Annotated in this window: 50 protein-coding genes (2 of these 50 running past the window's edge); 32 read left to right on the forward strand and 18 right to left on the reverse strand. The window is 66.9% G+C overall.

Annotation, left to right across the window (positions count from 1 at the left end; genetic code table 11):
- Together WDC82_RS08300 and WDC82_RS08305 are read left to right on the forward strand one after the other, a co-directional pair.
- Nucleotides 1-450 carry the 3' end of an MFS transporter gene (locus WDC82_RS08300; protein ID WP_340116789.1) on the forward strand. It extends 735 nt beyond the left edge of the window, so the window shows 450 of its 1,185 coding nt (coding positions 736-1,185); its start codon lies beyond the left edge, outside the window; its stop codon occupies nt 448-450.
- Nucleotides 451-605: 155 nt separating this feature from the next.
- Nucleotides 606-1,010: a thioesterase family protein gene (locus WDC82_RS08305; protein WP_340116790.1), complete on the forward strand. Its 405-nt coding sequence runs from the start codon at nt 606-608 to the stop codon at nt 1,008-1,010.
- A 35-nt stretch (nt 1,011-1,045) separates the two neighbouring features.
- Here the strand turns inward: WDC82_RS08305 and WDC82_RS08310 are convergent, their stop codons facing one another.
- From WDC82_RS08310 to WDC82_RS08335, 6 genes are all read right to left on the reverse strand, one after another.
- Nucleotides 1,046-2,413 carry a hypothetical protein gene (locus WDC82_RS08310; protein ID WP_340116791.1) on the reverse strand — a complete coding sequence of 456 codons (1,368 nt, stop codon included), beginning with the start codon at nt 2,411-2,413 and terminating at the stop codon, nt 1,046-1,048.
- A gap of 169 nt (nt 2,414-2,582) precedes the next feature.
- The gene (locus WDC82_RS08315; RefSeq protein ID WP_340116792.1) at nt 2,583-3,662 is read right to left on the reverse strand and encodes an extracellular solute-binding protein; all 1,080 of its coding nucleotides are present in this window, start codon (nt 3,660-3,662) and stop codon (nt 2,583-2,585) included.
- Nucleotides 3,663-3,883: 221 nt separating this feature from the next.
- Nucleotides 3,884-5,314, reverse strand: a complete 1,431-nt coding sequence (locus WDC82_RS08320) for an aminotransferase (protein WP_340116793.1) — start codon at nt 5,312-5,314, stop codon at nt 3,884-3,886.
- Nucleotides 5,315-5,326: 12 nt separating this feature from the next.
- On the reverse strand, nt 5,327-6,553 hold the full coding sequence (locus tag WDC82_RS08325; protein WP_340116794.1) for an aminomethyltransferase family protein: 1,227 nt from the start codon (nt 6,551-6,553) through the stop codon (nt 5,327-5,329).
- Entirely contained in the window at nt 6,550-8,118 is a 1,569-nt protein-coding gene (locus WDC82_RS08330) for an NAD(P)/FAD-dependent oxidoreductase (protein ID WP_340116795.1), read from the reverse strand. The genes WDC82_RS08325 and WDC82_RS08330 overlap by 4 nt, the downstream gene beginning before the upstream one ends.
- Complete coding sequence (locus WDC82_RS08335) at nt 8,115-9,749, reverse strand: NAD(P)/FAD-dependent oxidoreductase (RefSeq protein ID WP_340116796.1); 1,635 nt, start codon at nt 9,747-9,749, stop codon at nt 8,115-8,117. The genes WDC82_RS08330 and WDC82_RS08335 overlap by 4 nt, the downstream gene beginning before the upstream one ends.
- A gap of 259 nt (nt 9,750-10,008) precedes the next feature.
- On the opposite strand from WDC82_RS08335, the gene WDC82_RS08340 reads away from it, so the two are divergent.
- From WDC82_RS08340 to WDC82_RS08375, 8 genes are all read left to right on the forward strand, one after another.
- Nucleotides 10,009-10,713: a TetR family transcriptional regulator C-terminal domain-containing protein gene (locus WDC82_RS08340; RefSeq protein ID WP_340116797.1), complete on the forward strand. Its 705-nt coding sequence runs from the start codon at nt 10,009-10,011 to the stop codon at nt 10,711-10,713.
- A gap of 136 nt (nt 10,714-10,849) precedes the next feature.
- Nucleotides 10,850-12,148 (forward strand): DUF445 domain-containing protein, encoded by a 1,299-nt coding sequence (locus WDC82_RS08345; RefSeq protein ID WP_340116798.1) that lies wholly within the window; start codon nt 10,850-10,852, stop codon nt 12,146-12,148.
- A 160-nt stretch (nt 12,149-12,308) separates the two neighbouring features.
- On the forward strand, nt 12,309-12,809 hold the full coding sequence (locus WDC82_RS08350) for an RNA polymerase sigma factor (RefSeq protein ID WP_340116799.1): 501 nt from the start codon (nt 12,309-12,311) through the stop codon (nt 12,807-12,809).
- Between the two features lie 126 nt (nt 12,810-12,935).
- The gene (locus tag WDC82_RS08355) at nt 12,936-13,913 is read left to right on the forward strand and encodes a FecR domain-containing protein (RefSeq protein WP_340116800.1); all 978 of its coding nucleotides are present in this window, start codon (nt 12,936-12,938) and stop codon (nt 13,911-13,913) included.
- A 179-nt stretch (nt 13,914-14,092) separates the two neighbouring features.
- A complete protein-coding gene (locus WDC82_RS08360; protein WP_340116801.1) occupies nt 14,093-16,558 on the forward strand; it encodes a TonB-dependent siderophore receptor in 2,466 nt (821 codons plus the stop codon).
- 13 nt (nt 16,559-16,571) lie between these two features.
- A complete protein-coding gene (locus WDC82_RS08365; protein WP_340116802.1) occupies nt 16,572-17,816 on the forward strand; it encodes a PepSY-associated TM helix domain-containing protein in 1,245 nt (414 codons plus the stop codon).
- 188 nt (nt 17,817-18,004) lie between these two features.
- Complete coding sequence (locus WDC82_RS08370; RefSeq protein WP_340116803.1) at nt 18,005-18,553, forward strand: DUF1523 family protein; 549 nt, start codon at nt 18,005-18,007, stop codon at nt 18,551-18,553.
- A gap of 201 nt (nt 18,554-18,754) precedes the next feature.
- Nucleotides 18,755-19,321, forward strand: a complete 567-nt coding sequence (locus tag WDC82_RS08375; RefSeq protein ID WP_340116804.1) for a dienelactone hydrolase family protein — start codon at nt 18,755-18,757, stop codon at nt 19,319-19,321.
- Nucleotides 19,322-19,342: 21 nt separating this feature from the next.
- Here the strand turns inward: WDC82_RS08375 and WDC82_RS08380 are convergent, their stop codons facing one another.
- On the reverse strand, nt 19,343-19,990 hold the full coding sequence (locus tag WDC82_RS08380; RefSeq protein ID WP_340116805.1) for a GntR family transcriptional regulator: 648 nt from the start codon (nt 19,988-19,990) through the stop codon (nt 19,343-19,345).
- A 177-nt stretch (nt 19,991-20,167) separates the two neighbouring features.
- Between WDC82_RS08380 and tcuA the strand changes: the two genes are divergently transcribed.
- The 3 genes from tcuA to WDC82_RS08395 all read left to right on the forward strand — a co-directional run bounded on the left by tcuA (nt 20,168) and on the right by WDC82_RS08395 (nt 26,245).
- The gene (gene tcuA, locus WDC82_RS08385) at nt 20,168-21,580 is read left to right on the forward strand and encodes an FAD-dependent tricarballylate dehydrogenase TcuA (RefSeq protein WP_340116806.1); all 1,413 of its coding nucleotides are present in this window, start codon (nt 20,168-20,170) and stop codon (nt 21,578-21,580) included.
- Nucleotides 21,561-22,721, forward strand: coding sequence for a tricarballylate utilization 4Fe-4S protein TcuB (tcuB, locus tag WDC82_RS08390; protein ID WP_340116807.1), 1,161 nt, complete (start codon nt 21,561-21,563; stop codon nt 22,719-22,721). Before tcuA ends, tcuB begins: the two co-directional genes overlap by 20 nt.
- 341 nt (nt 22,722-23,062) lie before the next feature.
- On the forward strand, nt 23,063-26,245 hold the full coding sequence (locus WDC82_RS08395; RefSeq protein WP_340116808.1) for a transglycosylase domain-containing protein: 3,183 nt from the start codon (nt 23,063-23,065) through the stop codon (nt 26,243-26,245).
- A 15-nt stretch (nt 26,246-26,260) separates the two neighbouring features.
- Here WDC82_RS08395 and WDC82_RS08400 read toward each other — a convergent pair whose 3' ends face one another.
- Nucleotides 26,261-26,920 carry a DUF1028 domain-containing protein gene (locus WDC82_RS08400; protein WP_340116809.1) on the reverse strand — a complete coding sequence of 220 codons (660 nt, stop codon included), beginning with the start codon at nt 26,918-26,920 and terminating at the stop codon, nt 26,261-26,263.
- A 143-nt stretch (nt 26,921-27,063) separates the two neighbouring features.
- Between WDC82_RS08400 and WDC82_RS08405 the strand changes: the two genes are divergently transcribed.
- The 5 genes from WDC82_RS08405 (at nt 27,064) to WDC82_RS08425 (ending at nt 33,379) form a co-directional block, all read left to right on the forward strand.
- Nucleotides 27,064-28,620 (forward strand): ABC transporter substrate-binding protein, encoded by a 1,557-nt coding sequence (locus tag WDC82_RS08405; RefSeq protein WP_340116810.1) that lies wholly within the window; start codon nt 27,064-27,066, stop codon nt 28,618-28,620.
- 78 nt (nt 28,621-28,698) lie between these two features.
- A complete protein-coding gene (locus WDC82_RS08410; protein WP_340116811.1) occupies nt 28,699-29,646 on the forward strand; it encodes an ABC transporter permease in 948 nt (315 codons plus the stop codon).
- Nucleotides 29,643-31,592 carry a dipeptide/oligopeptide/nickel ABC transporter permease/ATP-binding protein gene (locus WDC82_RS08415; protein ID WP_340116812.1) on the forward strand — a complete coding sequence of 650 codons (1,950 nt, stop codon included), beginning with the start codon at nt 29,643-29,645 and terminating at the stop codon, nt 31,590-31,592. The genes WDC82_RS08410 and WDC82_RS08415 overlap by 4 nt, the downstream gene beginning before the upstream one ends.
- Nucleotides 31,589-32,587: an oligopeptide/dipeptide ABC transporter ATP-binding protein gene (locus WDC82_RS08420; protein WP_340116813.1), complete on the forward strand. Its 999-nt coding sequence runs from the start codon at nt 31,589-31,591 to the stop codon at nt 32,585-32,587. The genes WDC82_RS08415 and WDC82_RS08420 overlap by 4 nt, the downstream gene beginning before the upstream one ends.
- Nucleotides 32,588-32,593: 6 nt before the next feature.
- Nucleotides 32,594-33,379: an FCD domain-containing protein gene (locus WDC82_RS08425; RefSeq protein WP_340116814.1), complete on the forward strand. Its 786-nt coding sequence runs from the start codon at nt 32,594-32,596 to the stop codon at nt 33,377-33,379.
- A gap of 81 nt (nt 33,380-33,460) precedes the next feature.
- On the opposite strand, the gene WDC82_RS08430 is transcribed toward WDC82_RS08425, so the two are convergent.
- Complete coding sequence (locus WDC82_RS08430; protein WP_340116815.1) at nt 33,461-35,002, reverse strand: ATP-binding protein; 1,542 nt, start codon at nt 35,000-35,002, stop codon at nt 33,461-33,463.
- Between the two features lie 443 nt (nt 35,003-35,445).
- On the opposite strand from WDC82_RS08430, the gene WDC82_RS08435 reads away from it, so the two are divergent.
- Nucleotides 35,446-35,679: a hypothetical protein gene (locus tag WDC82_RS08435; protein ID WP_340116816.1), complete on the forward strand. Its 234-nt coding sequence runs from the start codon at nt 35,446-35,448 to the stop codon at nt 35,677-35,679.
- A 91-nt stretch (nt 35,680-35,770) separates the two neighbouring features.
- Entirely contained in the window at nt 35,771-36,178 is a 408-nt protein-coding gene (locus tag WDC82_RS08440; protein ID WP_340116817.1) for a hypothetical protein, read from the forward strand.
- Nucleotides 36,179-36,221: 43 nt separating this feature from the next.
- On the opposite strand, the gene WDC82_RS08445 is transcribed toward WDC82_RS08440, so the two are convergent.
- Nucleotides 36,222-36,488 carry a DUF1289 domain-containing protein gene (locus WDC82_RS08445; protein WP_340116818.1) on the reverse strand — a complete coding sequence of 89 codons (267 nt, stop codon included), beginning with the start codon at nt 36,486-36,488 and terminating at the stop codon, nt 36,222-36,224.
- Between the two features lie 181 nt (nt 36,489-36,669).
- Between WDC82_RS08445 and WDC82_RS08450 the strand changes: the two genes are divergently transcribed.
- Entirely contained in the window at nt 36,670-38,364 is a 1,695-nt protein-coding gene (locus WDC82_RS08450; protein ID WP_340116819.1) for an adenylate/guanylate cyclase domain-containing protein, read from the forward strand.
- 18 nt (nt 38,365-38,382) lie between these two features.
- Here WDC82_RS08450 and WDC82_RS08455 read toward each other — a convergent pair whose 3' ends face one another.
- Nucleotides 38,383-38,862, reverse strand: a complete 480-nt coding sequence (locus WDC82_RS08455; RefSeq protein ID WP_340116820.1) for a tetratricopeptide repeat protein — start codon at nt 38,860-38,862, stop codon at nt 38,383-38,385.
- 188 nt (nt 38,863-39,050) lie between these two features.
- Nucleotides 39,051-39,641 (reverse strand): regulatory protein RecX, encoded by a 591-nt coding sequence (locus WDC82_RS08460; protein ID WP_340116821.1) that lies wholly within the window; start codon nt 39,639-39,641, stop codon nt 39,051-39,053.
- A 143-nt stretch (nt 39,642-39,784) separates the two neighbouring features.
- Between WDC82_RS08460 and WDC82_RS08465 the strand changes: the two genes are divergently transcribed.
- From WDC82_RS08465 to murI, 11 genes are all read left to right on the forward strand, one after another.
- Entirely contained in the window at nt 39,785-40,600 is an 816-nt protein-coding gene (locus WDC82_RS08465) for an ABC transporter permease (protein ID WP_340116822.1), read from the forward strand.
- Nucleotides 40,597-41,427, forward strand: a complete 831-nt coding sequence (locus tag WDC82_RS08470; RefSeq protein ID WP_340116823.1) for an ABC transporter permease — start codon at nt 40,597-40,599, stop codon at nt 41,425-41,427. The genes WDC82_RS08465 and WDC82_RS08470 overlap by 4 nt, the downstream gene beginning before the upstream one ends.
- Nucleotides 41,428-41,480: 53 nt before the next feature.
- On the forward strand, nt 41,481-42,440 hold the full coding sequence (locus tag WDC82_RS08475; protein WP_340116824.1) for a TraB/GumN family protein: 960 nt from the start codon (nt 41,481-41,483) through the stop codon (nt 42,438-42,440).
- Between the two features lie 121 nt (nt 42,441-42,561).
- Complete coding sequence (locus WDC82_RS08480) at nt 42,562-43,491, forward strand: TraB/GumN family protein (RefSeq protein ID WP_340116825.1); 930 nt, start codon at nt 42,562-42,564, stop codon at nt 43,489-43,491.
- Nucleotides 43,492-43,596: 105 nt separating this feature from the next.
- On the forward strand, nt 43,597-44,559 hold the full coding sequence (locus tag WDC82_RS08485) for a TraB/GumN family protein (RefSeq protein ID WP_340116826.1): 963 nt from the start codon (nt 43,597-43,599) through the stop codon (nt 44,557-44,559).
- A 16-nt stretch (nt 44,560-44,575) separates the two neighbouring features.
- Nucleotides 44,576-45,526, forward strand: coding sequence for a TraB/GumN family protein (locus WDC82_RS08490; protein ID WP_340116827.1), 951 nt, complete (start codon nt 44,576-44,578; stop codon nt 45,524-45,526).
- Between the two features lie 259 nt (nt 45,527-45,785).
- Entirely contained in the window at nt 45,786-46,964 is a 1,179-nt protein-coding gene (locus WDC82_RS08495; RefSeq protein ID WP_340116828.1) for an aspartate aminotransferase family protein, read from the forward strand.
- A gap of 1 nt (nt 46,965) precedes the next feature.
- A complete protein-coding gene (argF, locus tag WDC82_RS08500; protein WP_340116829.1) occupies nt 46,966-47,895 on the forward strand; it encodes an ornithine carbamoyltransferase in 930 nt (309 codons plus the stop codon).
- Nucleotides 47,896-47,947: 52 nt separating this feature from the next.
- Nucleotides 47,948-48,871, forward strand: a complete 924-nt coding sequence (locus WDC82_RS08505; RefSeq protein ID WP_340116830.1) for an Hsp33 family molecular chaperone HslO — start codon at nt 47,948-47,950, stop codon at nt 48,869-48,871.
- 168 nt (nt 48,872-49,039) lie between these two features.
- A complete protein-coding gene (locus WDC82_RS08510; RefSeq protein WP_340116831.1) occupies nt 49,040-49,627 on the forward strand; it encodes a hypothetical protein in 588 nt (195 codons plus the stop codon).
- 47 nt (nt 49,628-49,674) lie between these two features.
- A complete protein-coding gene (gene murI, locus WDC82_RS08515; RefSeq protein WP_340116832.1) occupies nt 49,675-50,517 on the forward strand; it encodes a glutamate racemase in 843 nt (280 codons plus the stop codon).
- Here murI and argE read toward each other — a convergent pair.
- From argE to WDC82_RS08545, 6 genes are all read right to left on the reverse strand, one after another.
- Entirely contained in the window at nt 50,514-51,683 is a 1,170-nt protein-coding gene (gene argE, locus WDC82_RS08520; protein WP_340116833.1) for an acetylornithine deacetylase, read from the reverse strand. The two genes, murI and argE, sit on opposite strands and share 4 nt — an antisense overlap.
- Nucleotides 51,684-51,693: 10 nt before the next feature.
- Entirely contained in the window at nt 51,694-53,139 is a 1,446-nt protein-coding gene (locus WDC82_RS08525; RefSeq protein ID WP_340116834.1) for a TrkH family potassium uptake protein, read from the reverse strand.
- Between the two features lie 91 nt (nt 53,140-53,230).
- Entirely contained in the window at nt 53,231-53,863 is a 633-nt protein-coding gene (folE, locus tag WDC82_RS08530; protein WP_340116835.1) for a GTP cyclohydrolase I FolE, read from the reverse strand.
- Nucleotides 53,864-53,958: 95 nt separating this feature from the next.
- Complete coding sequence (gene apaG, locus WDC82_RS08535; protein ID WP_340116836.1) at nt 53,959-54,351, reverse strand: Co2+/Mg2+ efflux protein ApaG; 393 nt, start codon at nt 54,349-54,351, stop codon at nt 53,959-53,961.
- A gap of 187 nt (nt 54,352-54,538) precedes the next feature.
- Complete coding sequence (locus tag WDC82_RS08540) at nt 54,539-55,273, reverse strand: ATP-binding cassette domain-containing protein (RefSeq protein ID WP_340116837.1); 735 nt, start codon at nt 55,271-55,273, stop codon at nt 54,539-54,541.
- Nucleotides 55,274-55,298: 25 nt separating this feature from the next.
- On the reverse strand, nt 55,299-56,934 hold the 3' portion of the coding sequence (locus WDC82_RS08545) for an ABC transporter permease subunit (protein ID WP_340116838.1). It continues 62 nt past the right edge of the window; the window shows 1,636 of its 1,698 coding nt (coding positions 63-1,698); the start codon falls outside the window, past its right edge; its stop codon occupies nt 55,299-55,301.

The following is a 56,934-nucleotide window of genomic DNA, read 5'->3' on the forward strand; positions in this document are numbered from 1 at the left end:
TTCACCGTCACCCTGCTGACCGTCTTCGTCACCGGCAACATCGTGCTGCAGTATCCCCTCGGCTGGCTCGCCGATGCGCTGGGCTACCGGGTCGCCATGGCGCTCTGCGCCATGGTCTGCCTGGTAGCGCCGGCCTTGGCGACGCAGTGCCTCGGCGCGCCGCTGATGCTGGCGGCGACGCTATTCGCCTGGGGCGGTGCAGCCTGGGGCATCTATTCCATCGCGCTGGCGGCCCTCGGCTTGCGCTTCCGCGGTGCGCTGCTGGCCGCGGCCAATGCCGTCTTCGTCATCGCCTACGAGGTGGCCAACATCGCCGGCCCGCCGGCGGCGGGGGCCGCCGTCGATCTCTGGCCGCAACACGGCCTCATGGTCCTGATGGCGGCCTTCGGCGCGCTCTTCCTGCTGCTCGTTGCCAGCCGCCTCGGCCGTCCGCTGACCCTGGAGGGATAAGGGGGCGCCTCCGGTCCAGGTTTCAGTCCGGCAACCCCCTGTCCTGCAAATGAAATTGGCGCGCGGCGCGGCAATCCCTTAAGAATGGTCCACTAAGCTGAGAGTCGCATTGCTGCTTTCGCCGAGAGCATTCGGGCAGAGAGGACATAACGCCTTTGGACAGGATCAAAGCGGGTCTCACCGGCGAGGCCGAGATGATGGTGGGTACCAGCGACACGGCGCCGCGCATCGGCTCCGGCCGCATCGCCGTGCTGGCGACACCGAAGATGGTGAGCCTGATGGAGGAGGCGGCGCTGGCCGCCATCGAGCACCTGCTGCCGGAAGGCAAGCAGTCGCTCGGTACCCATCTCGACATCACCCACATCGCGGCGACGCCGGTCGGCATGACGGTGAAGGCCGAAGCCGAGCTGATCGAGGTGAACGGCCGCAAGCTGCTGTTCGCCGTGCGCGCCCGCGACGAGATGGACCTGATCGGCGAGGGCCGCCACGAACGCGTGGTGGTCACCGCCGCGACCTTCCAGTCCCGCATCAACGAAAAGGGCAAGGCGCTGAAGAAGTGATGGCGGGACGCTGACGCTTCCAGCCGCATACGCGGTTAATGAGATGGGGGCAGCAACTGCTCGATCTCATCGTCGCCCTGAAGGGACTCGAGATCCCGATCGTACGAATTGGAATTCGGGCGAAGGAGCCGCTTCAGTAGTAGTACCCACTTTTCGGAATCTGGAGCATTACGCACGGCTCTGACCGCCGCGACCGCTTTGTCTCTCCACATTGCGGCTTCATCGGGTTGCTGCCTCCTTTGAGCTGAAGAATGAGCCTGACCGTAGGCACAGGCGAGATAAGTATTCAGCTGGGCATTGCGCCTGAGGTGAGGCTCCTTCGCGAGCAGAGCTTCGCCACGCTCAATCGCCTCCTTGTAGCCGTCTTCCTGATGGAGATAGAGGTAGCCCCATACCTGATAGAGTTCGATCTCCTGTGCAAGCGCAGGGTTCTCCTTTTCCGCAGCTTTCCGGGCCAGTTCCAGTTCTTTCAGCCCTTCTTTGACGAGGCCGAGCAGAACCTGGGAGCGTCCGTAGTCGCGACGCGCTTTGATATCATCCGGTTCCAATTCCAAGGCGCGTTTGAATGCCTCGGCGGCACCCGACATGTCACTTTTCCAGAACCGTGCCTTGCCGACCGCACGCACGCCCGTCGCTGTTGTCAGCTGACTGGTGTCCACCAGCGCCAGCTTTTCGACCTTCTCGGACACGGCCGCAGAGGATTCCTGCTTCGGTGATTCCGGCAGGAGTTCGTCGAGCAGTGCATTCATTGTCTTCAGAAGGCCAAGTTCGCGATGGGCGCTGCGCCGGAAGAAGAGCGCGACGAAGGTCCGGGTATAGATGTAGGCGAAGAGGAAGCCGGTCACCGTGCCGGCCACCAATATGGCCGCGGTGAGGGCGACGGGCTCAGTATCATTTCTGCCGATGCTGAGGGCGGGCGCCAAGACCGTTGCCACCTTCATGATATTCGTGCCGATGTCGGGCAGCTGAGTGAGGCCGACCCCGACAAGGATCTTGGTTAGCCAGTCGGATATCTGCTCAAGATTGGTGTTGACGCCCAGGAAATTGTCCGTGCCGTTGTCTGTATCACCTGCTCCTTTCCTGTCCGGGGATGCTCGCGGAATGCCGAAGAGGAAACCTAGGAAGCTGCCGCCCAGGGAAGCGGCAAGGTACACAAGACCGGCGCCACCCAGGGCAGCGAGGTAAAGTGCTGGTGAGCAAGTGGTGACCCAGCGAAGCGAAACTAGAACGAGGCAAATCAGCGTGAGTCCGCCATAGATGACGAAAGTCTTGATCAGCTGTTCGCGTTCTTTGCGGTCGTCGATCGGCGAGCTCTCGCTGTTGCTGCTGGTTCGGCCCGGCGCCATGGCAGCCTCCCCCAGGAAAACCTCGATGGCCGCAGTCGGGCAGCGGCTGTCCCCCATGCCGGCTATTAAGCCAGCCCATGTCAATTATAAGTTGCAACCAAATTCAGCGTCAGCACGAATTGTTGGTAGATTTGCGCCGGCTCGATCACGGCAGGAGAAAGAAAAAGAAACCGCCCCCTTTTGGGGGGGCGGTTTCGTCAAAGAGGACCCTGACGGTCGCGGTCCGTCAGAAGCCTGCTTTGATCTTTTCGAACTCGGCGATCATCTTCTCGCGCAGCTCGGTGGGCAGCGGTCCCTGCCACAGGGTGTTGGCGCGGAACCTCTCAAAATCGTCAAATCCCATGCTGGCAAGCTCAGCCTGATCCATTCCCTGCATGGCCGTCTGGTTCGCATGCCCATAGCCCCAGGAGGTGACGAGATAGTGAGCTGCCTCGTCAGAAACGACAGAGTTCATGAAGTCGTAGGCTTTCTCCTCACTGCCTTCACTTCCGGCCAATAGGGAGTAGCCGCACACCCACGACGACAGACCTTCCTTCGTATCGCGATTTAACACGGCGTCAATCCCTTCAGCCTGTAGGTTCAACGCGGTGTCATTCCACGCCCAGGCCAGCACCACCTCGCCAGAGGACATGGTTTGCGCCAAGGTGGCACCATCCTGCCAGTAGAGGCGCACGTTCTCGTGCACCTTGCGCAGGAATTCGGAAGCCTCTTCGAACTGCGCATCGGTGAGCGTCGCCCAGTCCTTCACGCCGATGGCGAGCGACGCGAGGGCGTAGGCGTCATCGACGCTGTCGCCTATAGCCACCCTGCCCTGATACTTGGGATCAGCGAAGACCTGGAGGGACTGTGCATCCTCCTTCGGTATCAGATCGGCACGATAGATCAGCGCAGTATTACCCCAGTCGACTGGCAGGAAATAAGCCTTGCCGCCGTCGCTGAAGCCCGGCAGGTCGCGCAAGCTCGGGTTGAGATCGTCCCAGGCAGCGATTCGGCTGGTATCGAGCGGTTTCAGGAGGCCCGCCTCGCGCCACTTCACCACGCTCTGCGAGCAGGGGTGGGCGAGATCGGCCGTGAAGCCGGCGCGCAATTTCTGGAAGGCCTCCTCCTCGTCGCCGAAGAAGGCGAAGGTCGGGGAGTCGTTGTATTTCGCCGTGTAGGCCTCGTGGAAGCCCGGATCTTCGTAGCCGGCCCAGTCGAATACAGTCAGCTCCGCGTCCGCCGCTGCGGCAGGGCTTGCCGCCAGGGCGATGACGGCGGCACCGCCCACGGCACCCCCCAACAGCCTCGTCATCAGTTTCGTGGTCATGTTGCCTTTCCCTCGTTCTTCGGTTCCCCGTTCGGGGTTCCCCATTTTGCGGGTTATGCCGCCTTGGAATGACCGTGGAGGACGAAAAGCAGTCCCCATCAACGCCTCCCAGCAGCTTGCTTTTCTCCTTAAAACCGTATGCGACCTCGGGAGGGGCGGCAATGAATTATTTAAGCGCTCATTCAAATATCTAGGCAGACACTCCTAGAAGCGGGCCTCTTCTAGATGCCCAATTCTCCCGCCACCCGGCCGATCGCCGCTTCGAGAATATCGAACATCTCGTCGATCTGGGAACGGGTGATCACCAGCGGCGGCGAGAACACACACATGTTCACCAGCGGGCGTACGATGAGGCCGAGGGACTCGCAGGTGCGGTCGATGCGGTTGCCGAACTCGCGGTCCAGCGCGAGGCGATCGCCTTCGCCATTGACCCCGCCCTGCAGACGCCCCTCGACGCAGCCGACCAGGCCCACGCCGCGGGCATCGCCGACGATGGGGTTGGATTCCAGGCGCAGGATGCGTTCCAGGAAATAGGGCGAGATGTCGCGCACGTGCTCCAGGATGCCTTCCTGCTCGATGATCTCGATGTTCTTCAGCGCCGCCGCGCAGCACACAGGGTGGCCCGAATAGGTGTAGCCGTTGTTGAACATCAGATCCGGCGCGGCGCGCAGGCGCACCTCTTCCAGCAGCCGGTCGGAGATGATGCAGGCGCCCAGCGGCAGGTAGCCGGAGGTGAGGCCCTTGGCGCAGGTGATTATGTCCGGCACCACGCCGAACACGGACTCCGAGGCGAACCAGTGGCCAAGGCGTCCGAAGGCCGTCACCACCTCGTCGGCAATGAACAGCACGTCGTACTTGCGGCAAACCTCCCAGCAGGCCTTGAAGTAGCCTTCGGGCGGGATGATCACGCCGCCGGAAGCGAGGATCGGCTCGGCGATGAAGCCGCCGACGGTGTCGGGCCCCAGCTCCAAAATCGCGCTTTCCAGGTCGGCGACCTTGGCGCGGCACCACTCGTCCTCGCTGATGCCCGCCGGGCGGAGGTTGGGATTCACGTTGGGCAGGAAGTGGACGAGGCGCTTTTCGGTATCGAACAGCGTGTGCAGGCGTTCCTTGCCGGTCATCGTCGCAGAGAGATAGGTCGACCCGTGGTAGGCCTTCTCGCGGGAGATGACGCGCTTCTTCTCCGGCCGGCCCAGCACGTTGTTATAGAAGTGGATGAAGCGCAGAGCGGTATCGACCGCAGTGGACCCACCGGTGGTGAAGCTCACGTGGTTGAGGTCGCCCGGTGCCAGCTCGGCCAGCTTGCGGGCCAACAGCGCGGAGGGCTCCCCCGCGGTGTTCCACGGCGAGTGATAGGCAAGCTTCATCACCTGGTCGGCGATGGCGTCGGCCATGTCGCGGCGGCCGTAGCCGATCTGCGTGCACCACATGCCGCCGGGGCCGTCGATCAGCCGGCGGCCCGTCTCATCGTAGACGTAGATGCCCTCGGCGCGCGTCGAGATGGTGCGGTTGGCCTCGCCGAGGCTTGCCATCATCTCCCAGGGGTGCAGGAAGTGGTCGTTGTCGTAAGCGCGGATCATCGCCGCGCTGTTGCTGAGGCCGGTTGTCGCCGTCTCGGGAATCTGCGGGAGGCCTTGGCCCTTCGCATGCATGTCAGAACCTCGTCAGAGTCGGGCGGGCGGGGTGAGGGAGCGGCGGCGGTGGCGGAAGAACGGCCGTTCGGTGAGCCAGGCCTTTGCCATGATCCGCTCCCACTTGCCTTCCTTGTCGTGATAGATCTCGACCCAGAGATCGCCGGTGATGTCGACGCCGTAGGGCGCCTGCAGCATGGCGAGCGCGATGTTCCGCTTGCAGGTCGGCGACCACAGGGTCGAGGTGATGTGGCCGGCCTCGGTCTTCTTGCGGTGATAGACGAAGGCGGCGTGCGGCGCCTTGTTGCCTTCGACCTCCAGGGCGACGAGCTTGTAGCGCGGGCCCTCCTTGGCGTGCTGCAGCAAGGCGCGGCGGCCGTTGAAATGGCCTTTGTCGAAGTCGACCAGGCGTGCGGCGTCCAGCTCGAAGGGTGTGCGTCCGCGTGTCGGCCTGACGGCGGCGTGGATCGACTTGAAGTCGACGCCGCAGACCACGAAGCCCGCCTCGATGCGCGCCATATCCAGGGCGGCGTAGCCGATCGGCCTGAGCCCGAAGTCGTGTCCGGCGGCCCACAGGCGGTCCCACAGGGCGATCGCCCTGCCCGCCGGCACCCAGAGCTCGTAGCCGAGGTCGCCGGTGAAGCCGGTGCGCGACACGGTCAGGCCGTCGTCTACCTTTGCGACGCCGAAGGGTTTCAGCGCCGCGAGCTGGCCGAGACCCGCGGCCTCCAGTACGGCGAAGCTGGTCGGCCCCTGCAGCGAGAGGCCGGCGATTTCCTCGGTCTCTTCGCGCAAAGTGACGTCGAAGCCCCAGGCGACGTCGGAGAGCCAGCCAAGCTGCGGCTCCTGGCAGCACAGGCGGAAGTCGTCGCGGCCGAGGCGAAACAGGGTGCCGTCGTCGATGACGAAGCCGTCCTCGTCGCACCACAGGGAATAGCCGACGCGGCCCGGCGCGATCTTGCGCACGTCGCGGGTCATGAGGCGGTTCATCACCCGCTCGGCGTCGGGGCCGGTGACGCGGTACTTATGCATCGGCGAAATGTCGAAGAGCGTCGCCTGGTTGCGGATGGCGAAGTACTCCGCCTCGACGCTGTCGAAGCGCCGCGCCGAAAGGTGTCCCGCCCACGGCATCCAGTCCTGGTGCAGGTTGAGGGGTCTGAGGCGCGCATCGAAGGGCGAGGGCACCAGGCCGCGCGGCACCATCGGCGTCGCCGCGGCGACCGGCTCCAGGATCGGACGGTCGAGGAAGCCGGCGGTCATGCGACGCGCTCCTCTAGCAAGGCCCAGTCTTTCATTGCAAGGCGTGCGGCGTTGTGGCCGGCGGCGCCGATGATGTCGCCGCCGGGGTGCGCCGCCGCGCCGCAGAGATAGAGTCCGCCGACCGGCAGCGCGTAGCGCGCCAGGCCGTTCACCGGGCGCAGAGTGAGCATCTGGTCAACCGAGAGCTCGCCGTGGTGCCAGTGGCCGCCGGAGGCGCCGGTCTCGCGTTCGATGTCCAGCGGGGTCAGCACATCCTGGGCGACGATCAAATCGCGCAGGCCCGGGGCGTGGCGCTCCAGCAGGTCCAGCACCGTGGCGGCGAGACGGCTGCGCGCGGCGTCGTTCCAGCCGCCCTTCAAGTGGTAGGGCGCGTACTGCACGACGATCGACATGACGTGGCCAGAGCCATCCACCAGCGATGGGTCGGCGAGGCTGGGAATCAGCACCTCCAGGGCCGGGCACGCCGGCAGTTCACCGTACTTGGTTGCGTCGAAGGCGGTCTCCAGCGCCTGCACCGAAGGCGTCAGCAAGAGGCGCCCGCCGAGCAGGTCCTCGCCGATGCCGTCGAAGCGTGGCAGGGCCGAAAGAGCCAGGTTCACCTTCGCTGTTACCCCTTTGCAGCGGACGTGGCGGATGCGGCGCACCGCCTCGGCATCGAAGTGCTCGACGCCAGTCAGCCGCAGCGTGGTCTGCGCGTCGAGGCTGGAGAGCACCAGCGGCGCCTTCATCGCTTCGCCGTCAGCAAGGCGGATGCCGATCACCCTGTCGTTCTCGACCAGGACGGCTTCGACGGCGGCGTTGCGTCGGATCTCGGCGCCGCGACTCTGGGCGGCCTCGGCCAGCGCGCCGACGAAGGCGGCCATGCCGCCCTTGGGCAGATGGCGCCCGCCGCCCTGGGCCAGGCGGTAGAGCAGGGTAAGCGCGGAGCCGGGCGAGCGCGGGCCGCTGTGGCCGCCCATCACCGCGTCGAGCGCCAGCGCGCCGGCCAGCGGGCCGTCGGCGATCTCGTCCAGCACGACGTCATGGGCATTCGACAGCAGCACGCGCAGGAACTCCCGCGCGTCGGCGGCGCCGAGGCGGCGCAGGTCGAGGCCCAGCTTGGCGAGCCCGGCGAGGTCGCGCCAATCCGGGCTCTCCAGCCGGGGCGGCACCTGAAGCAGCTTGCCCGCGAGCACGCCCGCGAAGCGCTGCAGGCGGCGGTGAAGCGCAGCGAAGGCCGCCGCGTCGGGGAGCGAGTTGCCGGCCGCAAGGCGCGCTTCACCGCGTTCGATGATCGTGTGGTTGCCGTCGTCGGCCAGCGAGAGAGTCGCCAGGTCGCGGCGCGCGAAGGCAAGGCCGTGGGCGGCGAGGTCGAGCTGCCGTTCGACCTGCGGATGCCAGGCATGCAGCAGGTGGGCGAAGCGCGGCGCGCGGAATCCGGGCGCGATTTCGTAGCCGGCGGCGGCGCCGCCCAGAACGTCGTTCTTCTCGACCACCAGCACCGTGCGGCCGCCGCGCGCCAGCAGGCCCGCCGCCGCAAGACCGTTATGCCCGGCCCCGATGACGATGGCGTCGTAGCGCGTCACGCCGCGCGCTCCGCAGAGGTCGCGGCGCTCTTGAAGCCAAGGTCGCGCAGCACTTCGCGCGCCGCATTGGCGCCGGGCGCCGCCATGACGCCGCCGCCGGGGTGGCTGGAGGAGCCGCAGAGGTAGAGCCCCTTGATCGGGCTTCGGTAGTCGGCGTAGCCGGGCACCGGGCGGTTGAAGAACATCTGGTCGAACGTCAGCTCGCCCTGGAAGATGTTGCCTTCGGTGAGGCCGACCTCGTGCTCGATGTCCCAGGGCGTGCGCACCTCCTTGTGCAGGATGAGGTCGCGGAAGTCCGGGCTGTGGCGGGCGATCTTGGCGATCACGGTCTCCGCCAGGGCGTCGCGGGCCGGGCCGTCCCAGGGTTCGCCCGAGGCCAGCGCGTAGGGCGCGTACTGCACGAAGACCGTCATCATATGCTTGCCCGGCGGCGCCATCGTGGGGTCGATGCAGGTCGGGATCAGCATGTCGAAGTAGGGCTCGGCCGACCAGCGCCCGGCCTTCCAGTCGTCGTAGGCGCGCTCCAGCTCCTCCAGCGACTGCGAGGCATGCAGGTCGCCCTTGAGGAAGGGCGCGCCGGCGGGGGCGGCGGGGAAGCTCGGGAAGCCGTCCAGGGCGATGTTCAGCTTGGCCGAGGAGCCGCGGATCTTGAAGCGCTTTACCGCCTTGGTGAAGTCGTCGGGCAATTCCTTCTGATCGACGTGATTGAGGAAGGTGCGCCGCACGTCCATGTTGGAGATCACCGTCGGTGCCTCCAGCAGGTCGCCGTTCTCCAGCACCACGCCGGTGGTCTTGCCGTTCTTCGCGAGGATCTCGGCGACGCCGGAGCCGGCGCGGATCTCGCCGCCGGCCTCGGTGAGGGCGCTGGCCATGGCCTGCGTCACGCCGCCCATGCCGCCGCGCGTGAAGCCCCAGGCGCCGATGGTGCCGTCGACCTCGCCCATGTAATGGTGCAACAGCACGTAGGCGGTACCCGGCGAATAGACGCCGAGGCCGGTGCCGATGATGCCGGAGCCCGCGAAGTGCGCCTTGATCACCTCGGTCTCGAAGTACTCGTCCAGGAACTCGCCGATCGACATGGTCCAGAAGCGGATGGTCTCGCCCATCTCGCGCTCACCGAGGTCGTGGAAGCGGCGGCCGAGGTAGAGCAACTCGGCAAGGTCACGCGGCCGGTTGCTCGCCGGATCGGGGGCGGTGCGCATCAGCAGGGGTTTGATGAAGCGGCACTGGCGCATCACCGCGCGGGCATATCGTTCGTAGTTGTCGGCGTCGCGCCGTGAAAAGCGCGAGATCTCGCGGCGCAGCGCATCGTGGTCCGAATAGTAGGCGAAGTAGCCGCCGTCGTCGGTAAAGGTCGCGCCGCTTTCGTAGGGGATGACCTGCAGGCCGTGGCGCGGCAGGTCGAGGTCGCGGACCACTTCCGGGCGCAGCAGGCTGCAGACATAGGAGCAGTTGGAGTAGGTCCAGCCCTCGTAGAGCTCGCGGCTGACCGCGGCGCCGCCGATCCAGTCGTTGCGTTCTACGACCAGGGTCTTGAGGCCCCGCTTGGCGAGATAGCAGGCGGCCGTCAGGCCGTTGTGACCGGCCCCAACGACGATGACGTCATAGCGTCCCGCATTCCGTGCCGACATGGCCCTCGCCTCCTCTCCGCGTCCACGCTTTTCCCGCTGTGGCAGCGGCTCAAGGCCAGATTAGACAAGCGCCGGGGGGTGGTCCATAATTTTTTTGAGCGCTTAAATAAATATTTCTTGATAGACTGCGCTCCTATAAAGCGTGGGTGGCATTCGCCGGGCTTTGTGGCAGTGTGCCCCCCGGAAAACCTGACGAAACGCACGGCGGGACGGAGACGATTGGAATGCCGGTGAAGGTCGATTCTCGGTACAAGGCCGAATGCCGGTGAAGCCGGCGGCCGGGCGCCCGCGCAAGGAGCGGGTGGAGAATGCCGCCATGCGGCGGCGGCAGCTGATCGAAGCGACGATCGATTCGATCGTCGAGCATGGCCTTTCGGCGACCACCCTGGCGACGGTGTCGGACGGCGCCGGCCTCTCCCAGGGCGTGGCGGTCTTCTACTTCAAGAACAAGCAGACCCTGCTGGCCGAAACCCTCAAGTACCACTACGAGGAATACACCGAGGTCTGGAAGTCCGCCGTCGCGGCGGCGCCGGACGATGCGGTGGAGAAGATCCTCGCCATGGTCGGCGCCGACCTCGACGAGCGCATCTGCAATCGCCGCCACCTGGCGCTGTGGAACTCCTTCTGGGGCGAGGCCAAGGCGCGCCCGGTCTTCGCCGAGATCTGCGACACCTATGACGCCGAGCACACTGCTGTGCTGACCGCTCTGTGCAGGATGGCCGAGGACCTCATCGCCGACCCCTCGTGGAACGCGGAGACCCTGGCCGAGGCGCTGGCCACCCTGACCGATGGCATGTGGATTCGCATGCACGTCACCCCCGATGCCATGGACAACGCGGCCGGGCGGCGCATGGTTGGCCGCTTCCTCGCCACCCTGCTGCCGGCCCGCCACGACCAGGTCATGGCGCGCATGGCCGGCGGTAAGGACGCCGACAATCCCGGGGCCAAGGCCAAGGCCGGCTAGCCGAAGCGCGCGAAAAAGTCCGTCGACGCCGGACCGGCATCCCTATCTATCTGTGCAATGACGGTATCGCCGCGGCCGCAGCGCTTGGCTCGCGGCAGCACAGCGGTGGTGCCGGCCCATGGCAGCGGAGAACCAGGTGGCGTATTCTTCCGAAGGCTCAGCAGCGGATCTCGCCGGCGCCGCGGGGTCCGACGCGGCGGACCAGCGCCGGGCGCTGCGCCGCCACCGCGGCGTCGCCACGGCGTTGCTGGTCGTCATGGGGTCGACTTACGCCGGGGCGACCTGGTTCGGGTCTACCTATGGTGTGGACGGTTTTTGGATCGACCTGCTGCGTGCCGGGACCGAGGCGGCGCTGGTCGGCGGCCTGGCCGACTGGTTTGCGGTGACCGCCCTGTTCCGCCGGCCGCTCGGCCTGCCGATCCCGCACACCGCGGTGATCCCGCGCAACAAGGACCGCATCGGCCAGGGCCTTGGCCGCTTCATCGAGCGAAACTTCCTGGAGCCAAAGCTGGTCGCCGCTCGGCTGCGCGAAGCCGGCGTCAGCCGGCGCCTCGGCCTCTGGCTGAGCGAGAAGGAGAACGCCGACCTCGTCGCCGACCGCCTGGTCGTGGTGCTGGCCTTCGTGTTCCGCTCACTGAACGACCAGAAGATGGCCCGCCTGATGCAGGTCATGCTGCGCCGCCGCCTTGGTGAGACCGAACTGGCGCCGGTGCTGGCCGCGCTGGTCGACGTGCTGCGCCGCAACGGCATGCACCAGCAACTGTTCGACACCATGCTGGACGCCGTCGCCCGCTACCTCGCCGCGCACAAGCACCAGATCCATCAGGTCGTGGAGGAGCGCAGCGACTGGTGGATACCCAAGCGGGTCGACCGCCGCGTGGCCGAGGCCATCACCGCGGGCCTGGAGGACTATCTGCAGAGCCTGCGCGATCGCGACCATGCGGCGCGGGACAGTTTCGACGCCGCGATCGCGCGGCTGGTCGACGACCTGCGCCGCTCGCCGGCCCACCGGGCCAGAGTGAACGCCCTGCGCGACCGCCTGCTGGAGACGCCGCAGCTCAGCGACTACACCGCCACCCTGTGGCAGAGCCTGCGCGGCGGCCTGGAGGAGGAACTCGCCGCGCCCCACTCGCGCCTGCGCCAGGCGCTTTCCGGCGCGCTGCGCAGCCTGGGCAGCGCGGTCGCCGATGATCCCGAAGTGCAGGCGCGCATGGACCGTCGCATCGAGGAGGCCGCCGTCGCCCTGGTCGAGCCGTGGCGCAAGGATATCGGGCAGTTCGTGGCCGACGTGGTCCGCGGCTGGGAGACCGCCACCGTGGTCGAGCGCGTCGAACTCGCGGTCGGCCGCGACCTGCAGTACATCCGCGTCAACGGCACCCTGGTCGGCGCCGTGGTCGGCTGCCTGCTGTTCCTTGCGACAGAATATCTGTTCTGAGCATGCCGGGCCGCCGCTTGAAGGGGCGCCTTGCTCCAAAAGCTTATATTGCGACTAATTATCAATAGCAATAGATTGCGGGCAGGCCGGTCCGCGCACGGCGGGGCAAGACCCAATTCGGCGGGCGAGGCCCATGCTTCCTGCCGGACGGTTTTTCGCGATGCCTTCACCGCCCCTGCTGCGCGTGTTCCAGGAGAACGAAGGGGATCTGCGCGCCTTCATGGCGTCGCGGCTGCGCTGCCCCTTTACCGCCCATGACCTGGCGCAGGAGCTGTACCTGAAGATTTCCGCCCTCGATGCCCGCCAGGAGGTCACCAACGCCCGGGCCTATCTGTTCCGCATGGCGGCCAATCTGGTGATCGACCACCTGCGCCGCGAGCAGCGCCAGGGCGGTTTGCTGGCGGAAGTCGAAAGCCTGCTGTGGGGCCACACGGAAGGTATCTCGCCGGAGCGTCATGCGATGGCGCAGCAGGAGCTTCGGCACCTCATCACGGCCGTCGAGGCCCTGCCGCCGGCAACGCGCCGGGTCTTCAAGCTCAATCGCTTCGATGGCAAGACCCAGCGCGAGATCGCCGACGAGCTGGGCATCTCGCAGACCGCGGTGGAAAAGCACATCCGCAAGGCGCTGCGCCGGCTCGCCGCCTGCCGGCCCGAACCTTAAGCGGGACGGCACCGGTGACCGCCAGAGCGATAAAAATTGCCCCGGGGTTGGGATAAGCCTCTGCCCAACCGTCTATTCAAGAGGGGCAGACCGATCAGGAAATGCACGCCGCGCTGAAGAGGGCGCATGACAGCCGAAACGAACAATGACGTTGCAGAGCAGGCGCGCGCCTGGGTCGTGCGCCTGGCCTCGGGGGAGATGACCGACAACGAGCTGGCCGATCTCAAGGCTTGGCTCGGCCGCGCCCCGGCGCACGCCGCGGCCTTTTCAGATGCGCGCGCCCTCTGGCAGCGCCTTGCGCCGCTGCAGGAGACGTTCGAGCGGCTGGAGCGCGCGGAGGCCGCGCGCCCGGTGGAAATCACCCTGCCGATCGCCCGACGCTCCCGACACCGGGCGCTGGCCACGGCCGTACTGGCGCTGGCCGCCTGTCTGCTGCTGGCAGTTTTCGCGCCGCAGATCGCCACGCAGCTGGAAGCCGACTACACCAACGGCGGCGAGGCCGTGCGGGTGGTGGTCCTGGCCGACGGCAGCCGCGTCACCCTCAATCGAAACACCGCCATCGCCGTCGACTTCACTGCCGAGCGGCGCCTGATCAAGCTGTTGGAGGGCGAAGCGCTCTTCGAGGTGAAACCGGATCCGCGGCGGCCCTTTGACGTCGTCGCCGCCGGCGGCGTCAGCGAGGCCGTCGGCACCGCCTATGCGGTGGGGTTGAGCGAAGGCGGCGCCCGGGTCGTCGTCACCGAGGGGCGTGTCGCCGTCAGTCTCGCCGCGGCGCCGGGGGCGCCGCTCGCGCTCGCCGCCGGCGAAGGGGTGCGCTACGGCGCCAATGGCGGCCTGGGCGCCAAGTTCACCCTCGACGGCAGGCGGGCGCTGGCCTGGCGCGACGGCAAGGTGATCTTCATTGACCGCCCGCTGGCCGAGGCTTTGGCCGAGTTGGAACGCTATCACCCCGGCCGCATCCTGCTGTGGGGGGATGGCCGCCGCGTCCAGCCGGTCAGCGGCGTCATCGACATCGACCGGCTCGACGAGGGCCTGGCTGCCCTGGCCGCCACCCACGGCCTCCGGGCGATCGAGGTCACTCCCTTCCTGACCGTGCTGCGCTGAGGCTCTCGCCGAGCAAAAAAATTTGAGGCGGGGGTTAGGTAGCCGGCCCGCCCAGGCGTCCCCTCTTTGGGCATAGATGCGAATGTGTCGCATTTTCACTTAAACGGGCCGGAATCGTCTCGCGACCGGCCCTCTGCAGATTGGGCTAGGGGACGTTGAACAAGGAAATTGTGGGAGCCGTGGGCGCCAAGGGGGGTGCCGCGGTGCCGATGAAGCATGAGGCGACGCAGAACCAGGGGCGTCGCGCCTTGCTGCTGTCGACGGCCATCGTATCGATGGCAGTGTTCGGGGCGGCATTCGGGGCGGTCGTGGCCGTGTCGCCGGCCGCGGCGGAGCCGCTCCAGCAGGTGGCACAGGCCGAGCGCCAGTGGGACTTCGCCATTCCGGCGCAGGATCTCGCTTCGGCGCTGATCGCCTACTCCGAGACCACCGGCGTCCAGGTGGTGTTCAAAAGCGAGGATCTCGCCGGCAAAGCCAGCGCCGGCCTCTCGGGCGCGATGACCGCGGAGCAGGGGTTGCGCGTGCTGCTCGCCTCCTCCGGCCTCACCTACGACTTCACCGGGGAGAATTCAGTGGTGGTCTCGGCGGCGCCGGAAGCGGCGACCGAGGGCGGTGCCGTGGTGCTCGACACCCTCACCGTCGAAGACTACCGCAACATTACCTCCCTGCAGGCGACCAAAGGCTACGTCTCGCACTACTCCACCGCGGCGACCAAGACCGATACGCCGATCATCGAGACGCCGCAGTCGGTATCGACCGTCGGCCGTGAGGAGATGAACGACCGCAACACCAAGACCGTGGCGGAGGCCATGCGCTACACCGCGGGTGTCGCGGTCGACTCCTACGGCGTTGATCCGCGCGGCTACGACAGCATCAAGATTCGCGGCTTCGACACGGTCACCACGGGCTCCTTCCGTGACGGCCTGCGCATGGACGGCAACTTTTTCGCCCTCTACACCACTGAACCTTACGGCATCGAGCGCGTCGACATGATGCGCGGTCCCAGCGGTGCGCTCTACGGGCAGGCCGAGGCCGGCGGCGTGATCGACCGCACCACCAAGCGGCCTTACGCGGACATGCAACAGGAGGTGCGCCTCCAGGGCGGCAGCTGGGAGTTCAAGGAAGGCGCCTTCGACATCGGCGGTGCCGCCACCGAGGACAAAAGCCTGCTGTTCCGCCTGACCGGGCTGGTGCGTGATTCGCATACCGAGTTCGACTACAACGACGGCTCAACGCAAGAGAACCGGCGTGTGTACATTGCCCCGGCGCTGACCTGGAACCCCGACGACGATACCAGCATCACCGTGCTGGCCGACTACATGAACGACCGCCGGCCGACAGCCTTCGGGACGCTCGCAACCGAAGATATGCGCACCGATGTGGTCGCGGGCGAGCCCGGCTTCGACCGGTTCGACCAGGAACAGTTTGCCATCGGCTATGATGCCCGGCATCGCATCAACGACGCCTGGGAGTTCCGCCAGAAGGCGCGTTACACCTACGTGGGCGTCGACTATCAGGGCGTCAGCGCCGACGCTTTCGACCCCGCGACAGGCACCGTCTTTCGCAGCGTCTGGTCCGCACCGGACACCGTGCATCAAGGGGTGATCGACAATCAGCTGGAGTCCCGCTTCGAGCTCGGCCCGACGTTTCACGTCGCTCTCTTCGGCCTGGATTACAGCCATAGCGTCGACACCTTCAGCTATCATTCCGCTACAGCCGACCCGCTCGACATCAACAATGTCGTCTACACCGGGGCGACGGTACCGGAACCCTATCAGCGCACTGAGCAGACCCTGCAGCAGGCGGGTGCCTACGTGCAGGATCAGATCACGATCTACGACAACTGGATTCTCACGCTGGGTGGGCGTTTCAGCTACGTGCGGCAGGAGACCGAGGACCGCTTCACCCATACCAGCGAAACGAAGAACGACAACGCCTTCACCGGCCGGGCCGGGCTGACCTACCTGTTCGACAATGGTGTCGCGCCCTACGTCAGCTACACCCAGGGCTTCACGCCGCAGAACGGGACCACCCGGCAGGGCGAGACCTTCGTGCCGGAAGAGTCGGAGCAGTACGAAGTCGGGGTGAAGTTTGCGCCCAAGGACTTCAACGCCCTGTTCACGGTCGCAGCCTTCCAGGTGACCAAGACGAACGTGGTGACGGTAGACCCTGACGACATCAACAGCTCTATCCAGACCGGTGAGATCCGCACACGGGGCATCGAGCTGGAGGCAAAGACGACGCTGGCGGAAGGGCTGGATCTGACGGCCTCCTATACTTTCCTCGATGCAGAGGTAACCAAAAGCAACGACGAGGACCTGGGCAAGCGCCCGGTGATCGTGCCGGAGCATGCCGCGGCCGCGTGGCTGAACTACACGATCCAGGACGGCCTGCTGGAAGGCCTCGGCATCGGTGGCGGTCTGCGCTATGTCGGGCCCACCTACAACGACCTGGCCAACGATTCGGAAAATTCCAGCTATCTGCTGGTCGATGCGGCGCTCAGCTACGACCTCAACGAGAACCTCTCTTTCCAGGTCAACGCCAACAACCTCTTCGATCGTGAGCACATCACGACCTGCGCCTTCGGTTCCTGCTACTACGGCACGGGGCTGCGCGTCCTCGCCGGCATGTCATATCACTGGTAGGCGGTAGGGAGTCATGATCCGTAGTACCCTCGTTCTGCTGCATCGCTACCTTGGCCTGGCCACGGCGATCTTCCTCGCCCTGGCTGGGCTGACCGGCGCGATTCTGGCCTTTCATCACGAGATCGACGAATGGCTGAACCCGGAATTCTACACGGTTTCGGAGAAGGCAGCGGATGCGGGGGGGCCGCTGGGCCTCGTCGCGCTGGCCGCGCGGGCACAGGCGGACCATCCGCAGCTGGAAATCATCTATATCGAGAGCGAGGGCGAGGCCGACCATCCGGTCTTGGCGGTGGGTGAGCCGCGGCCGGACCCGGCCGGCGGTCCGATGCCGGAGGTCGACTACAACTTTATCTACCTGGATCCGATCAGCGGCGAGACCTTGGCGACGCGCTACTGGGCACGCTGCTGCTTTTCGGCCGAGGACTTCATCCCCTTCATCTACGAATTCCACCACACGCTCACCTTGCCGGGCATCTGGGGCTACCTGCTGATGGGGGCGGTGGCGATCTTCTGGACCGTCGACTGCCTGATCGCCCTGGTGCTGACCTTTCCCCGGGGGCAATGGTTCCTTTCCGGGCCGTTCTTCGCGAAATGGAAGACCGCCTGGCAGGTGAAGCGCAACGGCGGCTCCTACCGCACCAACCTGGATCTGCACCGCGCCGGCGGCCTCTGGCTGTGGCTGATCCTGCTGCCGGTGGCGGTCAGCTCCATCGCCATGAACCTGCCGGACCAGGTGTTTCGCCCGGTGGTTTCGCTGTTCTCGCCCGTCGAGCAAAGCGTCTACTACCAGCGCGGCTCCTGGACTGCCGAGGAGATCGGCGAGAAAGGGCAGAATTACGCCGACATCGTCTCGAAGGGCGAAGTCGCGGCGCGGCAGCACGGCCTCGACATGCCGATCTACGGACTCTATTACGACACTCTCCACAACTACTACGCCGTCGGCTACGGCAGCCACGACGGCGAGCTGTTGGGCAGCCCGTGGTTCTACTTCGATGGTGGCGACGGTCGCCTGCTGCGCGCCGACATTCCCGGGCGCGGGACGGCGGGCGAGATCTTCGAGCAGCTGCAGCTGCCGATCCACGGCGGGCGCATCGGCGGGCTGGCCGGGCGTATCGTCATCTGTGTCACCGGCCTGGTCATCTGCATGCTGTCGGTGACCGGCGTCGTGATCTGGTGGAAAAAGCGCGGCGCGCGGCGCGTGCGCGCGGAGCGCAGCACCGGCGCCGCGGTGCCCGCGGAGAACTTCGCCGGCGAATAGCGCGCTGCTGTCTCACCTTTCCACGGCGGACCGCAAGCCACCCTCGTCTCGGGCGCAGATCGCCCGCCGCTGCGCCGCACGCAGGCTATCTGTGGCTTGACGATGCCGTGGACGGGCCCCAGAGTGGCGTTCACAAGGCCTAGGGTCCCTAAGATCACGCTTCCATCCTAATCAGCGAAAGCTCATCTATGCTCGAGATCTGGTTCTCGGTCGGATACGTCGCCCTGCTCATCGTTCTCCTGTTCGCTTTCATCCTCTGGCGGACTGGTGGCGTCGTGGCCTCGATCGCGGCGCTGGTCGTCGGGCTGGCGTATCTGAGCTGGTGGGAGTACGCGCGACCGACCTGGACCACCGGTTTTGTCAGCGGCACCGAGATACGGCGCAGCGATCCCGACGCTCAGGGATCAACGCGGGACGTTCAATACGTCTACATGAGGAACCAGGCCGACGCCGGTGTCGAGCTGGAAAACGAGGACTCCTGGTGGTGGTTCAAGCGCAATAGCGAGCGGGTGTTCAACAACGCCAAGACGGCGGAAGATCGCAAGACCGAGGTCACCGTCATGTGGAACCGGTGGCGCTCGCAGCTCTTCTCCTTGCACCCCAACATCATCGCCTTCGGCGATTCCGGCGCGTGGCCGCTGTGGTCGTGGCGAACCTTGACGTTCTACGGCATCACAGGTGTGCTGTGGGTCTTCTATTTCTACGGCTTCCTCTGGCTTCACAGGCGGATCGACTAGATTCTGAATAGTGACGTACCGTGGGTCCACAGCGCCGGCCGGGCCGTGGGGGGCTTGCCGGACCTTCCGTCGTGTCCGCCGCGAGTTTTGCCGGAGAGCGCGTTCCCGATGGCCCTCTTGCTTCTTCGGTGCAGACGAGTCCATCCTTGTTGACGCAGTGCGCGGCACCGCGTCCCGCAATCTTGGCTGCGGAAATGCAAGATGACCGAGCTCCTGCTGTTCCACCATGCGCTGGGGTTGACCGACGGGTGCCGCGCCTTTGCCGATGCGCTGCGCGCCGCCGGCCATGTCGTGCACACGCCCGATCTCTATGGCGGGCAGACTTTCACTGATCTGGAAGAGGGTGTCGGCTTCGCCCGGCAGCTCGGTTTCCAGACGATCCTCGACAACGGGCGCCGCGTTGCGGAGAGCCTGCCGGCGACAATCGCCTATGCCGGGTTCTCACTCGGCGTCATGCCGGCGCAGATGCTGGCCCAGACGCGACCCGGCGCGCAAGGTGCCCTGCTGATGCACAGCTGCGTCCCGCTGGCCGAATTTGGTGGCCTCTGGCCGTTGGGTGTTCCCCTGCATATCCATGTGATGGAAGACGATGCCTGGGGTGATGTCGATGTCGCCCGCGATATCGCCCGGACAGTCGCGGACGCGCAGCTCTTCCTCTATCCCGGCGACCGGCACCTGTTCACGGACAAAGGCTTGCCGGACTACGACGAAGCTGCTGCGATGCTGCTCATGCGGCGTGCGCTCGCCTTTCTCAGCGGCCTGGAATAGCGCGCCCTCACGTCCGGAAAGTCACTCTGCCAGTCCCGTCTCCAGCGCCATGGCCAGGCGGATCTCGCGGGCGCGGCGGATGTGGCCGCGCATCAGCCGTTCCGCCCGCTCGGCGTCACCGGCGGCGACCGCCTCGACGACCGCGCGGTGTTCGGCATGGGATTCTCCGGCGCGCTGGTGGGCGGCCAGAGTGGTCGGGCCGAGCAGCAGCAGGGTGGTGGAGAAGGTCCCCACCGCGCTCATGAGGTAGCGGTTGTTGGCCGCCTCGCAGAGCGTGCGGTGATAGAGCTTGTTGAGCTTCGCCAGGGCGACCGGATCGCCCAACTGCGCTTCCTCGCGGGCCAGTATGGCGTTGAGGCGCTGCAGGTCGTTGGCGCTGGCGCTCTGCGCGGCGAGCCGCGCGGTGCTGCCTTCGAGAATTTCCCTGAGGTCGTAAAGCTCCTGGATCGCCTGCAGCGAGAGTTCGGCGATGCGCGCACCGTTGCGGGCGTCGAGCTGCACCAAGCCGTCGCGGGCGAGTCGCTGCAGCGCTTCGCGGATCGGCGTGCGGCTGATGCCGAGCTGCTCGGCCAGTGCCGTCTCGCGGATGCGCTCGCCCGGTTTCAGGTGCCCCGCACCGATCGCGGCGAGCAGTCCTTCGTAGGCCTGGTCGGCAAGGCTGGCGGACATGGCGCGGGTGGCCTCCTGTTCTTCAACGACGCGAAAGAACGGCTGATTTCAGCCCTTTCTCCGCCCTTGGCCGCCGCGGCCAAGATTCCATTTGAAGAGCGTAGTATATCATTGTATACAAACGTCCACAAGAACAACGCGGCCTAAAACCCAACCCCTGGATCGAGAGAAGAGATCGTGACCCGCGGAGAGCTTCGGACGGCCTTCGATGTACTGGTGATCGGCGGCGGCAACGCCGGCCTCAGCGCCGCCATCATGGCGGCCGAGGCGGGTCGCAGCGTGTGCATCCTGGAAGGGGCGCCGCGCTTCTATCGCGGCGGCAACAGCCGGCACACGCGCAACCTCAGGGCCATGCACAACGCTCCGACATCGGTGCTGACCGATGCCTACGAGGAAGAGGAGTACTACCAGGACCTCCTGCGCGTCACCAAGGGCAAGACCACCGAGAAGCTGGCGCGCCTGGCCATCCGCGAATCGCAGAACTCTGTGCCCTGGCTGGAGGCGCGCGGCGTGCGTTTCCAGAAGGCGCTCTCCGGCACGCTGCATCTTGGGCGCACCAATGCCTTCTTCCTGGGCGGCGGCAAAGCGCTGGTGAATGCGCTCTACCGCCATGCGGAAAGCCTTGGCGTCGTCGTGCACTACGAGGCGCCGGTCGAGGCGGTGCACCTGGAGAACGGTTTCTGCCGCACCGTCACCGCGCGCCTCGGCGATGCCGCTGTGCGCGATTTCAGCGGCCGCAGCGTCGTCTTTGCCGCCGGCGGTTTCCAGGCCAACATCCCCTGGCTGAAGGAATCCTGGGGCGCTGCGGCCGACAACTTCCTCATCCGCGGCACGCCCTACAACACCGGCGAAGTCCTGAAGCAGCTGCTGGACCAGGGCACCGCCCAGGTCGGCGATCCGCAGCAGTGCCATGCCGTCGCCATCGACGGGCGCGCGCCGAAGTACGACGGCGGCATCTGCACCCGCGTCGACTGCGTTTCCCTCGGCATCGTGGTGAACGAGAAGGCCGAGCGCTTCTACGACGAGGGCGAGGACTTCTGGCCCAAGCGCTATGCCATCTGGGGACGTCTGGTCGCCGCGCAGCCGAACCAGGTCGGCCACGTCATCATCGACCAGCAGGCCATCGGCCTCTTCATGCCGCCGGTCTTTCCGGCGGTGACGGCCGGCAGCATCGAGGAACTGGGCGGCAAGATCGGCCTCGATCCCCAGGTGCTGGCCAAGACCGTCGCCGACTACAACGCGGCGGTGCACGACGGCAGCTTCGACCACACCGAGCTGGACAACTGCCGCACCGAAGGCCTGACGCCGCCGAAGACCCACTGGGCACGGCGTCTGGATACGCCGCCATTTTACGCCTACACCCTGGCGCCCGGCATCACCTTCACCTACCTGGGCGTCGAGATCGACGAACACGCGCGGGTCCTCATGGCCGACGGCAGGCCCTCGGCCAACATGTTCGCCGCCGGGGAGATCATGGCCGGCAACGTGCTGGGCGAGGGTTACCTGGCCGGCATCGGCATGACCATCGGCGGCGTCTTCGGCCGCATCGCGGGAGAGGAGGCGGCGCGCCATGTTGCACAAGCTGCTTGAGACGGAGTCGGCCGCCGAAGCCGACCGCATCCTGACCATCTGCAACGCCTGCCGCTATTGCGAGGGCCACTGCGCCGTGTTTCCGGCGATGACCCAGCGGCTGAGCTTCACGTCGGCCGAGCTCGGCTACTTCGCCAATCTCTGCCATAACTGCGGCTCCTGCTACCACCACTGCCAGTACGCCGATCCACACGAGTTCGATGTGAACGTGCCGCGGACCATGGCCGCGCTGCGCGTCGATACTTATGAGGCCGCGGCCTGGCCGGGCTTCCTGGGCCGCGCCTTCCAGAACAACGGCGTGTGGACGGCGCTGCTCACCGTCCTCGCGGTCGTCGTCTTCATGCTCGCCGCCGCCGCCTTCATCGATCCGGCAACGCTCTTCGGCAGTCACGGCGGCAATTTCTATGCCGTGCTGTCGCACAACGTCATGGTGACGGTGTTCGGCGCGGTGTCGCTTTTCGTGCTGGCCGCCATCGTCATCGGCATGGCGCGTTTTTGGCGGCTCATCGGCGCGCCGCCGGTGCGCGAGATCGGCCTGGGCGAGGTCGGGCGCGCGCTGCATGACGCGATGACGCTGAAGTACATGGGCGGCGGCGCCGATCTCGGCTGCACCTATCCGGAGGAAGCGCCCTCGAAGTTGCGGCGTCTCTTTCACCATCTCACCTTCTACGGCTTCCTGCTGTGCTTCGCCGCCACCTCGGTCGGCACGCTCTACCATTACGGCTTCGGCTGGGTGGCACCCTACGGCTACTTCAGCCTGCCGAAGCTGCTCGGCATCTTCGGCGGCATCGGCATTGTGGCGGGCCCGCTCGGCCTTATGGTCCTGAAACGCCGCGCCGCGGCTTCGCCGGTCTCGACCGGGACCACGCGTCAACTCGACGCCGGCCTCCTGGTCCTGCTGCTGCTGACCGGTCTCAGCGGCCTGGTCCTGACGGTCCTGCGCGACACCGAGCTGTTGGGCTTATTTCTGGTGCTGCACCTCGGGCTCGTCATGGGCCTCTTCCTCGCCATGCCCTATGGCAAGTTCATCCACGGCTTCTACCGCATCCAGGCTCTGGTCGGCTTCGCGCTGGAACAGCGCCGCGGCCACCGGGTGATCGGTGCCGGCGATGCTGCCGTGCAGCGCCAGGCCGCCGAGTAGGCTCCGAGTCGCCCCCCCGAGTCGCACCGCCCGTTCCCAGCCCCTGTCGAGGCGGGCTGTGGACAGCTCTGCGGCGATTCTGCGAAGCCCGCGGCAATCCGCCAAAAAATCCGTTAACCTTTTAGAAAGGTTGAGAAAATTTAATGGTACGCGCATTATGACTTGCGCGGATCGCGTTAACCCTTCTGTTGCGCTGCAAGCCTCAGGTGAGTTCGTGCCGCCGACGTCTTCCCGTTGGAAGACGCAGTCTTGGCCGGGAATGCGGTGCAATGGTGAGCGTTTCGGTGGAGGGAACTCCCCCAGAGGTGACAGGCCCATCGGTCGTGGAGAGCGTCTCTCCCGTGCCCAAGCGCCGCCGTGAGCGACGCGGGCCGCCGGGCCGCGGCTGGCAGCGGGTCGCCGCCGGCGGTTCCTCTCTGTTGTTCCTCACGGCGGTCGGCAGCCTGGTGGTGATGGAGGCCAAGACCTCCACCCTGCAGGCTCGGTTTTTTTCCGAGATCGCCGGCGAGATGACCTACGGCGTCGCCGCCGGGCCGAGCGAAGCCATCCAGTTTCCCCAAGACGGACCCTATGACCGCCGGCTCGGCTACGTCGGCCTGCCGGGTTTCATCGATTCTCTCTCCCGCCAGGGCTACGCGGTCGAGAGCCAGGCGCGCATCTCCGAGAAGTTCGACTGGTATTTCCGCCACAGCGGCATCGCGCCCTACCGGGAGAAGACGCAGACAGGCCTGACCCTGCTCGACCGCGACGGCGCCGAGATCTTCGCCGCGCGCACGCCGGAGCGGACGTTCGACGACTTCGCTTCGGTGCCGCCGCTGCTCGTCAACACGCTGCTGTTCATCGAGAACCGCGAGCTGCTGGAGGAAAGGTTCCCGCGCGCCAATCCGGCGGTCGAGTGGGACCGCCTGGCCACCGCCTTCGCCGGCCTGGTCGTCACCAAGGTGACGACCGGCGGCCAGACGCCGGGCGGCAGCACGCTGGCGACGCAGATGGAGAAATTCCGCCACTCGCCCGAGGGCCGCACCGGCGATGTCAGCGAGAAGCTGCGCCAGATGGTTTCGGCCACCCTGCGCGGCTATCTCGACGGGGGCGACACCATGGCGGTGCGCCAGCGCATCGTCGTCGACTATCTCAATTCGACGCCGCTTTCCGCGCGCCCCGGCTTCGGGGAGGTGATCGGCCTCGGAGATGGCCTGTGGGCATGGTTCGGCACCGACTTCAACACCGCCCACGCCTGCCTGGCCGCCGCGGAGTTGGGCGAGTCCGGCGATCCCTGCGCCGCGACGGTTTACCGCCAGGCGCTGAGCCTGCTGATCGCCCAGCGGCGACCTTCCGAATACCTCCTTGCCGGGCGGGACGCGCTGGACCGCCTGGTCGACAGCCACCTGCGCGTGCTGGCTGAGGCCGGCATCATCAACAGCGATTTCCGCGATGCCGCGCTGGCTGCGCGGACGACCTTCACGCCCGAGCTGCAGGCCGCCGCGCCGACCGCCTCGCCCTTGTCGTGGAAGGCGGCCGCGACCCTGCGCACGCGTTTGCTGGGCCAGCTCGGCGTCGGCTCGCTCTATGATCTCGATCGCCTCGATTTGACCGTGGAGACGACGCTGGACCGCGAGGTTCAGGAAAGCGTGACCGCGGCGTTGAAGAGCCTCTCCGATCCGGCGGCGCTAGAGGCCATGGGTCTCGCGGCGCCGCGCCTGCTCGATCGCGGCGATCCCGCCAAAGTGATCTACAGCCTGCTGCTCTACGAGCGCGGCGAGGGCCGCAACCACCTGCGCCTGCAGGCCGACAACTTCGACGGTCCCTTCGACATCAACGAGGGGACCAAGCTGGATCTCGGCTCCACCGCCAAGCTGCGCACCCTGGTTAGCTACCTGGAGATCATCGCAACGGTCTACGAGCGCCTGCAAGGAGCCGGCATCGCCGACCTGCGCGCGGCCGCGGCCGACGGCGATACACTCACGCGCTGGGTCGCCACCAGCCTGATCGAGGACCGTGGCCTGGATCTGCCGGCGCTGCTCGACGCCGCCCTGCAGCGGCGCTATTCCGCCAACCCGAAGGAACGCTTCTTCACCGGCGGCGGCTTGCACCACTTCGGCAACTTCGACCGCAACGACGACTACAAGGTGGTGTCGATCGCCGAGGCGTTCCGTCATTCGGTGAACCTGGTTTTCGTGCGGCTGATGCGCGACGTGGTGCGTTACCACGTGGCGCAGAACGTCGCGTTGAAGGGCGACCCGCTGGAGGCCGACTCGCCACTGCGCGCGGGATACCTCGCGCGCTTCGCCGACCGTGAGGGGCGCGAGTTCATGCTCGGCTTCTACGGCCGCTACCGCGAGCGCGGGCCCGACGAGATTCTCGACACCCTGGCCAAGCGCGCCCGCCAGTCGCCGGCGGCGCTGGCCGTGGTGTTTCGCTCCCTGCGGCCGCAGGCGGATATCGCCGCCTTCGCCGACTTCTTGCGCGCGCAGCCGGCCGGCGCTTCCCTCAGCGCCGCCGCCCTGAGCGACCTCTACGACCGTTATGGCGAGGACCGTTTCTCGCTGAACGACCGCGGCTACATTGCCCGCATCCATCCGCTGGAACTGTGGCTGGGCGCCTATCTCAGCACGACGCCGGGCGCGACTTTCGCCCAGGCCGCCGCCGCCGGCGCCGAGGCCCGCCAGGACGCCTATTCCTGGCTGTTCAAGGCGAGCAAGCGCCGCGCCCAGGACCAGCGCATCCGCATTCTGCTGGAGGAAGAGGCCTTCCAGCGCATCGCGTTGAGCTGGCGCCGCCTCGGCTATCCCTTCGACTGGCTGGTGCCGTCCTATGCCACCTCGATCGGCAGTTCGGGCGACCGCCCCGCGGCGCTGGCCGAGCTGATGGGCATCATTGCGAATGACGGCCTGCGCCTGCCGACAGGCCGCTTCGACCGCCTGCGCTTTGCCGAAGGCACGCCCTTCGAAACGGTAATGACGCTGCAGCTGCCCGAAGGCGAGCGGGTCATGCATCCCGAGGTCGCGCGGGCCCTGCGCGGCGCGCTGGTCGACGTGGTGGAAAACGGCACCGGCCGGCGCGCCAGCGGGGCGTTTCATGCCGCCGACGGCACGCCGCTGATCGCCGGCGGCAAGACCGGCACCGGCGACCACCGCTTCGAGCGTTTCGGCGCCCGCGGCCAGGTGATCGAGTCGCAGGTGGTGAACCGCACCGCGACCTTTGTGTTCTTCCTGGGCGACCGCTTCTTCGGTGTCATCTCGGCGCATGTCGCCGGACCTGACGCCGCGAACTACGGCTTCACCTCGGCGCTGCCGACCCAGTTGCTGCAGTCGCTGGCGCCGCGCCTGCAGCCATTGATCGACCATGCGCCGCCGGCAGTGCCCGGCGCCCCGGATCCTCAGTTGATCACCGAGGACGGCGACCCTTCGGTGCTGGGCGACGCGACGCCGCCCTGCGTAACGACGGCGGAAAACCTGTGGCGCTGTTCGCTGGCCGGCGCGCTGCAGTCGGCGGCACGCGAAGATCCCTTGCCATCAGTCCAGTAGCCACCGCCTCTGGGCCTAACGCCGGCTTGGGTCCTGCTCGTCGGGCAGGCGTTTCAGGAAATCCCGGTAAACCGCGTCCTTCGAGCGTTCGTAGAGCGCCTGCAGGGCCTCGACCGGCCGCGGGTCGTAGTCGACGCGCAGGTTGAGGGCGGCGCCCTGGCCGCTGTCCACCAGCAGCGCCGCCGAGCAGGTGCCGCGGCTGTCGCCGCCCGCCGCCTCACCGGCGGCCAGCGCCGTCAGCAGGCGCTCGGCGAGGCCCTCTCCATCGTCCGCCGCATAGGCCTCGGCCATCGCCTGCAGCACCGTCGCGTTGCTCAGGAGGTTGCCGGCGGCGATCCAGTTGTCGCCCTCCCGCAGGCCCTTGGCTTCGCTGTTCTCGGTTCCGGTCCAGCCCGCCGTGCGGCCCTCGCGGTCCATCACCGCCAGTTGCCGGAAGTCGCGGCCCTCGTCTTCGGCCAGCAGCGCCCGCAGGACGTGGCCGGCACTTTCGCCCCCGGACAGGCGCGGCAGGCCGCGCCGCGCGAACAGCACGTTGGTCGAATAGCCCTGGGTGGCGACGGCGCCGACGCCGAAGCGGCAGTGCGGCACCTGGGCGCCGACGGCGATGCTGCCAGTCGCCGTGGCCACACCGATGGCGCCGTTCGCCGGGTCGCGGCCGATGATTGTGAAGGTCATGCCGGATGAGGTTCCTGCCGCCTCCGCGTGGGGCGGCGACTAATTTATCATGAGAAAATAGATTACTTTTGAATTTATCATGCTAAATTGGACCTGTAAACGCGCAGATATTTGCGCACAACCGATCCAGCAGGGAGGCGGTAATGAAAAAAGCTTTCTATGCGGCGGCTCTTGCGGCGGGCGTACTCGCCGCCGGTGCGGCCGAGGCGCAGACGCCGCCGGGCGTTCTGATCGTGGGCCAGATCGCCGAGCCCAAGTCGCTCGACCCCCACGCCGTGACGGCGGTGAACGACTTCCGCATCCTAATGAACGTCTACGACGGCCTGGTCCGCTACAAGGACGGCACGCTGGAAGTCGAGCCGGCACTCGCTGAGTCCTGGACCATCAGCGACGATGGCACCACCTACAGCTTCGAACTGCGCGACGGCGTGAGGTTTCACGACGGCAGCCCGCTGACCGCCGAGGCGGTGAAGTTCAACTTCGAGCGCATGCTCGATGAGAATCACCCCTTCCACGACACCGGGCCGTTCCCGCTGTCGTTTTTCTTCAGCGCCATCGACAGCGTGACGGCCGAAGACGAAGACACCGTGGTGTTCAAGTTGAAGGAGCCCTACGCGCCCTTCCTCTCCAACCTCGCCTATCCGACCGGCCTCATCGTCTCGCCGGCGGCCGTCGAGGAGTACGGCAAGGACTTCGGGCGCCACCCTTCGGGTACCGGTCCCTTCCGCTTTGCCGAGTGGGAGAGCAACGCCAAGGTCGTCGTGGCGCGCAACGACGACTACTGGGAAGGCGCGCCGTCCCTGGAAGCCGTGGTGTTCCGCCCGATCACCGACGCCAACACCCGCGTTGCCGAGATGCTGTCGGGCGGCATCGATCTGATGGTCGAGGTGCCGCCGGACTCCGTCGCGACCTTCGCCGACGATGCCGCCTACCAGATGCACGAGCAGGCCGGCCCGCATCTCTGGTTCCTCATCCTGAACGCCAAGGAAGGCCCGCTGGCCGACAAGAAGGTGCGCCAGGCGGTGAACTACGCCATCAACAAGAAGGCGTTGGTGGAGAACGTGCTACAGGGCACCGCCGAGGTCGCCGCAGGCCCCACGCCGCCGGCCTTCGCCTGGGCCCACAATGACGAACTGGATCCCTATCCCTACGATCCGGAGAAGGCCAAGGCTCTGATCGAGGAAGCCGGCCACGCGGGGGCGGAACTCACCTTCTACGTGACCGAGGGTGGATCGGGCATGCTCGATCCGGTGCCAATGGGTGCGGCGATCCAGGCCGACCTCGCCAAGGTGGGCTTGAAGGTCGAGATCGAGACCTACGAGTGGAACACCTTCCTCGGCAAGGTGAACCCTGGGCTGGAAGGCAAGGCCGACATGGCGGAGATGGCCTGGATGACCAACGATCCCGACACGCTCCCCTACCTGGCCCTGCGCAGCGACGCTTTCCCCGACAAGGGCGGCTTCAACTCCGGCTACTACTCCAATCCGGAGGTGGACAAGCTGCTGGAGACCGCACGCAGCAGCACCGACCAGGATGAACGGGCGAAGCTCTACAAGGAGATGCAGGCCATCGTCCATGAGGACGCACCCTGGGCCTTCATCGCCAACTGGAAGCAGAACGCGGTGACCTCGGCGGCGGTCGGCGACTTTTCGCTGCAGCCCTCCTTCTTCCTCATCCTGAAGGACGTCACCAAGGGCTGACCCCGGCACATCCCCCGGGCCCTCTGCAGGTAGCAGGGGGCTTGAGGGATCGGGCCAAGGAAGGAAACGGAGCCCGCGATGCTCGCCTATACGGTCAAGCGCCTGGTGCTCGCGGTGCCGGTCCTGCTGGGTCTCACCGTCATCGTCTTCCTCATCATGGCGATGATCCCCGGCGATCCGGCGACCGCCATTCTCGGCTCCTATGCGACACCTGAAAACGTCGAGCGGCTGAACCGCCAGCTCGGCCTCGACCGCTCCCTGGTCGAGCAGTACTTCGTCTGGCTCGGCAACCTGCTGCAGGGCGACTTCGGGCGCTCCTATAATCTCAACCGCCCCGTCCTCGACGAGGTGCTGGAGCGCTTCTCGGCGACCCTCATCCTCGCCGGGGCCGCGCTGCTACTGTGCTCGATCTTCGGCCTCATCGCCGGCGTCGCCACCGCGGTGCGCCAGTACGGCTGGACCGACCGGATCGTCACCTTCTTCGTGCTCATCGGCATTTCGGTGCCGTCGTTTTGGCTCGGCCTGCTGCTGGTGCTGACCTTCGCCGTGACCTGGCGCCTGTTCCCCGCCAGCGGCATGTTCGCCATCTACGGCGGCGGCGACCTGCCCGACTTGCTGCATCATCTGACGCTGCCGGCGATCACCCTGGCGGTGGTGGCGACCGGCGTCATCGCGCGGCTGACCCGCGCGGCGATGCTGGAGGTGCTGCGCCAGGACTACATCCGGACCGCGCGCGCCAAGGGCGTCAGCGAGCGCCGCGTGATCTATCGCCACGCCTTCAAGGCGGCGCTGGTCGGCGTCATTCCGGTGATTGGCGTGCAGGCGGGCTTCGTGCTGGGCGGCGCCGTCTACATCGAGACCGTGTTCCAGTGGCCGGGCATCGGCCGCATGCTGGTGACTGCCATCTCGACCCGCGATTTGCTGCTGGTGCAGGGCGGCGTGCTGGTGGTGGCGGCCAGCTATGTGCTCTTCAACCTCATCACCGACCTGCTGCAGCATCTGGTCGATCCGAGGCTCAGAACATGACGGCGGCCGGCACGACAACCGCACTCTCCCCTGCGCGCCGTAGCGGGCGGCCCTCGGCGTTCCGACTCTTCGCGCGCAATCAGCTGGCCGCCTTCGGTGCCGCTTTGCTCGGCCTCATCGTCGTGGTGGTGATTCTCACCCCCGCGCTGCCGCTGCTGGACCCGGCCGCGACGGACCCGGCCAACCGCCTGCTGCGCCCTCTCGCGGAGAATCACCTGCTGGGAACCGATCATCTGGGCCGCGACATCCTCTCGCGCCTCCTGTGGGGGACCGGCGTCAGCCTGCTGGTCGGTCTCTCGGCGACCTCGGTCGCGGCGCTCTTCGGCTCGGCCATCGGCATTCTCGCCGGCTATTTCGGCGGCCGCGCCGATACCGTCCTCATGCGCGGCATCGACATGCTCATGGCGTTTCCCTACATCCTGCTGGCGCTGGCCATCGTCGCCGCGCTGGGCCCGGGCCTGCTGAACGCGCTCTTTGCCATCGCCATCGTCAACATCCCCTTCTTCGCGCGCAACATCCGCGGCGTCACGCTGGGGCTCGCGAGACGTGAGTTCATCGAGGCGGCGCGCCTCTCCGGCAAGTCCGATCTCTCGATCCTGTTGACCGAGGTATTGCCCAACGTGCTGCCGGTCATCGTCATCACCGTCTCCACCACCGTCGGCTGGATGATCCTGGAGACGGCGGGTCTCAGTTTCCTGGGGCTCGGCGCGCAGCCGCCGGATGCCGACCTCGGCTCCATGCTGGGCGAAGGCCGCAAGCTGCTGATCACCGCACCGCACGTCTCGGTCATCCCCGGCGTGATGATCTTTCTCGTCGTCATGAGCATAAACCTGCTGGGCGACGGTATCCGCGACCTGCTCGACCCGCGTCTCAAGTCCGGCGCGCTGGCGCGCCCGGCGCCGATGACGGAAGTCGTCCGCCAGGAAACCGACTACCCTGGTGCCTCCACCGAAGGCGCGGTTGCGCAAGGCGACAGCGTGCTCGCCGTCACCGATCTGCAGACCCAGTTCCGCATGGGCGACGACGTCTACCGCGCGGTGAACGGGGTCAGCTTCGATATCCGGCCGCAGGAGTGCCTCGGCCTGGTCGGCGAATCCGGCTCCGGCAAGTCGGTGACGGCACTCTCGCTGCTGGGTCTCGTGGCGACGCCGCCGGGGCGCATCGTCGGCGGCCAGGTGCTGATGCAGGGCAAGGACCTGCTGGGTCTCGACGCCGCCGGGCTGCGTGCTCTGCGCGGCGACCGTGCCGCCTACATCTTCCAGGACCCGCTGACCACGCTGCATCCCCTCTTTACCATCGGCGACCAGATCGCCGAGGCGATCCGGAGCCACCGTCCGGTCTCCTATAAGGACGCCTGGGCGCGTGCGGTGAGGCTGCTGGATGCCGTGCGCATTCCCAATGCGGCGGGCCGCGCCTCCGCCTATCCGCACGAGCTTTCCGGCGGCATGCGCCAGCGCGTCTCCATCGCCATGGCGCTGGCCAATGATCCGGCGCTGCTGATTGCCGACGAGCCGACCACCGCGCTGGACGTGACGGTGCAGGCGCAGGTCCTGAAGCTGCTCGACCAACTGCGCGGCGATTCCGGTGCATCGCTGCTGTTCATCACCCACGACTTCGGCGTGGTCTCAGAGGTCTGCCACCGCGTCGCGGTGATGTACGCCGGGCGCATCGTCGAGATTGGCCCCACCGAACAGGTCCTTGACGCCCCGGCGCACCCCTACACCGAGCGCCTCATTGCCTGCGTGCCGCGTTTGGGTGAGCCCGGGCGGCGCATGGAAGCCATTCCGGGTCTGCCGCCGGCGGTCAACGCCCTGCCTCCGGGCTGTGCCTTTGCCGCGCGCTGCCCCCATGCCGAGGCCGCCTGCCGTGAGGGCGAGATCGCGCTGGATGCCTTGGACGTGGCCCATGCCGTGCGCTGCATCAAGCCGCGGGGCAGGCTTGCATGACGGCGCTGATGGAGATCCACGACGTCACGCGCCGCTTCGGCGGCGGGCGCAGCCTGCTCGGCAGACCGAAGCCGACGGTGCATGCGGTACAGGGAGTCAGCTTCGAGGTGCGCAAGGGAGAGACCCTGGGCATCGTTGGCGAGTCCGGCTGCGGCAAGTCGACCCTCGCCAAGCTGCTGGTCGGCCTGCAGCAGCCGAGCGATGGCGCGGTGCTGCTCGAAGGCGCCCGGGTACATGACCCGGCGGCCTTCGGACGGCGCGCGCTGGCGCGGCGCGTGCAGTACGTCTTCCAGGATCCCCTGAGCTCGCTGAACCCGCGCAAGACCATCCGCCAGATTCTGGAGGCGCCGCTCATCCATCTGCTGGGCATGGCGGCATCGGCGCGCCGGGAGCGGCTGGCGGAGATCATGGAGGCGGTGCGCCTCAGGCCCGAGTTCCTGGAACGCTATCCGCACGAGTTTTCCGGCGGCCAGGCCCAGCGCATCGGCATCGCCCGCGCGCTGGCCGCCGCGCCCGATATCCTGGTCCTCGATGAGCCGGTCTCCGCCCTCGACGTCTCGGTGCAGGCGCAGGTGCTGAACCTGCTGGACCAACTGAAGGCCGAGTTCGACCTCACCTACGTCTTCATCAGCCACGACCTCGCGGTGGTGGAATCGGTCAGCGACCGGGTCATGGTGATGTATTTCGGGCGCGTGGTGGAGCAGGGCACGGCAGCCGAGCTTTTCCGGCGGCCGCTGCATCCCTATACCCGCCTGCTGCTTTCCTCGGCGCCGGTCCCGGGGAAGAAGGGTATCGGGGCCGAAGGCCGCATCGCCGAGCTGCCGGACCCGCTGGCGCCGCCGCCCGGTTGCGCCTTCGCCGCGCGCTGCCCCCATGCGAGCGATGTTTGCCGCGAGGTCACGCCGCCGCTGGAACGCGAGGGCGAAACGGCCTATGCCTGTCACCATCCGCGCAAGGGAGAGCCCTGGCCGGAGACAGAGCCCTCAGAGGATTGACCTTACATGAGCGACAGCCTCGATACGCCGGCCCCGCCAGATGCGCCGAAGCGCCGCGGCATGAAGCGGCCGGCGAGCATCGCTGAGGAGATGAAGGACTTCATCGTCCTGCACGGGCTGAAACCAGGCGACCGCCTGCCCGGCGAGCGCGAGCTGATCGCGCGCTTTCAGGCCAGCAAGGGCACCATCCGCGAGTCGCTGCGCGTGCTGGAGACGCAGGGCCTGGTGCGCAGCCGCACGGGGCCCGGCGGCGGCACCTTTGTCGAGGCGCTCTCCGAATCACGGGCGATGGAGCTGCTCGGCAACTACTTCTTTTTTCAGAACCCGACCATCGGCGACATCTATGCCCTGCGCCGCATCCTGGAGCCGGCGCTGGCGGCGAGCGTCGCCGGACGCCTGCAGGAGGCCGATTTCAAGCGGCTGGAGCAGACCATGCAGATCTATGTCGACCCGCCGTGCGACCTTGAGGAGGAGCGCCGCCAGCGCCATGCCGAGCTCGACTTCCATTCCATCCTGGTCGACTACTGCCCCAATCCGGTGCTCGCCTTCATGTGTCGATTCCTGCAGTCGCTGCTGCGCGACCTCACGCTGTGCAAGCGCATCTACGAGGAGCCCAACCCGGACCTGCGTGAGAGCGGCCTCAGCTATCAGGTGCGTCTGCTGCGCGCCCTGAGGCGTGCCGACGCCGAGACGGCGCGCCAGGTGATGTTCGAGCACATGTGCACGGCCCAGCGCTACATGGAGGACCGCGAAGCGGTGCTGCAGGCAAAATTTCTGCAGATCTCCGACTGATCTGCGGTCCGGCCTGTCAGTCGTCTGCCCGGCTGCCGCGGCTCACTCTCCGGCGGCAGGATTGCTCATGCCGGCGAAGATTCAGGAGCCGCAGTGGGCGCGGCCGTCGGAGGCGATGACCGGCGCGGCCGCCCGTCCCGTCAGCACCCGCTCGGGCGGCAAGAGGACCGTGACGCTGGTGCCGGTGCCGGGCCGGCTGGTGATCTCCAGGCTGCCTTGATGCAGTTCGGCCAGGCTGCGGGCAATCGGCAGGCCCAGGCCGGTGCCGCGGTCAGCCTTGCGGATGTAGGGGGTGCGGATCTGGCCGAAGGCGCCCATCGCCTCGGGAATGTCGTCGGGGTCCATGCCGCAACCGGTATCGGCCACAATGATCGCGTATCCGCCGTCCAGCGACTGGCGGCCCTGCAGCGTGACGAGGCCGCCTTCCGGAGTGAACTTGATGGCGTTGGACAGCAGGTTCAGCACGATCTGGTTCAGCTTCACCGGGTCGGCGCGCAGCAGGCGCGGGTGGCGTTCGATCTCGCAGACGAGGGCCAGACCGTGGTCGCGGGCAGTCGCTTCCTCCGCGTGGGCGGCGGCGCGCAGCAAGGCCGGCAGGTCGACGGTCTCTTCCTGCAGCTCTTCACGGCCCGCTTCGATCTTTGACAGGTCGAGGAGATCGTTGATGAGGGTGAGCAGGTGCGTGCCGGAGTTGCGGATAGTGTCGAGGTAGTCGAGATAGCGCGGGCTCTCGATGGAGCCGAAGACCCCCTTCTGCATGATCTCGGTGAAGCCGAGGATGGAGTTGAGCGGTGTGCGCAGTTCGTGGCTCATGTGCGCCAGGAACTTCGACTTCGTCTCGCTGGCCAACTCGGCCTGCTGTTTGGCGAGGACCAGGGCGCGCTCGGCATTTTTGCGCTGGGAGACATCGCGCAGGCTCGCCAGCCACACAGGCTCGTTGTCCCAGATCGTCTGCGCGATGTGAATCTCGACCACAGTGTCGCTGCCGCCGCGCCGGCCGATCGCAATCTCCATGGCTGTGCCGCGCTGGACCGGAATGCCCGGATCGCTGCCGATCAGGCTGGCCGCGTTGCGCCCGAACAGCTTGGCGGCGGCGGTGTTGGCGAACTTCACCCGGCCATTCATGTTCAGCACCATGATGGCGTCGGCATTGTCGCGCACCAGGCTGTCAAAGCGCGCGGCGAGCCGCTCGGCCTCGCGCAGGCGGCGGCGCATCTCGCGTTCCAGTTCGAAGCGCTCGATGCAGAACTGCAGGCGATGCGCCAGGGCCCCGCCGTTGAAGCTGGACCACAGAATGTAGTCCTGCGCGCCCTCCTCCACCGCTTCGATGGCCGCCGGCACATCGGCACTGCCGGCTATGATCAGGATCGCCGTATCGGGCGCGGTGGTGACCAGGCGGCGCACGGCCTCCGTGGGGCGGCAGCCGTTGAGACCGATGTCGAAGAGGATGGCGTCGTAGGGCGCGCAGTCCCGGGGGATTCCGTTGAGCGCGGCGATGGCGTCCGGCAGGCTGCCGGCGCGGGTGATCTCATGAGCGAAAAGTCCTGCCGCCAGGGAGGCGCGCACGTAAGCGGCCTCACCCTCGTTTCCCGTCACCAGCAGGAGTCGCTTCGATCCATTCATTTACCGGATCCTAACGATGCTTAACCCTCTGGTTACCGCTTATTGATTAATGGAAGGTAAATCTACATAGCCGAATTGACTAATAGCGAGGCGATGCCAAGGCAGGCTGGAAAGCGCTTCAGAAGCTTCCGGGAAGCGACATCCTCACCCGGCTTGATGTGGAATAATCTACTTAAAAACAGTTTGTTGAGTGCCAAGGCGTCACGCCAGGGCGCCGTTCCGGCTGACGCTCGCGAGAGGGCCTGTTTCTGGTTGGGGGTAAAAAATCCTATGATTGTTTGCCTCATCTCTGCCCCGATTTTTACACGCCTTGCCACAGACCGCACGGTTGCCCACGGCTTGGCCGCGCGATATTGCTAACTCTCAGCCGTGCGCCGAAGAAGGCGGTGTCGCCCGGAGCATCGGCCCGGAACATCGCCCTGGCGGCTGCTTGAGGATTGGACATGCCGCAGAGCATTGCAGGATTCGGTCTGCGGGTTGGCCAGCGGTTTCAGGAAATGCGCAAGGCCGCCCGCCAGTGGGAGGTGGAGTCCTTCTTCACCGATTCGCGTGCCGTCGCGCACGTCTGCCTGCGCGACATCCTCGACCCGTCGCGACGGGTCACCCTGGCACGCTCGGCCCTGATGGATCGCAGCCGCTTCCGCCCGCTCGAGGTGCGCCTGCGCCGTTCGATGTAGAACGGCGTCTTTCCCCGCGCTGAGATTGAATTTGCCACTTATTGAGGCAATCTTTAACGAAAGCTTCAGAACGCCGGGGCATTATCAGGGCATGGTTTTCTCCCTGTTCCGGCGTATGACCGCCGCCCGCTTCGATCGACGCTTAGAGCCACGCGGCACTCGGGTAAACGGGCATATCTCCGTGAACGGCCGCGACTACCCCTTGAAAGACTGGTCCCGTCGCGGCTTCTCTGCCGTGGGCTTTGGCACCGAGCACTATCCCGGCGACACCATCCGGCTCAGCGTCAGCCTTTCGCTCCCGGCGGATCTGCCCGGCGATGAAGGCGGCGTGCCGGTGAGCTTCGACTGTGTCGCAGTGGTCGTCTGGGTCGACCGCGAGCGCCGCGAACTGGCGGGGGTGTTCACCGAACTCGATCTGCGAGTCCAGGAGCGGATCATGCGGGCCCTCTTCGCCAGCCAGGCCGCCGAGCGCCAGATCGGCGCGCCCCTGCACGTTTAGTCATTCCCTGTCAGCGACGGGACCGGCCGGCGGCGCGAGGGGGCTAGCGACGGTCGGGCAGTGCGGCGAGGACGGCGCGCTTTTGCTCGGCGGTCATGATCGGCCACTCGCGGATCTCGTCGATGTGGCGCCGGCAGCCGATGCAGAGATCGCTCCTGGGGTCGACCTGGCAGACGGCGATGCAGGGCGACGGCACCGAGGTGTCGAAAACGCGCTGCGGGCGCTCGCGACGCCTTTCGCGCCGCGCCTCGCGGCCGGCCTCATTCCCTGGAGGGGCGTCTGCCGGCTTGCCGTCATCGTTCTCGGCCATCTCGGTCCTCTGCGCTGTGCCGCGACCCGGGGGCTCCGTGAAAAGGGAGCCACGGCCGGGCCGCCCCGCCAATATCAGGCAGCGAGGGCCATTTTCAAGCCCGCCGTGCCCGCCTATGATCTGCCGTCCGATTGGTTTGCCCGCCGCTCGCAGCCAGCGCAATGACAGCAAGGGAAAAAGCATGGTCCGGCGCCTGCGGCTGATCAGCGGTCTCGTCCTCTTCATCTACGTCTTCACGCATCTGCTGAACCTGGTGCCGGGGCTGCTGTCTTTTTCCGCGCTCGAGGCCGGGCGCTATGTCTTTCTGGCCGTCTGGCGCCCGCTCCCGGTCTCGCTGCTGCTCTACCTCAGCCTGCTGGTGCACCTGGGGCTGGCCTTCTATGCGATCTTCCGGCGCGAGAGCCTGGCGATGCCGCTGCTGGAGGCCCTGCGCTACGGCTTCGGTGTGCTGATCATTCCGCTGGCCGCTCTCCACATCCTCGGCACCCGGTTGGTGCACGAAGTGTACGGGGTCGAGGACAGCTACCTTTACGTGGTCACCGCCCAGTGGGCCTTCGATCTCGGCTATGTCGTCCAGCAGATCGCCCTTGTGCTGGTGGTCTGGATCCACGGCTGCATCGGCCTGCACCTCTGGCTGCGGCTGAAGGCCTGGTATCCGCGCTTTGCCCCCTACGGCCTGGCCGGCGCGGTCCTGCTGCCGACCCTGGCGCTGGCCGGCTACCTTGCCGCCGGGCGGGAGGTGCTGCGCCGCGCCCAGGAAGATCCGGGCTTCATTTCCGGCGTGATGGCGCGCGCCAATGCCGTCTCCGCCGCCGAAACTGCCGAGGTGCTCGCGCTGCGCGACGGTGTGGTTTACGGCTTCTTTGCCTTGTTGCTGTTGACCTTGGTCGCCCGTCTGCTGTGGCGCCTGTGGCAGCGGCGCCAGGGCATGGTGCGCATCAGCTATCCCGGCGGGCGCCAGATCGCCATCCGCAAGGGCGAGACCATCCTGGCGGCCAGCCACCTCGCGCGCGTGCCGCATGCTTCGGTCTGCGGCGGGCGCGGCCGCTGCTCGACCTGCCGGGTGCGCGTCGGCCGCGGCGGCGCCGCGCTGCCGGCACCGGGTGCCGAGGAACGCCGCGTGCTGGCCCGCATCGGCGCCGCCCCCAACGTGCGCCTGGCCTGCCAGGCGCATGTCTTCGACGACTGCGAGGTGACGCCGCTGTTGCCGGCCGGCGCCGGCCCGAGGCTGGCGCAGCCGCGCCCCGGCTACCTGCAGGGCGACGAGCGCGAGATCGCCATCCTCTTCGCCGACCTGCGCGGCTTCACGACCCTGGCCGAGGACCGGCTGCCTTACGACGTGGTCTTCGTCCTCAACCGCTATTTCACCGCCATGGGCACGGCGGTGGAGCAGGCCGGCGGGCGTATCGACAAGTTCATCGGCGACGGCGTCATGGCGCTGTTCGGTATCGAGCGCGGTGTGGAGCAGGGCAGCCGCAACGCGCTGGAGGCGGCGCGCCGCATGGCACTGTCGCTCGATGAGCTGAACCGAAGCCTCGCCCACGACCTGCCCGAGCCGCTGCGCATCGGCATCGGCCTGCACAGCGGCTATGCCATCGTCGGCGAGATGGGCTACGGCGCGGCGACCTCGCTGACGGCCATCGGCGACGCGGTGAACACCGCCAGCCGCCTGGAGGCGCTGACCAAGGAGTTCGATGCCCAGCTCATCGTCTCGGCGCCCCTGGCCGGGCACGCCGGGCTCGACCTCGGCGCCTTCCCGCACCATGAGATCGACCTGCGCGGCCGCTCCCAGGCTTTGGGGGTGCATGTGCTCAAGAGCGCGCTGGACCTACCTGAGCCCAGCGTGTTCGCGATTGCCGGGAAAGCGGCGGAGTAGGCCGCTTTCCCGGCTCCCTCAGCTGCCGGTCTTGGCCTTGTAAGCGGCGATCGCGTTCTTCAGTTCGGTGTATTCGTCGCACCCGAAGAAGCAGGCGCCGTCCAGCACGTCGAGGCGCTCCTGCGCCTTCGGCAGGTCGCCGAGCGTCAGGTAGAGCTCTCCGAGGTATTCGTTGGCGCCGCGGTGCTTGGGCTCCAGCGTCAGGGCCTGCTGGTAGAAGGACAGCGCGGCGTCGTGGTTGCCGAGCTGGCGGTTGCTGTAGCCGAGGTAGTTGAAGGCATCGGCGTTCTTGGCGTCCTTGGCGACGACTTCCTGCAATAGCGGAACGGCCTCGGCGTACTTGCCGTCCTCGATCAGCTGCTTGGCCTGGGCGTAGTTCGGGTCCATCGGCTTACTGGAGTCGCTGTCGCTGCCCATGGCGTGCGCCCCCCCGCCGAGGGCGCCGCTGAGAGCCAGGGTGAGAGCCAGGGGGGTGAGAAATTTCAGGAACCTATGCATCGCTTCCTCTTCACGGTTTTGGGCCGGTTGCCGCGGCAGTGCCGCCATTATGCGGTGCTATGCTGCGCTGCACCAAATCGAATTCGGAAAGGCCCCAGGGTTTCCTTCACAGGCGTTTCGATCGCGGGGCCTTTCCACCATCTACGCAATGCCGCCGGGATCGGATGCAGGCTGTTTTCCCGGCGCCGTCACGGTCCGGCGATCTCGGCCTCCAGGGCGACCGGGTCCTCGCAATCGACCACTTTGCGGGCGGTTTCATAGTCGAAGCCCTGGCGCCCGAGGGCGGCGAGGTCGCGCGCGCGGCGGTCTTCACGCTCCTTAAGCCGGAATGGCCCGAGTCGCCGCCGCTTGGCGTAGCGTAGCGCGGCCCGCAACTCCGCACCGCCGCTGTCCCCCAGATGCTCGGCCAGCGCCGCCTCTGTCAGGGCGGAAGGCACCGCCTTGGCCGCCAGCTTGGCCCTGATCATGGCCGTCGAGGTGCCGCGCGCCAGCAGGCTGCGCACGCGCTCGCGGGCATAGCGCGCGTCGTCGAGCAGGCCGAGGCCGGTGAGGCGCGCGATCAGGCGTTCCAGCGCCGCGGCGCCTTCTTCCGGGTCGGTTCCATGAACTTTCTGCGAGAGGGCGATTTTGCGGCGCAGCAGCCGGCGCAGGTGGCCGCTGGAGCTGTCGTAGCGTTCAAGGTAGTAGAGCGCCGAGCGCTCCAGCCCCTCAGGGGTCGCCTTCAGCGGCTGCCGCCGCCGCTTGACGTGGTCCTTTTTGCCGGTTTTCTCCGCGCTCATCGGTCGGGTCGTGCCCCTCGGCATGGCCCCGGCCATGCGATCTGCCATGTCTCCAGCCATGGCTCCAGCCATGTCCTGGGCGCAGCCGCGCCGCCCGCGGGCCATACTTGCGTGGCGGCCTGCCGCGGTTTATGTGAAGCGCCATGGACCAACCGTCTCTCTCCCTTACCGGCGCCCGTGTGAGGCAGATCGGGCGCGTAAACTGGCGCGGCCTGTGGACCCTCTACATGAAGGAAGTGCGCCGCTTCCTCAACGTTTATACGCAGACCCTGCTGGCGCCGATGGTGACCACGCTGCTGTTCCTCGCCATCTTCACCCTGGCACTGGGCGGCGGCGGGCGCGAGGTCGGTGGCGTTGCCTTCGCAACTTTCCTGGCGCCGGGCCTCATAATGATGGCGATGGTGCAGAACGCTTTCGCCAACACCTCCTCTTCGCTGGTCATCGCCAAGGTGCAGGGCAACATCGTCGATATCCTGATGCCGCCGCTGTCGCCGCTGGAGCTGACCCTGGGCATTGCCGGTGGCGGCGCGACGCGCGGCGTCATGGTCGGGCTCGCTGTCGGCCTCGGCATGTGGATCTTCGTGCCGGTCACTATCCACAACCCGCTGTTCATTCTCTACCACGCGGTCATGGCCTCGCTGATGTTGGCCCTGCTCGGCATGATCGGCGGCATCTGGTCGGAGAAGTTCGATCACATCGCGGCGGTGACCAACTTCGTGATCACGCCGTTTTCTTTCCTTTCCGGCACCTTCTATTCCATCGAGCGTCTGCCGCAGACCTGGCAAATCGTCGCCCACTTCAACCCGTTCTTCTACATGATCGACGGCTTCCGTTACGGCTTCATCGGCCATGCCGACGGCAACCTGCTGCTGGGTATCGCGGTCATGGCCGGCTTCAACCTCTTCCTCTGGGCGGTGACATACCGCATGTTCGCGACCGGCTACCGGCTGAAGCCATGAGCGGCGGCGCGCCCGTCAGGCTCGCCTTCCGTGCCTGGCGCGCCCCGGCTTTCCGCGCCGTCAACTGGCGCGGCCTCTGGGCTATCTACTATGGTTACGGTATCTCGCGCTTCCTGCGTTTCGGCCTGGAGACCCTGGCCGGCCCGCTGATCTCCAGCCTGCTCTTCCTGCTGGTCTTCGTGGTGGGGCAGCGCGGCATCGCCGGCGAGATGCTGCCCGGCATCGGCCTTACCGAATTCGTCGCTCCGGGCATCGTTCTCAACACAGTCATCTACACCGCCTTCCAGAACTCCGCGGCGATGATCGTCATGGACAAGATGGAGGGCACCATCGCCGACGTGCAGATGGCGCCGCTGTCGGCGCTGGAGATCGTCGCCGGTTTCGCGCTCTCGGCGGCCAGCTGCGGGATCGCCGCCGGCCTGCTGGTCGCCGCCGGCACCGCGTTGTTCGTGGATTATTCATCCTTCGACGTGACGGTGCTCCTCGGGTTTGCCGTGGCGACGGCGCTGCTCTTCGCCTTCCTGGGTATCATCACGGGCCTCTGGGCGGAGCGCTGGGACCATTACAGTGCGGTCGAGGGCTTCGTCATCGTGCCGCTGGGCCTGCTCTCGGGTACCTTCTTCACGGTGGCGCGGCTGCCGGACGGCTGGCGGGACTGGATCTATTACAATCCAATCTTCTACGCCGTCGACGGCTTCCGCGCCGGGTTTATCGGCCAGGCGGAGACCTCGCTGGCGCTGGGCGCGATGATCCTTATGGTCCTGAATCTGGCGCTGGCGCTGGTTGCCTGGCGGCTCTTCGCGGCGGGCTACAAGATCCGGCCGTGAGAGTTCTCGGGCCCCCTGCGCAGGGAATGAATAAAATAGGGATCAGGCAAGCGATGCTGAAATCACTGCATAGGTTCCTTTTCCGCACGGCGCCCTTGAAGGCGCCCTTGAAGGCGGCGGTGATGCCGGCGCTGGCCGCCGCGCTGTTGTGGCTCACGCCTGCCGTCGGGAGCGCCGGCGCCCAGGACCTGCCCTACAGCCAGGGCCTGTTGTGGCAGGTGCAGCGCGAGGGCGGCGGGCCGGTCAGCTATGTGCTCGGCACCATCCACTCGACCGACGCGCGCCTGCGCAAGCTGCCGCCTCAGATTGACCAGGCCTTCAACCAGTCCCGCGTTGCCGCCTTCGAGTTGATCGACAGTCAGCAGGGCAACGACAAGATGGCGCGCGCGATGCGGCTGCCCCCGGATCGCCGGCTGGAGGACATCCTTGGCCCGGCGCTGTTCCAGCGCACCGTCGATGCCGTCGCGCCGCTGGGGGTTGCGGCCGAGGGCCTGCAGAGCCTGAAGCCCTGGGCGCTCAGCCTCTATCTGGCCTTCCCGCAGATCGAGCTGGTGCGCCTCTCGCAGGGCGAACCCGCCTTCGACAGCTGGCTGCAGGACCAGGCGCGCCAGCGCGGCAAGTCGGTCGAGGCGCTGGAGACGATGGACGAGCAGATCGAGATCTTCAACGGCATGAGCGAAGCCGAGCAGGTCGCCATGGTCACCGACATGCTGGCGGATCATGAGAACATCGATGCGAACTTCAACCGGATCTTCCGCGCCTATTTGAAAGGCGACCTCAGCGTGGCGATGGAAGAGGCCAACGACGTCTCTGCCGTCAGCGATGTCGAGGCTGCCGAGCGCTTCAAGGCACGGCTGATTGACGATCGCAACCGCATCATGGCCGCGCGCATCGCCCCGCTGCTGCGCGACGGCGGCGCCTTCATCGCCATCGGTGCCGCGCACCTGCCGGGTGAGGCGGGGGTGCTGGCCCGCTTGGCCGCGCGCGGCTACAGCGTGACCCGCGCCTACTAAGGCTCCGATGTTCCAGGAAATGCCGTCTTTGGGCGAATCTTAAGCTTTGTCGTCCAGGCTGTCCGCAACCGGCGATTGATCCGCTGGCCTTCGGCGGATCGCATGACTTCGGAGCCTGGACATGCCTCGCAGCCCCGCTCTCCCACGCATGAAGCCTTATTGGGGCTTCCCGCTTTTCGCGCTGTTCCTGGTCGTGGCGGCCGGGCTGGCGGCCGCCGCCGACAGCCACCCGATCCGCCATGTCGAAGGGCGCCTGTGGCGCATCGAACGCGGCGACGCGCCGCCCAGCCACATCATCGGCACCGTCCACCTCACCGATCGGCGAATCCGCGACCTGCCGGGGCCGATCCGCGAGGCGTTCGAAGGTTCCGAGCAGGCCGCCTTCGAATTGCGCATGACGCCGGAGGAGCGCCAGGCGATGGGCGCGCTCTTCGAACCGGCGGAGAAGACCCCGCGACTGTCCCGGCTGGTCGATGCCGAAACCTTCGACAAGCTGGTCGCCCACGCCAAGCGCTATGGTTTGCCGGAGAAGGACATCGATGAACTGCATCCCTTCGCGCTGATCTACCTCTTCTCCTACTCGCCCGAAGAGCATCAGCGTCAGGCCCAGGGTGACCTCATCTTCGATCTCTGGCTCATCCAGTGGGCTTACGACCTGGGCATGCGGGTCGAGGGTCTGGAAACCCTGGAACAGCATTTCGCCTTCATGGACTCGATTCCGGCGCGCGATCACGCCAGCATGCTGCGCGAGCTGGTCAAGCAGATGGAGCGCGAGCCCGACCGCGTCGAGCGCCTGATCGAGGACTATCTGGCTGGAGACATGTCTTCCTTCTTCGAGGAAATGGAAGCCGAGCTGAAGAACGACCCCAGCCTGCGGCCTCTCATGGAGGCCCTGCTGGACCAGCGCAACCGCCAGATGGTGGAGCGCGCCGTTCCTCTGCTGGAGCGCGGCAAGGCTTTCATCGCCGTCGGCGCCGCCCACCTGCCCGGCGACGAGGGCATGCTGCACCTGCTGGAACAGCGCGGCTACCGGGTGACCCGGGTCTACTAGGAAGACACCCAGCCCGCATGCCTTCAGGTTGAAAAGTCAAGCTTCAAACTTCTCTTTCAAGATGCAATGCTCTCCCTCTGAGGGGATTAGGGGAGAGGGTCTGGGATGACCGATTTTTTAAGGTGCGGAGGCGGCCGTCTGCGCCGATACGGGGTGCTGCTTCTGCTGGCCGCGATGCCGGCCCTGGGGCTAGCCGCGTGCAGTCCGGTGAAGCCCTTCGTGCCGGATCCTTCCCAGATTCCGCATGGCCAGGGGCGCCTTTGGCAGGTCGACGGGCCCGGCCTAGAAACCAGCTACGTCTTTGCGACCTTCGACGGGCTTGACAAGCGGGCGCTGGATTTGCCCCCGGCGGTCACCGAAGCCTTTGGAAAGACGGAGGCGCTGGTCCTCGAAGGAGTCGGAGATCAGTATCTGAAAGCGGAAATCTATACCGAAGAGAATTTGGAGCTGTCCGGCGATCAGACGCTGGACGATCTGATTGGCGCGCGCAGTTTCGGCACCCTTAGCTGGCATATGAAGCAGAGGCAGCGCCTCCCCAACCCCAAGGCAAAGCCTTGGGTCATGTGGGTCTACCTCGGCGGCGAGAACTTCGGATTCGGGGAGTACAAAGATTATGAATATCGAACCTACGAATTCCAAGTTACCCGCCTGCGGAGCCGAGCCGACGAAGGCGGCATGGAAATCGAGGGACTTATGACGGAGCAGGAATACTTCGACATCTACGACAAGATACCGCTGGACCAGCAGGCCGACATGCTGAAGGTGACGCTCGACCGCTACGAGGGTTTGCCGCCACAGACCACCAAGGGACGGTTCTATCTCGATGGCGACCTGGCAAGGTTGGATGCCGTGTGGCGCGAATATCTAAGCTGGCTGCAGCCTGAAACGGCGGCCACTCTCGATGCCCGGCGCATCACCGACCGCAACGGTGTCATGGTGGATCGCCTGCTGCCGCTGATGCAGGAGAAGTCGATCTTCGTCGCCCTCGACAGTCTCCACCTGCCGGGAGAAATGGGCATCCTGCGCCTGCTGGAACAGCGCGGCCTTACGGTCGCACGCCTGCTGTAGCCGAGGCGATCGATCGATGTTGTCGTCGTGGCTGTCGGCAGTGGTGGCAAGGTGTCGGCCGTTCTCCAGGGGGGCGGCGATTGCCTTTGCCTTGTTGACCGCGGCCTGCTCGGCTCCGCTACCCATGCCGCCGCCGATGGACATCCCGCATGGACACGGCCGTCTCTGGCAGGTCGATCACCCTGGAGCGCCGCCCAGCTACATCTTCGGCACCATGCACGTGACCGATCCACGGGTGTACGCGTTGCCCCAGGCCGTTGAGACAGCCTTTACGGAGGCAGACATCGCGATTTTCGAGGTGGATTACCGCCGCCCGATGAGCCTTGAGAAGCGGCGCCAGTATATTGAGCTCCCCAAGGGGCAATCCCTGGAAGACGTTATCGGCAGCAGCACTTATCGCGATCTGCGCAGGCTGATCTTCCGGCATCGGCTGCCTCTGTATAACTACTTCCGGGAACAGCCCTGGGTCTCCTGGGTCGCGCTGTCCGGCCGGGAGATATCCATCGGGCAAACCGAGAGTCCCGAGAAACCCATTCTGGACGACTGGCTGATCGTGCGCGCCAGAAAGGCGAACCGGGAGGTAGATTTCCTGGAGACCGCCCAGGAGCAGTGGCAGTCCTTCGCGGGCATCCCGATGGACGATCAGGTGGCCATGCTGCGATCGGCGATTGAGACCTACTATGACGGTCGTCTGCGGGTCGATCGGGTGGCGGTCTATGTCGAAGGCAATCTGGCACTCAGCTATGCTCTTTGGGAGCACAGTCTCAGCCATCTGGGCCCTGTACTGGCCCGACAATACACCGATCGCCTACTGAATGAACGCAACCACCGTATGGTCGAGCGCATGCTGCCTTATTTCGAGCGGCATTCGGCTTTCGTCGCCGTCGGCGCGCTGCACCTGCCTGGCGAAGAGGGGGTGCTCAGGCTGCTCGAGCAGCGCGGCTACACCTTGACGCGGTTGCAGTGATGGCCCTGGCCTGGGGGCGCAAAGGGCGGGAAGATCAGCGGAAAACCGGCGCTCCAGTTGACAGCAAGGGGCATTGTGCCAATAGTGTCGCCCCTTCAGCCCCGGCCCCTGGTAGTATTGGGTCCGTGTAGGCTGGACGCGGCCGGCCCCGGATCTCCGGCGCCGGCGGCAGGAAGACCCGTCCCCGCCCCAGAATATGAGGCATTTCGGCCCTTCAGGCCTGGCAAGGCTGGTTGGGCAAGGTATAGGAGTTCGGTCCGTGAGCGACGCCTTGATGCATACCTATGCGCGCGCCGACCTCGCTTTCGAGCGCGGCGAAGGCCCCTATCTCTACACGGCGGACGGGCGACGATTCCTGGACTTCGCGGCGGGCATCGCGGTGAATGCCCTGGGGCACAGCCATCCGCACCTGGTGAAGGCCCTGCAGGAGCAGGGCGCCAAGCTGTGGCACGTCTCCAATCTCTACCAGATCCCCGAGGGCCGCCGCCTGGCCGAGCGCCTGGTGGCGAACTCCTTCGCCGACAAGGTGTTCTTCTGCAATTCCGGCGCCGAGGCGATCGAGGGCGCGCTGAAACTGGCGCGCCGCTACCACTATGCCGCCGGCCAGCCGGAGCGCATGCGGGTGATCTCCTGCTCTGGGGCCTTCCATGGGCGCACGCTGACCACGCTCTCGGCGGCCGGCAATCCCAAGTACCTGGAAGGCGCCGGGCCGATCGCCGAGGGCTTCGATAATGTGCCCTTCGGCAATATGAACGAACTGCGCAACGCCATCCGCCCGGAGACCGGCGCGGTCCTGGTCGAGCCGATCCAGGGCGAAGGTGGTATCCGCCCGGCGGATCTGGAATACCTGCGCGCCCTGCGCAACGTCTGCGACGAATACGGCATGCTGCTGGTGCTCGACGAGATCCAGTGCGGCATGGGCCGTACCGGCAAGCTCTTCGCCTACGAATGGGCGGGGATCGAGCCGGACGTCATGGCGCTGGCCAAGGGCTTGGGCGGCGGCTTCCCGATCGGCGCCATCCTGGCCACCGAGAAGGCCTGCGGCGGCATGGTGCCGGGCATCCACGGCACCACCTTCGGCGGCAATCCGCTGGCCATGGCGGTCGCCAATGCAGTGCTGGACGTCATGCTGGAGCCCGCCTTCCTGCCCCAGGTGCAGGCGATGGGCAAGCTGCTGCGCGGCAAGCTGGAGGATCTCATCGCCCGCTTCCCGCACATCCTGGCGGAGGTGCGCGGCGCCGGGCTGATGGTCGGCATCAAGTGCGTGGTGCCGAACACCGAGCTGGTCGCCAAGCTGCGTGAAGAAGGCCTGCTGACGGTGGGCGCGGCGGAGAACGTCATCCGCCTCTTGCCGCCGCTCATCATCGAGGCCCGCCAAGTTGAAGAAGCGGTGCAGGCCATCGAGCGCGCCTGCAGCGCCATCGCGAAGGCGGCCTGAGATGAGCGAGTTGAAGAAGCGGGCAAAGCCCAAGCATTTTCTCGACCTCGACAGCTTCGAGACCGCCGAGCTGCGCTTCATGCTGGACGAGGCGGTACGTATGAAGCGCGGCGAGCCGGCCAGCACCAACGCCCTGCCGCTGGCCGGCAAGACGCTGGCGATGATCTTCGAGAAGCCTTCGACCCGCACCCGCGTCTCCTTCGAGGTGGCGGCACACCAGCTGGGCGGCCACGCCGTCGTGCTGGAGCCGAGCGGCACCCAGCTGGGCCGCGGCGAGACCGTTGCCGACACCGCGCGCGTGCTGTCGCGCTACGTCGACGCGATCATGATCCGCACCACCAAGGAGTCGATCCTGTTGGAACTGGCGGAGTACGCCACGGTGCCGGTGATCAATGGCCTGACCGACGTCACCCACCCCTGCCAGCTGATGGCCGACGTGATGACCTTCGAGGAGCATCTTGGTCCCATCGAGGGCAAGGTGGTGGCCTGGTCGGGCGACGGCAACAACATGGCGACCTCGTGGATTCACGCGGCGGTGCGCTTCAGGTTCGAGCTGCGCCTCGCCTGCCCGGAGATGCTGCGCCCGCCGCAGCGGGTGCTGGACTGGGCGGCGGCCCAGGGCGGCAGGATCGTCGTCTCCAGCGACGTCGAGGCCATGGTCGGCGACGCCGACGCGGTGGTCACCGACACCTGGGTCTCCATGGGCGACGGCGACGGCGAGAGCCGTCACAACCTGCTGCGCTCCTACCAGGTCGACGACCGCGTGATGGGGCTGGCCAAGCCGAACGCGATTTTCATGCATTGCCTGCCGGCGCACCGCGGCGACGAGGTGACCGCCTCGGTGATCGACGGGCCGCAGTCGGTGGTGTGGGACGAGGCGGAGAACCGCCTGCACGCGCAGAAGGGCATCCTCGCCTGGTGCCTGTCCTGAGGCCAATGTCCTCTCGCAAGCTCATGCATTTTAAGACACGTAGGGAAAGCTGATGCCAGAAGGCCGCACCGGTCCTGGCGGCCTGCAGGCCGACCAGGTGCAACCCTTCCTGATCGAATCCTCCGGGATCCGCGGGCGCCTGCTGCGCCTGGAGGGCGTCTGCGACCGCGTCCTGTCGCGCCACGCCTATCCGGAGCCGGTCGCCCGCCTGCTGGCGGAGATGCTGGCGCTCTGCGGCGCGCTGGCCAGCCTCATCAAGTACGACGGCATCTTCACCCTGCAGGCCAGCGGCGATGGGCCGCTGCGCATGATGGTGGTCGACGTCACTTCCGAGGGCGAGATGCGCGGCTATGCCGGCTTCGACCAGGCGCGCCTCGATGCGCTGATTGCCGAGAGCGGCGGGCAGCCGACGGTGGCGCAGCTCTTCGGTAAGGGCCACCTCGCCTTCACCGTCGACCAGGGCAGCTACAGCGAGCGCTACCAGGGCATTGTGGCGCTGAACGGCGACACCCTCGCGGACTGCCTGCAGCACTACTTCATGCAGTCCGAACAGCTGCAGAGCGGCATCGTGCTGGCCGCCGGGCGGCGCGGGGCGCACTGGGTTTCCGCCGCCCTGGTGCTGCAGCGCCTGCCAGAGGAAGCCGTCCACGCCATCGAGGACGAGGACGACTGGCGCCGTGCCATGGTGCTGCAGGCGAGCTGCAGCGAGGACGAGCTGCTGGACGACTCGCTCAAGTTCCATGATCTGCTATACCGCCTGTTCCACGAGGAGGGCGTGCGCGTCTTCGAGCCGCGGTCCCTGACCGACGGCTGCCGGTGCTCCCGCGCAAAGCTGGAAAACGTGCTGAAGACCATGCCGCGCGCGGAAATCGAGGAGATGAAGACCGACGGCGGCTCGGTGGAGGTGACCTGCGAGTTCTGCACCACCCTCTACAGCTTCGACAACGACGACTTGGATCGCATCTACGCGGACTGATCAGGGCGGTGGCCGGCGCCGCCGTTCGGAGCTGCCTTGATCCTGCCTGATTCCCCACTTATTCATAGGTTGCGGTTTATAAGATGGCGGCGGTCGGCGGAGGAACGTGCCGCCGGTGCAAACGTTGCCGAATCGTCACTCCCGTTCCGTTTCGATAGGAAGACTGCCATGCGTGCCTCCTTGCGTTTTGCCGCCCTCGTCCTGGTTGCCGGCCTGGTATCGGCCTGCGCGGTCGACGATCCGAGCAACCGTTTCGCCCAGATCACCTACCAGCATCTGCCCGACATCCGCCTCGACGTCGGCGAGATCCAGATCGAGCAGGCCTACGTGACGCCGGGCAGGGAACCCAACGTCGACCACCGTTTCCCGGTGCAGCCCAAGGACGCGGCGGCGCGCTGGGCGCAGGACCGTCTGGTCGCCGGCGGTGACCGCCTGACCTTCCGCTACATCATTCGCCAGGCCTCGGCGGTGGAGACGGAGCTGCCGAAATCCACCGGCGTCACCGGCATGCTGACCACCGACCAGTCGGAGCGCTACGAGACCCGCATCGTCGTCGAGATGCAGGTGCTGGACGGCCGCCAGGTCCAGGGTACCGCCAAGGCCGAGGCATCCCGCTCCGTCACCGTGCCGGAAGACATCAGCCTCAAGGAGCGCGAGCAGGTGTGGTACCGCCTGACTGAGGACACGATGAACGACCTCAACGACCAGCTCGAAGAAACCATCAAGTCGGCCTTCTTCCCCTACATCATGCTGTGAAGCGCCGCCTGTAGAGTGCGGAGCGAAAGGGCGGAGCGGATCGTGCGATGATCGGTGTGTTCGATTCCGGCCATGGCGGCCTTACGGTGCTGCATGCGCTGACTCAGCGCATGCCCCGCGAAGCCTTCATTTACTTGGGCGACCACGGCAACGCGCCTTACGGGCCGCGCCCGGAGGAGGAGATCTACGCGCTCACCCTGGCGGCGGTTGAGCGGCTCTTCGCCGAGGGCTGTCTGCTGGTGCTCATCGCCTGCAACACGGCTTCGGCGATCGCGCTCAGACGGCTGCAGCAGGATTGGCTGCCGCAAGCGGCGCCGGAGCGCCGGGTGCTGGGGGTCTTCGTGCCGATGGTGGAGGCGCTGGCAGGCGTCTCCTGGCGTGACGGCACGCGGGTGCCGGGCAAGGTCGCGCCCGACGGAATGGTCGCGGTCTTTGCGACCCAGCGCACCACGCATTCCGGCGCCTATCCCTTCGAAGTCGGCCTGCGTGCGCCGCACATGCGGGTGGTGAGCCAGGCCTGTCCGCATCTGGTCAATGCCATCGAAGCCGGCGAATCCGAAGCCGTGCTGCGCGAGCTGGTCTCCGGCTACGTCGCCGCCATGCTGGCGCAGACCGAGGGACGCGCGCCTGATGCCGCAGTCTTGGGCTGCACCCACTATCCCCTGGTGGCGCCGCTCTTCGCCGAGGCGCTGCCGAAGGGCGTGCAGCTGCTCGACCAGCCGGCCATCGTCGCCGACAGCCTGGCCGACTACCTGACGCGCCACGAGCGCTTTGCCGTGCAGCAGGGCGAGGCCGGCCATCGCCGCTTCCTCACCTCCGGCGACCCGGCCCGGGTCTCCGAATTTGCGAGCCGCTTCTTCGGTGCCGAACTGCGCTTCGAGAAGGCCTAAGCGCCTGCTGCCCAGTCGCGCAGTTTCAGCAGGAATTCCTCGCAGGCGGCGACCTGCTCCAGGGCGATGAACTCGTTGGGCTTGTGCGCCTGGTCGATGGAGCCGGGGCCGAACACCACGGTGGACATGCCGGCGCTCTGAAACAGGCCGCCCTCGGTCCCGAAAGAAACCACCCCGGCCGCGGTGTTGGAGCCGCTGAGGCGGCGCACCAGGCTCTCCGCGGCACCGTCGCTCTCCGGCGTCAGCGGCAGCACCGTCGCCATCTGCTCGGTCTCGATGGCAGCTTCCGGCGCGAACTCGCGGAGGGCGGGCAACACCTCGTTCTCCGCATAGGCTCTGAAGGCGGCGATGACCGCCTCGATGTCCTCGCCGGGAACCGGGCGGAACTCCCAGGCAAAGCGGCAGTCCTGCGCGACGATGTTCACTGCCTTGCCACCCTCGACCTCGCCTAGGTTGAATGTCGTGTAGGGCGGATCGAAGGTGCTGCCGGCTGGCGCCGTGCGGCGCTTGTCGGCGGCCAGCTCGGCGAGGAAGGCGATGAGCCGGCCAGCCGCCATGATGGCGTTGCCGCCGCGGTGCGGCTGGCTGGAATGCGCCGCCTGGCCGCGCACCCGGGTCTCGAAGATGTAGCAGCCCTTGTGGCCGTGGATGATGCGCATGGACGTCGGCTCGCCGACGATGACCATCGCGGGCAGCGGCAACCGGGCGGTGATGTCGTCGATCATGTGGCCGACGCCGGTACAGCCGACCTCCTCGTCGAAGGAGAGCGCGATGTGCAGCGGGTGCTTCAGCGGCTGGGCCTGGAATTCCGGCGCCAGCGCCATGGCCGTGGCGAGGAAGGACTTCATGTCGGCGGTGCCGCGCCCGTAGAGGCAGCCGTCGCGCTCGATTACGGTGAAGGGGTCGCTGTCCCAGGCCTGGCCGTCCACCGGCACCACGTCGCTGTGGCCGGACAGCACCACGCCGCCCGGCGCCTCGGGGCCGAAGCTGGCGAAGAGGTTGGCCTTGGTGCCCTCCGGATTGACGGTACGGCGGCAGCGCGCGCCCTGGTTCTCCAGGTAGTCCTGCGCGAAGTCGATGAGAGCCAGGTTCGACTTGGCGGAGGTGGTGTCGAAGCCGACCAGGCGTTCGATGAGGTCACGGGTCTGGGGACGGATGGAAACCATGAAGCCTTTCTCAGCCGCGCCAGAAGCTCGGCGCCAGGAGGATGAGGACGGTAAAGAGCTCGAGGCGGCCAAGCAGCATGCCCAGGCACAGCAGCAGCTTGGAGCTGTCGGGCAAGGTCGCGAAGTTTCCGGCCGGTCCGATGACGTCGCCGAGGCCTGGGCCGACGTTGGAGATCGCCGTGGCGGCGCCCGAGACGGCGGTGATGAAGTCGAGGCCCGTCATGCCGAGCCCGACAGCGAGCAGGGCGAAGCAGGTGGCGAAGAGGAAGAAGAAGCTCATGACCGAGGTGGCGACGGATTCGGGGATCGGCTTCCTGTTGTAGTAGGGGAAGAACACGCCGTTGGGCTGCGTCAGGCGGTGGATCTGCGCCTGAGCCGTGGCGTAGAGCACCTGCAGACGGAAGATCTTAATGCCGCAGGTCGTCGACCCCGCGCAGCCGCCGACGAACATAAGTACGAACATGAGCGACACCACGAAGCTGCCCCAGCGTCCGTAGTCGGCGGTGGCGAAGCCGCTGCCCGTCATCACCGAGATGACGTTGAAGGCGCTGTAGCGCAGCGCGTCGAGCGGGTCCATGAGGTCGAAGTGGTACAGCCACAGCGCCACCAGGCCCACCGAGATGGCGACGATGGCAAGGAACCAGCGCACCTGGGTATCGGAAAAGACGGGCCGGAGGTCGCCGCGGACGACTCTGAGGTACAGCACGAAGGGCACCGAGCCGAGGATCATGATGACGCTGATCGCCCAGTCGATGCCCGCGTTGTCGAAATGGCCGACCGAGGCGTCGTAGGTGGAAAAGCCGCCGGTGGCGATGGAGGTCATGGCGTGCGCCACGGCGTCGAAGCCGGACATCCCCAGTGACCACAGGACCAGGGTGCTCACGGCGGTCAGGAAGACGTAGACGATGGCGATGCCGCCGGCGATCTGCGCGGCACGCGGCAGCACCTTGTCGGCGTCGAAGGCCTCGACGCGGAACATCTGCATGCCGCCGACCTGCAGCATCGGCAGGATGGCGACGGCCATGACGATGATGCCGATGCCGCCCAGCCACTGCAGGATAGCGCGCCAAAGCAGGATGCCCGGGGGCGCGAAGTCCAGGCCGACGATCACCGTCGATCCCGTGGTGGTGACGCCGGACATCGCCTCGAAGAAGGCGTCGACGGGGTTGAGCTCAAGCTCCGAGAAGAGGAACGGCAGGGCCCCGAAGATGACGATGACCAGCCAGGCGAGATTGGTCATCACGAAAGCCTGGCGGATCGAGAAGCGGCGCAGGCTGGCGCGCGTGGTCAGCATCATGGAGACGCCGACGAAGAGGGTGACGAAGGCGGCGACCAGGAATACCTGCCAGTCGGGGTGGCCGACGGCAATGTCGACGATGGCGGGAATCACCATGGCGATCGCCAGGACCGTCAGCAGGATGCCGATGACGAAGATGACGGGGCGCAGCTCGATCATTGCGCCGCTTCAGCCCTGCATGCCGGTCTTGCGGCCACGCTGTTCATGATCCCCCGGTACCCCGCCCCCCTGCATCGAAACTGCCGGCCGCTCAGCCGCCGTCGTGGCCCAGGCTCGTGGGCGTTCCGACGAGGGAGAGGAACTCGCGGCGCGTCGAGGCATTGGTGCGGAACATGCCCAGCATACGGCTGGTGACCATCGATGTGCCGGGCTTGTGCACGCCGCGCGTGGTCATGCAGTGGTGCGTCGCCTCGATGACCACTGCGACACCCTTGGGATTCAGCACCTCGTTGATCGTGTTGGCGATTTGCGCGGTCATCTTCTCCTGGATCTGCAGGCGCCGGGCATAGGCCTCGACGACGCGCGCCAGCTTGGAGATGCCGACCACGCGGTTGTCCGGCATGTAGGCGACGTGGGCCTTGCCGATGATCGGCGCCATGTGGTGCTCGCAGTGGGATTCGAAACGAATGTCGCGCAGCAGCACCATTTCGTCGTAGCCCTCGACCTCCTCGAAGGTCCGCTCCAGCAGTTCCACCGGATCGACCGCGTAGCCCTCGAAGAACTCCTCGAAGGACTTCACCACGCGGTCCGGAGTACCGGCCAGCCCTTCGCGCGCCGGATCGTCGCCGGCCCAGCGGATCAGCGTCTCCACCGCGCCGAGTGCTTCCTCGCGCGACGGCCGTTCAAGCTTCTGCAAGGTCTGGATTTTCTGGCTGCTGGTCACGCTCGGCCGGCCTCCTCCTGCTGGTCCGCAAACAATGCCAAAAGGCCCGCTCCAAGGGGCTTGGCCTCCTGATTCTTAGCCCCCGGGGTAGCAGGTCAGTTCAGTTGCACGGGCTGGTGCGGGCTGTCCAGGGAAAAGGCCGGGATTTCGACATCGAAGCGCCGGCCCCCGGCGGCCTCCATCTCGTAGCTGCCGACCATGATGCCGGAGGGCGTGCTGAGCGGCGTGCCGCTGGTGTATTCGAAGCTCTCGCCCGGCTCCAGCATAGGCTGCTCGCCGACCACGCCGGCGCCATGCACTTCCTGCACGCGCCCCATGGAATCGGTGATCTGCCAGTGACGATTCAGCAACTGCACCGTCTCGCTGCCGGTGTTCTCGATCCGCACCTGGTAGGCCCAGACATAGTGGCTCTCGGTGGGGGAGGACTGTTCTTCCAGATAGATCGGTTTCACCGTCACGCTGATAGAGTCCGTCGTCGCCCTGTACATGGCCTTGCTGTTCCTCTGTCGGCCGGCCCAAAGGCGTCACCTCGTGGACATTCCAGGGAGGGACCGGCGGCGCGCTTTCCGCCGTCAGTCTACGCCGTGCCGGGCAGACAAGAAAGGGCCCCCTGATCCCGAGAAAAATCCATTGAAAATGTGTGAAATGGCGCCTCGCGGTTGCCGTTTGCGCTTTTCAGGGCGTGCCGCCTGGGCGGTGGCCGCGGCCGCTGGCGCGCCCGCCGAGGACACGCCCGTCGGCGTCGATCTGCAGGCGCGGGCCGCCGGCATCGGCGGCGTCCTGCGGGTCATGTGTGACAAGCAGAGTCGGCAGCGCCTGGGCACGGGCGTGCTCGAAGACGAAGCTGCGGAACTTCGCGCGCAGGGCAACGTCCAGCTTGGCGAAGGGCTCGTCCAGCAGCAGGGCGCGCGGCTCCGACAGCAGCGTGCGCAGCAGGGCGATACGCGCGCGCTGACCGCCCGACAGCGTCGTCGGATCGCGGTCGTAGAAGGCCAGCATATCGGCCTCGGCCAGTGCCGCCTCGATGCGCGCCCGCCGAGCGCGGCGGCCCTTCACCGCGGCAGGCAGTCCGAAGGCGAGATTGCCGGCGACCGAGAGGTGCGGGAAGAGAAGATCATCTTGGAACAGGATGCCGACGTGGCGCGTCTCAGGCGGCTTGTCGGAGACGTCGGCACCGTTCAGCAGCACCCGCCCGCTCCCCTCCAGGGCAGCGTCGAGAGTCCCGCAGATCATTGCCAGCAGGCTCGACTTGCCGCAGCCGCTGGGGCCCATGACGGTGACCACCTCGCCGGGCGGCACGGACAGGCTGACCGGCCCGATGATGTGGCGCACGCCGCCGGGCGCCGGGTGAACGATCTCCACCTGGCTGAGGGTGAGGCCCTGGCCGGTTGCCAACTCGATAACGCTCATCGGGCGACGCTCATTGGGGAAACGCTCATGCCGGTTGCACCGTGAGCTTGCGGGCAAGGGCCAAGGGCTTCGGCACGGCCAGCGCAGCGGCGAAGGCGATCAGCGGCAGCAAGGCCTGCAGAAAGGCGTAGACACCGATGACCCGGCGGTCGCCCCCCGCAGCGAGGCCGACGGCTTCGGTGGTGAGGGTGACGAATCGCCCGCCGCCGGCAAACAGCGTCGGCAGATATTGCGCCACGCTGACGGCGAAGCCGACCGCCAGCGCGAAGAGCACGGGGCGCAGCAGCATCGGCAGCTTCACCTGCCAGAACACCCGGTTGGGATGCGCGCCGAGACACAACGCGGTGCGCGCATAGCGCTCGTCGAGGGCGCGGTAGGAATCGCCCAGAGTGAGGAAGACATAGGGCAGCACGAACAGCAGGTGGCTCCATACCAGTGCCAGCCAGGTGGCGTCGATGCCGGTTTGGATCGCCAGCACCTGGGTCCCGAAGAGGAAGGCGACCTGCGGCACCAGCAGCGGCACGTAGAGCAGCCAGAGCGCGCGATTGCTGAGGGTGAGGCCACGACGCTGCTCGTTCTCCAGGCAGCCGAGCACCAGCAGCAGGGCGATGGCGGCGGCGAGGAGGCCGGTTGCCAGCGTGGTGCCGGCGACCGAGGCGGCGTGCGGCGCCTGGCGCGCCCAGGTCTCAAGGCCGAGGCTGGCGGGCAGCGCGTCGGGGAAGCGCCAGCGTTCGGTCACCGACCACAGCGCGAGGGCGAGGAGGCTGGCGGCGGCCAGTGCCACGAGCCCCTGCACCAGGCCCGCGGCCAGGGGGCGCGCCAGCCGCCCGTTGCCGCCGCGGCTGCCGCCGGCGATCCAGGCGCGGCCCAGGCGTTCGGCAAGGATCTCACCGAGCCGCCAGAGGCCGATGCCGGCGACGACGACCAGCAGCTGCAGGCAGGCGCCCGCGGCGGCGACGAAGCGCATCGAAAGGTCGGGGTCGTTGAACCAGCGCAGCACCTGCACGGCGAGCGGCGGCGGCGTCAGGGGCGCCAGGATGAGGGCGACGTCGACGACGGAGAGCGCATAAGCGAGCACGGCATAGAGCGGCAGGCGGATCTGTCGGTAGACCGCGGGCAGCACGGCTTTCAGCCAGGCGGTGACTGGTCCATAGCCGAGCGAGCGGGCGACGGCGAGGCGCTCGTCGGCGCGCACCTGTTCCAGGGCTGCCAGGGTCATCAGCAGCAGGAAGGGCATTTCCTTCACCACCAGGCCGAGGGTGAGCGCCAGCGCGTTGGGATCCTGCACCGTGGCGATGTCCGGCGGCAGCTGCCAGCCGGTTGCCCAGGGCGATACCAGACGCACCAGCCAGCCGCTCGGCGCGATGAGGAAGGCGAGGCCCAGCGCCACGGCGGCGTGGGGCAGGGCGATCAGCGGCGCCATCAGGCCGCGCACCGCGCGGACCAGGCGACCACCGTGGCAAGCGGCGAGAAAGCCCACGGTAAGCGCGAAGGCGAGGAAGGTGGCGAGGAAGCCGGACAGCAGGGTGAGGCGCAGCGACTCCCCTAGCCCCGGCTGTGCCGCAAGCATCGCCCAGGGCGCGAGGGTGAAGCTATCGCCGCCAAGCGCCGGGAGGTAGCCGAAGGCGGGCAGCCAGGTGCCGATGAGCCCGGCGATGACC

The organism is Pelagibius sp. 7325 (genome assembly GCF_037652055.1).
Classification (GTDB): domain Bacteria; phylum Pseudomonadota; class Alphaproteobacteria; order Kiloniellales; family Kiloniellaceae; genus Pelagibius.

What these genes read in the sequence shown, in the direction of transcription:
- WDC82_RS08465 (WP_340116822.1), top strand. Translation starts at nt 39,785, where the DNA reads ATGGACCAACCGTCTCTCTCCCTTACCGGCGCCCGTGTGAGGCAGATC.
- WDC82_RS08350 (WP_340116799.1), top strand. Translation starts at nt 12,309, where the DNA reads ATGCCTTCACCGCCCCTGCTGCGCGTGTTCCAGGAGAACGAAGGGGAT.
- WDC82_RS08475 (WP_340116824.1), top strand. Translation starts at nt 41,481, where the DNA reads ATGCTGAAATCACTGCATAGGTTCCTTTTCCGCACGGCGCCCTTGAAG.
- argE (WP_340116833.1), bottom strand. Translation starts at nt 51,683, where the DNA reads ATGGTTTCCATCCGTCCCCAGACCCGTGACCTCATCGAACGCCTGGTC.
- WDC82_RS08310 (WP_340116791.1), bottom strand. Translation starts at nt 2,413, where the DNA reads ATGGGGGACAGCCGCTGCCCGACTGCGGCCATCGAGGTTTTCCTGGGG.
- WDC82_RS08505 (WP_340116830.1), top strand. Translation starts at nt 47,948, where the DNA reads ATGCCAGAAGGCCGCACCGGTCCTGGCGGCCTGCAGGCCGACCAGGTG.
- WDC82_RS08355 (WP_340116800.1), top strand. Translation starts at nt 12,936, where the DNA reads ATGACAGCCGAAACGAACAATGACGTTGCAGAGCAGGCGCGCGCCTGG.
- WDC82_RS08365 (WP_340116802.1), top strand. Translation starts at nt 16,572, where the DNA reads ATGATCCGTAGTACCCTCGTTCTGCTGCATCGCTACCTTGGCCTGGCC.
- WDC82_RS08455 (WP_340116820.1), bottom strand. Translation starts at nt 38,862, where the DNA reads ATGCATAGGTTCCTGAAATTTCTCACCCCCCTGGCTCTCACCCTGGCT.
- WDC82_RS08325 (WP_340116794.1), bottom strand. Translation starts at nt 6,553, where the DNA reads ATGACCGCCGGCTTCCTCGACCGTCCGATCCTGGAGCCGGTCGCCGCG.
- WDC82_RS08510 (WP_340116831.1), top strand. Translation starts at nt 49,040, where the DNA reads ATGCGTGCCTCCTTGCGTTTTGCCGCCCTCGTCCTGGTTGCCGGCCTG.
- WDC82_RS08425 (WP_340116814.1), top strand. Translation starts at nt 32,594, where the DNA reads ATGAGCGACAGCCTCGATACGCCGGCCCCGCCAGATGCGCCGAAGCGC.
- WDC82_RS08540 (WP_340116837.1), bottom strand. Translation starts at nt 55,273, where the DNA reads ATGAGCGTTATCGAGTTGGCAACCGGCCAGGGCCTCACCCTCAGCCAG.
- WDC82_RS08375 (WP_340116804.1), top strand. Translation starts at nt 18,755, where the DNA reads ATGACCGAGCTCCTGCTGTTCCACCATGCGCTGGGGTTGACCGACGGG.
- WDC82_RS08480 (WP_340116825.1), top strand. Translation starts at nt 42,562, where the DNA reads ATGCCTCGCAGCCCCGCTCTCCCACGCATGAAGCCTTATTGGGGCTTC.
- WDC82_RS08435 (WP_340116816.1), top strand. Translation starts at nt 35,446, where the DNA reads ATGCCGCAGAGCATTGCAGGATTCGGTCTGCGGGTTGGCCAGCGGTTT.
- tcuB (WP_340116807.1), top strand. Translation starts at nt 21,561, where the DNA reads ATGTTGCACAAGCTGCTTGAGACGGAGTCGGCCGCCGAAGCCGACCGC.
- WDC82_RS08525 (WP_340116834.1), bottom strand. Translation starts at nt 53,139, where the DNA reads ATGATCGAGCTGCGCCCCGTCATCTTCGTCATCGGCATCCTGCTGACG.
- argF (WP_340116829.1), top strand. Translation starts at nt 46,966, where the DNA reads ATGAGCGAGTTGAAGAAGCGGGCAAAGCCCAAGCATTTTCTCGACCTC.
- WDC82_RS08450 (WP_340116819.1), top strand. Translation starts at nt 36,670, where the DNA reads ATGGTCCGGCGCCTGCGGCTGATCAGCGGTCTCGTCCTCTTCATCTAC.
- WDC82_RS08430 (WP_340116815.1), bottom strand. Translation starts at nt 35,002, where the DNA reads ATGAATGGATCGAAGCGACTCCTGCTGGTGACGGGAAACGAGGGTGAG.
- WDC82_RS08410 (WP_340116811.1), top strand. Translation starts at nt 28,699, where the DNA reads ATGCTCGCCTATACGGTCAAGCGCCTGGTGCTCGCGGTGCCGGTCCTG.
- WDC82_RS08415 (WP_340116812.1), top strand. Translation starts at nt 29,643, where the DNA reads ATGACGGCGGCCGGCACGACAACCGCACTCTCCCCTGCGCGCCGTAGC.
- WDC82_RS08460 (WP_340116821.1), bottom strand. Translation starts at nt 39,641, where the DNA reads ATGAGCGCGGAGAAAACCGGCAAAAAGGACCACGTCAAGCGGCGGCGG.
- WDC82_RS08490 (WP_340116827.1), top strand. Translation starts at nt 44,576, where the DNA reads ATGTTGTCGTCGTGGCTGTCGGCAGTGGTGGCAAGGTGTCGGCCGTTC.
- WDC82_RS08445 (WP_340116818.1), bottom strand. Translation starts at nt 36,488, where the DNA reads ATGGCCGAGAACGATGACGGCAAGCCGGCAGACGCCCCTCCAGGGAAT.
- WDC82_RS08420 (WP_340116813.1), top strand. Translation starts at nt 31,589, where the DNA reads ATGACGGCGCTGATGGAGATCCACGACGTCACGCGCCGCTTCGGCGGC.
- WDC82_RS08440 (WP_340116817.1), top strand. Translation starts at nt 35,771, where the DNA reads ATGGTTTTCTCCCTGTTCCGGCGTATGACCGCCGCCCGCTTCGATCGA.
- WDC82_RS08370 (WP_340116803.1), top strand. Translation starts at nt 18,005, where the DNA reads ATGCTCGAGATCTGGTTCTCGGTCGGATACGTCGCCCTGCTCATCGTT.
- WDC82_RS08400 (WP_340116809.1), bottom strand. Translation starts at nt 26,920, where the DNA reads ATGACCTTCACAATCATCGGCCGCGACCCGGCGAACGGCGCCATCGGT.
- WDC82_RS08320 (WP_340116793.1), bottom strand. Translation starts at nt 5,314, where the DNA reads ATGCATGCGAAGGGCCAAGGCCTCCCGCAGATTCCCGAGACGGCGACA.
- WDC82_RS08485 (WP_340116826.1), top strand. Translation starts at nt 43,597, where the DNA reads ATGACCGATTTTTTAAGGTGCGGAGGCGGCCGTCTGCGCCGATACGGG.
- WDC82_RS08470 (WP_340116823.1), top strand. Translation starts at nt 40,597, where the DNA reads ATGAGCGGCGGCGCGCCCGTCAGGCTCGCCTTCCGTGCCTGGCGCGCC.
- WDC82_RS08335 (WP_340116796.1), bottom strand. Translation starts at nt 9,749, where the DNA reads ATGTCGGCACGGAATGCGGGACGCTATGACGTCATCGTCGTTGGGGCC.
- WDC82_RS08315 (WP_340116792.1), bottom strand. Translation starts at nt 3,662, where the DNA reads ATGACCACGAAACTGATGACGAGGCTGTTGGGGGGTGCCGTGGGCGGT.
- apaG (WP_340116836.1), bottom strand. Translation starts at nt 54,351, where the DNA reads ATGTACAGGGCGACGACGGACTCTATCAGCGTGACGGTGAAACCGATC.
- WDC82_RS08380 (WP_340116805.1), bottom strand. Translation starts at nt 19,990, where the DNA reads ATGTCCGCCAGCCTTGCCGACCAGGCCTACGAAGGACTGCTCGCCGCG.
- WDC82_RS08340 (WP_340116797.1), top strand. Translation starts at nt 10,009, where the DNA reads ATGCCGGTGAAGCCGGCGGCCGGGCGCCCGCGCAAGGAGCGGGTGGAG.
- murI (WP_340116832.1), top strand. Translation starts at nt 49,675, where the DNA reads ATGATCGGTGTGTTCGATTCCGGCCATGGCGGCCTTACGGTGCTGCAT.
- WDC82_RS08405 (WP_340116810.1), top strand. Translation starts at nt 27,064, where the DNA reads ATGAAAAAAGCTTTCTATGCGGCGGCTCTTGCGGCGGGCGTACTCGCC.